We start from the raw sequence: 43,420 nt of genomic DNA on the forward strand, positions 1-43,420 counted from the left end.
GATGGTAGTTGGGACTTTGTCCCTGTGAGAGTAGGACGTTGCCAGGCAAAACGAAGCACAACCTGATAAGGGTTGTGTTTTTTTGTGTTATCCGAAAGGACAACAGGTTGAAAATAAAAAATGGATTGAGAATCGTGCCCGTGTGGTGGTACTTTTAGAGAAAACGGTAACGAATAGGAGTTAATCGTGCCCTTGAAGCGTTTTTTTAGAGAAAGCGGTAACGAATAGCATCTATTCATGCCCGTTCAATGCCATTATCAGTGATAACGGTAACGAATAGCGATTAAACGGAATCAAACGCTATTTTTTTACTGATAATACAAAAAACGCATTAATTAAAGCGTTAAGAAGGATAAAAAAAATAGAATAGAGAAATCTGTTGGTAAGGAAGCTCAAATCAAGGAGGATAAATATTCAATGAAACTAGTAACGATTAAAAAAGAAGGCAAGTATGTGTTAGGAGTTAAAACTGAGAAAGGTCTAATTGACCTTGAAGAGGCGTTAAAAAAAAATCCTACTAATCAAGTACATACAAATATCATGGAGGTAATCGCGGGCGGAAAAGAAGCTCTTACTGCAATCAAGGACTATATTGCAAATCTGCCAATTGATAGCAAACCAAAGTATATAAAAGACGAAAAAGAAGTGGAGTGGGGACCTTGTGTCACGCAACCGAATAAAATTATTTGTATTGGATTAAATTATCGGAAACATGCTGACGAAACAAAGTCTCCCTATCCGGAAGTACCTATATTATTTAGCAAATTTAATAATGCATTAACAGGACATGAATGTGAGATAGCTGTACCAAAAGTGACCCAAAGGCTGGATTACGAAGTAGAATTAGGGGTAGTAATTGGGGAGGAAGCGAAGTATGTAAGTAAGGAAAATGCATTAGATTATGTATTTGGTTATTGTACCGCTAATGATTTATCAGCGCGTGACCTTCAAAAAAAGACACATCAATGGTTACTTGGAAAAACATGTGATGATTTCAGCCCTATAGGTCCATATCTTGTTACAGCAGATGAAATAACTGATCCTAACAATTTACAATTAAAAACATATGTGAACGGGGAAAAACGTCAAGATTCCAATACCTCGGATATGATTTTTTATGTAGATGAAATTGTCAGCTATATTTCTCAGCACATGACTCTCACACCGGGAGATGTCATTCTTACTGGAACTCCAGAGGGGGTTATCATAGGTTATCCACGGGAAAAGCGAGTTTACTTGAAGCCAGGTGATGTCGTAACGGTTGAAGTTGAAAAATTAGGAACACTAACCAATAAGTTGATTGAAGAATAACATTGAGGAAAGAGCCAGGCACTAAAACCTGCCTGGCCCTCCAATCAATTAGCGGCCCGTATATAAACTAAATACCTCATCCCAGCTCCATTTTTCATAATAGGAGCTCCCCAAACTAATATCTTTAAGCCAAATTGTTTTTCTCATTTTATAGGTTGGAGAAACCATCACATTTGCATTTTTTCTATCAGTTCTAATCCAAAATAGGTTATTCCTGACGATTTCTGGTCTGAAATCGCCATCCTTTTCTGAAGGAACAGTGAGTGGAGTTTGAGTGTTATCTGAAAGGTTTATCCTATATAAGCTTGGCAAGGCTCTTTGCTCCAAGTCCGCTGATCCATTTTCCATTGAACGCGAGACAACTATGGTTCGATTATTTTGCCAGGTAAAGTCACGATCTACATAGCCCCTTGGTGTATACAAGACCGTTTTCATAGATGGGAGTTTGATAACCTGCATTCTTTTATTGATGGTTGCTTCTCGGCCAACACCACTTACATATCCTAACAGCCCATTAAAGGGAGCCCATTGGAACCAAGCAGGTTCATTTAACATTTCATCTGCCATTTGAAATATTTTTCCGTTAGAGGAGAGGATACATAAAGTATTCCCGTCAGCCGATAGGGATGCGGTAGGAATTAACAGAAAGCTAATCCACTTCTTATCATTTGACCATTTAAATTCACTTGTAGAGGCAAAGATTTCATTTTCATCAATCTTAATGGTATAAAAATGGTTAATAATAGGCTTTTCTTTTTTTCTCAAGATAACTTTTGATAAAATAATATCTGAATCAAGTTTTGGACTTTTCTTTGTTGACACAAGCAAACCACTGCCAGTGGGCTGCCAAGAGAAATTTTCAATGTTTTTGGCTATAGGGATGAACAAGCCTAATTGGCTGGAATCTAAAATAAATAAATTCTTTACAACTTGGAAACCAATTTTATTTTCGTTCGGTGACCATTGGAAGTTATCATCAACATTTTCTTTAACCTTAAAATGTCGATTGCTCTTACTGTTGTAGAGCCAAAGGTCCATAACATCCCCTTCCTTGGCTCCCTTCAAATAGGCAACCCAGCTGCCATCGAATGACCATTTTGGATATCGTATATAGCCAGCATCAGAAATTCTCATTTCCTTATCCCTTATTTTTAGCCATAAATGATCTTTTCTTACAAAAGCTGCTTTCAGATTTTCCTTTGGTTCTGCTGATGCGGAAACTGGAAGGAAGATAAATATCGTAAAAATCAAGAAGAGAATCTTTTTCATTCGTACACCCGCCTAAAATATCTTTAAATCTAATATTTCCTAAAATAAGGAGAAAAATATGTTCAAAATTTTTATTGTTGAGGATGATAAACAACTTGTAACGCTGCTTGATGAACATTTACATAAGTTTGGCTTTGATACCCAGCCAGTGAATCAGTTTGATACGGTTTTAGAGCAATTTGAAAGGTATTCCCCTCACCTTGTCTTACTTGATGTTAATTTACCTAAATACGATGGCTATTATTGGTGCCGGCAAATTCGCAAAATATCCACCTGTCCGATAATCTTTATTTCTGCCCGAGAAGGTAAGATGGATCAGGTGATGGCGCTTGAGAATGGTGCTGATGATTATATTACAAAGCCATTTGATTACGATATAGCGGTAGCCAAAATCAATAGCCAGCTTCGTCGTGCATACGGGGAGTTCGCTAGTTCTCAAGGTGATCGATTCATCGATGTAGAGGGATTAAGACTAGATATAGAAAGACTAACTTTGAGTTATCAAAATCAAAAGATAGAAATCAGTCATACAGAGGGCAAGATTTTAGAAGAATTAATGAGGAGGTCTGAGAGAGTCGTAAGTCGTGACCGTTTGCTTGAAAAAATATGGGATGATCAAGTTTTTGTTGATGACAATACGCTAAATGTATACATTACACGCGTACGAAAAAAGTTGATAGAATTGAATATTGTGGATGCTTTGCAAACGATTCGTGGACAAGGATATCGTCTTTCACCTAATTGGGGGACACACTTTTGAAACTTTTCTTAAAGGAACAAATTCCCCTTATTATTATCTATATCACTCAATTAGTTCTTATCTTATTTGTTTTTTGGCTGGATGGGTACCGAAATTTTTCGATTAGCTTGTATGCAGGAATCCTCAGCGGCTGTTTGTTTATCGGGTATCTGATTTACAGGTATCTAACCCATCGAAACTTTTACAAGCGTTTAGAAGAACCACACACCCCTTTGGATGAAATTCCCGAGGCTGGTTCTAGGGCTCCATTAGCAGCAAGTCTACAACTGTTATTGAAAAGCCAATACCGTCAGTATCAAAATGGTTTACATCATCATCAGCATAAATTAAAGAATCATATTCAGTTTATTAATCAATGGGTGCATCAAATGAAAACCCCCTTGTCTGTTATTCATTTGATGATACAGGATGAAGATGAACCACGCTTCACGGCAATCGGTGATGAACTGGACCGTTTGAAAAAAGGGCTGGATATGGTGTTATATACAGCCCGCCTAGATGAATTTGAACATGATTTTTATGTAGAAATGCTCCCTTTAGAAAAGGTTGTACGCTCGGTTACCTCCAATCAAAAACGATTATTTATCCGAAATCGTGTTTTTCCTTCTGTAGAGGTGGATAAGAGTTTGATGATTGCCTCCGATGAAAAGTGGCTGAGCTTTGCCATCACTCAGATTGTTACGAATGCAGTGCGTTATACATCTGGAGATAATCGAAAAATTCACCTTAAAGGCTACAAACGGAGTACGAACGTTGTGTTAGAAATCGAGGATGAAGGAGTCGGAATTCCTAAGAGTGACCTACCAAGAGTCTTTGATCCCTATTTTACAGGTGAAAATGGCCGGAACTTTCAAGAGTCAACCGGAATGGGGCTCTTTCTAGTTAAGCAGATATGCGATAACCTCGGACATCAAGTGGAGATAGAGTCCACGGTAAATAAGGGAACAACTATCCGGATTATTTTTTAACAATCTACCTTACAATCTTGTAAGCTAACTGTAAGTTTAGGAAATGGTTAGGACCGCCTTTACAAGCTAGAATAAAGACAGGAAATAAAGAGCAGGGAGTGAAGGTCGTGTCTATCTTAACTGTAAAACAATTAGCAAAGATATATGAGGGAAAAGTGGCGCATAAAGCTTTAGAAAATATTAATTTTTCAATCGAAAAAGGTGAATTTGTCGGGATTATGGGGCCGTCAGGGAGCGGAAAAACGACACTGTTAAATCTAATCTCAACCATCGATCAGCCCAGTTCTGGTGAGGTATTAATCACCGGTAAAAATCCACATCAATTAAATCGAAAGGAAACAGCTCTTTTTCGCAGACATGAACTTGGGTTTGTCTTCCAACATTTTAATTTACTAGATACGTTAACCGTAGAGGAAAATATTGTCCTTCCACTAACGCTAGATGGAGTGAAGGTCAGTGAGATGGATAAAAAGCTTAATTATGTTGCGCAAAAGCTCGGGATTGATTCAATCTTAAAGAAACGCATATACGAGGTTTCTGGAGGGCAGATGCAAAGAACGGCAATCGCTCGGGCGATTATTCACCAGCCTTCGCTTATCTTAGCGGATGAACCAACTGGTAACTTAGATTCAAAATCTGCTAAGGATGTCATGGAAACCATTTCGACGATTAATAAAGAAGATAAGGCGACGGCCTTAATGGTAACCCATGATGCCGTTGCAGCGAGCTATTGTCACCGTGTTATTTTCATAAAAGATGGACAGCTATATAATGAGATTTACCGGGGAGACAATCGCCAGGCATTTTTCCAAAAAATCATCGATATGCTGGCACTGTTAGGGGGGAACAGACATGACCTTTCAACAGTTCGCCTTTAGAAACGTTATCCGCAATAAACGGACCTATGCCGCCTATTTTTTAAGCAGTGCATTTTCTGTGATGATTTTCTTTGTTTATGCTCTGTTTATCTTTAATCCGGATATTAATAAGGGTGTAACAGCTGCTGCAGCGATTGAATTAATGACAGCAGCTGAAGTGATTATGTATATTTTCTCCTTCTTATTTGTCCTGTATTCTGTCAGCACCTTTTTGAAATCTAGAAAGCGCGAATTTGGGATATTGATGATGCACGGCATGACGAGAAGCCAGTTGAACACTATGGTTTTTTTAGAAAATATGCTGATTGGCGTTGCCGCCATTATTACGGGGATTGGTACAGGAATCATCACAGGTAAATTGTTTTTGATGATCGGCTCGAGAATGATTGGGATTGAGTTACTGCCATTCTATTTATCAGGTAAAGCACTAGGATGGACAATCGGAGCCTTTTTAGTATTATTCCTATGTATTTCTATTTTTACCACTGCCTTGGTTAGGGTTAATAAGTTAATTGATTTATTTCAGGCAGGAGAAAGGCCTAAAAAAGAGCCAAAGGTTTCTAAGGTGCTTTCCATTTTGTCTGCAATATTATTAATCACCGGTTATTATTTAGCAGCAACAACCACGCTTCAAACGATGTTTATGCGAATACTTCCTGTTATTACAATGACCATTATCGGAACCTACTTCTTTTATACCCAGCTGTCGGTGTTTCTTACAAAATTGCTCCAGAAGAACCGATCATTATTTTGGAGAAAGACAAATATTATTACCTATTCAAGTCTTGCATACCGATTAAAAGATAATGCCCGGATGTTTTTCATGGTCACGATTGTTTCCACAGTCGCTTTTTGTGCGGTGGGAACACTTGCATCCATGAATGTGATGACTAAGGAATTTCGCGAGAATTATCCCGCAGCAATAAGTTATATTGCGAAGGGTGAACATCCTATCCACCAGCAAAACCTAGAACAAATCGAACAGGAGTTAAAAGAGAAGAAAGTAGATTATTCTACACTAAAAATTCCTATTAAATTTGTTGAAATAACTGATTCATCTGACGAATATGCACGCGAGTGGGTACCTGTAGTAGCTTTTTCTGACTATAAAAAGTCTTCAGAAATGGCTGGTTATACTTTTACGGAACAGGAGTTAACAGGGACTGAAGGCTTAGCCTTGCTAACATCGTCACTAGAGACCTTTGATCCGCAGACCTATACGTTAAAACAGGAGAAGATTAAGCTTCTTCAAAATAAAGAAACAGAACATGTTGTTTTTCCTTATCAAATTTTATTTAGTGAAGGTCTTGTGATTAGTGATGAATTGTTTCAAAAACTTTCAGCGGTAAGCACGGATACATTTACCGGCTTTTATACAGATGAGTTTGAAAAAACAGAGGGGATCGCCAATCATCTTGTAGAAGATGGAGCTGCTTATGCTCCTAGAGATGATGAGGCTATTGATTCAAAAGAATTCGCCTTAACCGTTAGCGGCACCTTATATAATCTTAAAATGAGCATGTATCGGATGAGTTTGTTTGTGGCCTTGCTTATCGGTGCAGTCTTCTTTATTGCAGCCGGAAGCTTCCTCTATTTCCGTCTGTATGCAGACCTAGAATATGATCGCCGCTTATATTTAACGATTAAGAAGGTGGGATTGACAGACGGGGAGCTTAACAAGATCGTAACGCAGCAGCTTGTCCTTCTTTTCTTTGTTCCCATCATCGTAGCAATGATTCACAGTGTTTTTGCATACATGGCATTGCAAAGCCTTTTCACGATGTCGATTGCAACGGAGATGATCATAGTCCTTGCATGCTTTTTTATTGCGCAAGTCATTTATTTCTTTTTCATTCGCCACAATTATTTAAGAAACCTGAAAAAAACGTTAATTTAGAAGGAAGAAGTGGGGGACCTGTCAAATTGGCAGGTCTTTTTTTAAATTAATGAAAAAGTTAATAAAAAGGGTTAAACTAACAAAAACGATATTAAATATGTGGAAGAGGAGGGTATTTGTGTTAGAGAATAGCTTTATGATGGTTGCGATTATCTTGGTTATCAATATTGTATATGTATCTTTTTTTACAATAAGAATGATTCTAACGTTAAAAGGTCAGCGGTATTTGGCGGCTTTTCTTAGTATGATTGAGGTCGTTATTTATGTGTTAGGCCTCGGTCTTGTTTTAAATAATCTTGATGAAATCCAAAATCTGATTGCTTATGCGATAGGTTATGGAATTGGGGTTATAGTCGGTATGAAGATAGAAGAAAAGTTGGCATTAGGCTATATTACGGTAAATGTGATTACAAAAGAATATGATAAAGAATTGCCTAAAGTGTTAAGAGAAAAAGGTTATGGTGTAACAAACTGGGAGGCGAATGGTCTAGAGGGGAATCGGATGGCCTTACAAATCTTAACACCTAGAAAATTTGAACTGAAATTATATGACTTGATTAAGTCGCTGGATCCAAAAGCCTTCATTATTGTCTATGAACCTAAGTCAATCCATGGGGGATTCTGGGTGAAATCTGTGAAAAGAGGGAAATTATTTTCATGAGTAAAAAGAAAATGCAATTCGAAGTACAGGAAAATGAAAGTATCGAAGCTTGTTTGGAGAGGATGAAAAAACAGGGGTATGTTCCGGTGCGCCGTACGGAAAAACCTATCTTTCAGGAGGTAGTTAATGGAAAAGAAACTTCCTACGAACCGGTTGGAAGGCAGATTGTATTTGAGGCTGTTAGTCCGGAGTAAAAACGAACGTTATTTTTAAAAGAAATAAAATCGTTCGTTTTTATTGACCATTTGCGCCTAAAATTGTAATATAAAGGTGTCAAAAAAATATATAACGTAACACCCTCGTATAATAATGGGAATATGGCCCATAAGTATCTACCCAATTACCGTAAATGATTGGACTATGAGGGGAAGTGGAAATGCCGGAAACGTTCACTCGTTTCATGGTCATTTACTGTGCCGATTTCAGCCCGGACAGACTACTTTCTCTCATTTCATGAAATTGGGGAAGTATCTGTTTTGGGCTTTTTATATTGGTAAAGTAAGAAAAGCGTACACGCTAAACAAAGGGGAGAGAACATGAATCCGATTGTGGCGGTAATTATGGGAAGTAAATCAGATTGGGAAACGATGAAGCATACCTGTGAAATCCTTGACAAGTTAGAAGTTCCTTATGAAAAAAAGGTGGTTTCAGCCCACCGTACACCTGATTTGATGTTTGAATTTGCTGAGAATGCTAGAGCAAGAGGCATCCAGGTAATCATTGCAGGTGCAGGCGGTGCCGCTCATTTGCCAGGTATGGTTGCAGCCAAAACCACATTGCCAGTGATCGGGGTTCCTGTTCAATCGAAGGCATTGAATGGAATGGATTCATTATTGTCCATCGTACAGATGCCAGCAGGCGTACCGGTGGCGACGGTGGCCATTGGAAAAGCTGGTGCAACAAATGCAGGGTTATTAGCAGCCCAGATTGTATCGATTAATGATTCGAAACTAGAAGAAAGACTAGAACAAGTTCGCTTGGAGTCTAAAAAGACGGTAATAGAAAGTAGTGATCAGCTTGTCTAATAAAACTATTTTACCGGGTCAGACAATAGGAATAATCGGCGGCGGCCAGCTGGGAAGGATGATGGCCCTTTCCGCTCGTGCAATGGGTTATCGAATCGCAGTCCTTGATCCAGTAGAGGATTCACCATGCGGGCAGGTAGCAGACTATAAGGTAGTTGGCGACTATGATGACTTAGATGCGATTAGGAACTTAGCCGCAGTAAGTGATGTCATTACCTACGAATTTGAAAATATTGATGCTGAAGCACTTGAATGGCTATGTAATCAAGCCTATGTGCCACAGGGTAAGAGTTTACTTGAAGTTACTCAGGACCGAGTGAAAGAAAAAGCTGCAATTGAAAACGCAGGTGTTCAAGTGGCACCCTATGCCGTGATCAACTCGCTTAATGATCTTAATGAAAATTGTGAACGTCTTGGCTATCCCGTTGTATTGAAAACAGCGCGAGGCGGCTATGACGGTAAAGGGCAATTTGTTCTTAAAGGACCTGAGGATATTGAAGAGGCTCAAGCGCTTTTAGTTAATGGCCAATGTATCTTGGAAAAATGGATTACTTTTACAAAAGAAATTTCGGTTATTATCGTTAGAAATTCAAATGGTGAAACAGCCGTATTTCCGGTAGGAGAAAATATTCATCGTGATAATATTCTCCACCAAACCATTGCGCCGGCACGTATTAGTAAACAAGCAGAGAACAAGGCAATTCAATCAGCAATACAGCTTGCGAATGCATTTGAGTTAGTTGGGACACTGGCGGTTGAAATGTTTTTAACAGCGGGGGACATCATTTACATAAATGAGCTCGCTCCTAGACCGCATAATTCAGGGCATTATACAATTGAAGCTTGTGAAACGTCACAATTTGAACAGCACATTAGGGCTGTGTGTAACCTGCCCCTTGGTAAGACAGAGCTATTAAAACCTGCGGTTATGGTCAATATATTAGGAGAGCATGTTCAAAACGTGTTAGAAAATATAACAAACGTAACAGATTGGAAAGTTCATTTGTACGGAAAAAAAGACCCAAAGGTAAAAAGAAAGATGGGGCATGTTACGATACTATGCGATTCTCTTGAGAGTGTAATCGAAGAAGTTGAAAAAACCTTAATTTGGGAAGAAAAAAGTTTGGAGGCCAAAAGATGATTGATCGTTATACAAGACCTGAAATGGGTGCGATTTGGACGGAGGAAAACCGCTTTAAAGCTTGGCTTGAGGTTGAAATCCTTGCCTGTGAGGCATGGGCAGAATTAGGTGAAATTCCGAAAGAGGACGTAAAGAAGCTTCGTGAAAATGCATCCTTTGATATTGAACGGATTAAAGAAATCGAAGAAGAAACAAGACATGATGTGGTTGCCTTTACTCGCGCAGTTTCCGAGACGTTAGGGGAAGAGCGGAAGTGGGTGCATTACGGTTTAACTTCAACGGATGTAGTTGATACCGCACTTTCTTACTTATTAAAGCAAGCCAATGCGATTATCCGTAAGGACCTTGAAAACTTTATTGAAATCCTAAAGAACAAAGCAATACAACATAAATTTACCGTCATGATGGGTCGTACACACGGCGTACATGCGGAACCGACCACCTTTGGATTAAAGCTCGCTCTTTGGTATGAAGAAATGAAACGAAACCTGGAGCGCTTTAATCAGGCAGCTGCTGGTGTTGAGTTTGGGAAGATTTCCGGAGCTGTAGGAACCTACGCTAATATCAACCCATTTGTTGAGCAATATGTGTGTGAAAAGCTGGGTACCCAGCCTGCACCAATCTCAACCCAAACCTTGCAGCGCGACCGCCATGCACACTATATGTCAACAATCGCTTTAATTGCAACTTCAGTTGAAAAGTTTGCCGTTGAAGTCCGCGGTTTACAAAAAAGTGAAACGCGTGAAGTGGAAGAGTTTTTTGCAAAAGGACAAAAAGGATCCTCTGCGATGCCGCATAAACGCAACCCAATTGGATCCGAAAATATGACAGGTTTAGCGCGTGTGATTCGCGGCTATATGATGACAGCCTATGAAAATGTTCCACTATGGCATGAGCGCGATATTTCACATTCTTCTGCAGAACGGATCATTTTACCGGATGCAACAATTGCCTTGAACTACATGTTAAATCGTTTTGGCAACATTATTAAAAACCTAACTGTCTATCCAGAAAATATGCTTCGTAACATGGACCGGACGTTAGGATTGATTTACTCCCAGCGTGTCCTCTTAGCGTTGATTGATAAGGGATTATCACGTGAAGAGGCTTATGATACGGTTCAGCCAAAAACAGCGGAATCATGGGATAATCAAGTACCATTCCGCGGTTTGATTGAAGAAGAGCCGAAAATTACAAGCCTGCTTTCAGCGGAAGAAATTGCAGACTGCTTTGATTACAACTACCACCTGCAGCATGTCGATACCATCTTTGGCCGATTAGGGTTAACCGATTAAAAAATGAATAGGGGGTGCATTAGCACCCTTTACTTATCTTGAAGATTCCCAATATTGCAATTTTAGGAGGCATTCTTTATGAGAGAACTTCTTTATGAAGGAAAAGCGAAACGAATTTTTAGTACCGATGATGAACAGACTGTTTTAATTGAATATAAGGATTCGGCCACAGCTTTCAACGGGCAAAAGAAGGCAGATATCACGGGTAAAGGCCGTTTAAACAACGAAATTACAAGTTTGCTATTTTTAAAGCTTAAAGACCAGGGAATTGAGTCGCATTTCATTAAAAGAATTTCTGAAACGGAGCAGCTGGTTAAAAGAGTAAGGATTATTCCGCTTGAGGTTGTCGTTCGTAATGTCGCAGCTGGAAGTCTTTCAAAGCGATTAGGAATCGAAGAAGGTAAAGAACTAACAAAGCCGCTCGTCGAATTTTATTTAAAAAATGATGATCTTGGCGACCCATTACTAACCACTGACCATATCTACGAATTGAACATAGCAACAAAAGAGGAACTAACCATCCTAAAAGAAAAAGCACTAAAAATTAATACAGTTTTATTAAGCTTTTTTACAGAGCTAGGCATTAATCTCATCGATTTCAAGCTAGAGTTTGGTAAGGACAATGAAGGCAAGATCCTATTAGCAGATGAGATTTCACCAGACACCTGCAGATTGTGGGACAAAAAGACAAATGAAAAGCTCGATAAGGATGTATTCCGTCGTGACCTTGGTAGTTTAACAGAAGCCTATGAAACCATTTTAGCCAGATTAGGGGGAAAACAGCATGTTTAAGGTAAAGGTATATGTCACGTTAAGAGAAAGTGTATTAGATCCACAGGGTAAGGCAGTAACTCATTCACTCCACTCATTAAATTATCCGGAAGTATCCGATGTTCGAATCGGTAAATATATGGAACTAACCCTTGAAAAATCAGAGCGTGACCTTGATGTAGTGATCAATGAAATTTGCAGCAAGCTATTAGCAAATACAGTCATTGAAGACTACCGTTATGAAGTAGAGGAGTGTGTTCCTCAGTGAAGTTTGCAGTCATCGTTTTTCCGGGGTCTAACTGTGATATCGATATGTACCATGCGATTAAGGATGAACTTGGTGAACAGGTTGAATATGTATGGCATGACACTGAGAGCTTAGATGAGTTTGATGGAATCTTACTTCCTGGCGGCTTTTCATACGGCGATTATTTACGTACAGGCGCCATTGCCCGTTTTAGTAAGGTAATGCCAGCAGTCGTAAAAGCAGCGGAAGCAGGGAAACCGATTCTAGGTGTCTGCAACGGATTTCAAATTTTATTGGAAGCAGGATTACTGCCTGGGGCCATGAGACGAAATGAAAGTCTATCATTTATCTGTAAACCGGTTGAATTAAAGGTAGTGAACAATCAGACGATGTTTTCAGCCGCCTACCGTGAAGGGGAAACCATTTCAATCCCTGTCGCTCATGGTGAAGGAAATTACTATTGTGATGAAGAAACGCTCGTTAAGCTCAAAGAAAATAATCAAATCGTTTTTACTTATCAAGATAACCCGAACGGAAGTTTAGAAGATATCGCAGGAATTATTAATGAAAAAGGAAATGTCCTCGGGATGATGCCGCACCCGGAAAGAGCCGTTGATGAGTTATTAGGCGGGGCAGATGGATTAAAATTATTTCAATCGATTGTAAGAAGCTGGAGGGAAGCAAATGTTGTTAAAGCATGAACCAAGACCAGATCAAGTAAAGACAGAAAAACTTTATCAGCAAATGGGCTTATCCGATGAAGAATTTACCCAGATTGAAAACATTCTTGGCCGGACACCGAATTACACCGAAACAGGCCTTTTCTCCGTAATGTGGTCTGAGCATTGCAGTTATAAAAATTCTAAACCAGTCCTAAGAAAATTCCCAACAACAGGTGAGCGTGTTCTTCAGGGCCCTGGGGAAGGGGCAGGAATTGTCGATATCGGCGATAACCAAGCGGTTGTGTTCAAAATCGAAAGCCATAACCACCCATCAGCCATCGAGCCATATCAAGGGGCGGCTACAGGTGTTGGCGGCATTATTCGAGATATCTTCTCAATGGGTGCTCGTCCAATCGCATTGTTAAACTCACTTCGATTCGGTGAACTTGATGAATCTGCACGAGTGCGCTACTTATTCAAAGAAGTTGTCGCTGGAATCGCTGGCTACGGTAACTGCATCGGAATCCCGACAGTTGGCGGCGAGATTCAATTTGAACCATGTTATGATGGCAATCCATTAGTAAACGCCATGTGTGTCGGTTTAATTGATCATAAAGATATTAAAAAAGGTCTTGCACAAGGTGTTGGCAATACAGTGATGTATGTTGGGGCGAAAACAGGCCGTGATGGAATTCATGGAGCTACCTTTGCTTCTGAAGAACTAACAGAACAATCCGATGAAAACCGCCCGGCGGTTCAAGTGGGCGACCCGTTCATGGAAAAACTTTTACTAGAAGCCTGCCTTGAGTTGATCCAGTCAGATGCGCTTGTAGGAATTCAAGATATGGGTGCAGCTGGTTTAACAAGTTCTTCAGCAGAAATGGCAAGTAAAGCTGGAATGGGTATTGAAATGAATTTAGACCTGGTTCCACAGCGTGAAACTGGTATGACTGCATATGAGATGATGCTTTCGGAATCACAAGAGCGAATGCTGATTGTTGTTAAAAAGGGAAGAGAGCAGGAAATCAAAGATCTATTCACAAAATACGACCTTGAAGCAGTAGCAATCGGTACAGTAACAGATGATAAAAAACTTCGTTTGCTGCAGCATGGCGAAATCGTCGCAGATGTCCCGGCAGATGCCTTAGCTGAGGACGCACCTGTTTATCATAAGCCATCAAGAGAACCCATTTATTATCAGGAATTCCAAGCATTAGAAGTAGAAGTCCCACAGGTTGCAGATTTGAATGAAACATTGAAACAAATTCTCAGCCAGCCAACAGTGGCAAGCAAGGAATGGGTATATAATCAATACGATTATATGGTGCGTACGAATACAGTCGTTTCACCTGGATCGGATGCTTCTGTTGTCAGAATCCGCGGAACTCGTAAAGCATTGGCGATGACGACTGATTGTAACTCACGCTATGTATTTTTAGACCCTGAAGTAGGCGGGAAAATTGCGGTAGCAGAAGCAGCACGTAATATCGTTTGCTCAGGTGCAGAGCCATTAGCCATTACGGATAACTTGAATTTTGGAAATCCAGAAAAGCCAGAAGTGTTCTGGCAGATAGAAAAAGCAGCAGATGGAATCAGCGAGGCTTGCCGTGTGCTGGAAACTCCAGTTATTGGCGGTAACGTCTCTTTATATAACGAAACAAGCGGAACAGCGATTTACCCAACACCGGTAATTGGAATGGTGGGCTTAGTAACAGATCTTGATCATATTACCACACAGAACTTTAAAACAAGTGGTGACCTTATTTACTTAGTTGGAGAAACTAAAGACGAGTTTGGAGGCAGTGAGTTACAAAAACTGCAAAACGGACGGATTTTTGGTAAAGCTCCTGAACTAAATATTCAACTAGAAAAAGAAAGACAGAATCAAGTGTTGGCAGCTATTCGTGCAGGAGTTGTTCAATCGGCACATGACCTTTCTGAAGGTGGTCTAGGTGTTGCGGTTGCTGAAAGTCTTTTTGGTGATGCTCAGCTTGGGGCGACTATCACGATTGAAGGTAACCCAGTAACTGCATTATTTAGCGAAACACAATCACGTTTCCTAATGACTGTGAAAAAAGAACATCAATCAGAGTTTGAAGGTATAGTAACTGCCAAATTGATTGGTGAAGTCAATGATACGGCCACATTAAAGGTAAATGCAGAGAATAACACGATTTTAGAAGCTTCAGTTAATGAATTAAAGGATGCCTGGAAAGGAGCTATCCCATGCTTGCTGAAATCAAGGGATTAAACGAAGAGTGCGGAGTCTTTGGTGTCTTTGGACATCCAGATTCTGCACAGCTTACCTATTACGGGCTTCATAGCCTGCAGCACCGTGGCCAAGAGGGTACAGGTATTGTTGTTTCTGACGGAGATAAGCTTAGAGTTGTGAAGGGTGAAGGGCTAGTTTCAGAGATCTTCACAGCGGACATGATGGAAAAATTAAAGGGTACTTCTGCGATTGGGCATGTTCGTTATGCGACAGCAGGGGGCGGCGGTTATGAGAACGTCCAGCCCTTGCTGTTCCATTCCCAAACTGGAAGTCTTGCTCTTGCTCATAATGGTAATTTAGTAAATGCCAATTTCTTAAAACATCAGCTTGAAGCACAAGGAAGTATTTTTCAAACAAGCTCTGACACAGAAGTATTAGCTCATTTAATTAGGAGAAGTGGTTATCCTCATTTGAAGGATCAGGTAAAAAATGCGCTTTCGATGTTAAAAGGAGCCTATGCCTATTTAATTTTAACAGAGAAGGAATTAATGGTTGCTCTCGATCCTCATGGATTAAGGCCACTTTCACTAGGCTGTCTCGGTGATGCCTATGTGGTTGCTTCTGAGACCTGTGCCTTTGATGTTGTGGGAGCAGAATACATCCGCGATATCAGACCTGGTGAATTATTGATCATCAATGAAGAGGGAATCACCTCAGAACAATTTGCGTTCAATTCAACTAAGTCGATTTGTACAATGGAGTATGTTTATTTTTCAAGGCCTGATAGTAATATCCAAGGAATCAATGTTCATACAGCCCGTAAAAACATGGGGAAAAGATTAGCGGTAGAAGCACCGATTGAAGCAGATGTAGTAACGGGAGTTCCAGATTCCAGTATTTCTGCAGCAATTGGATATGCGGAAGCTGCGGGTATTCCGTATGAGATGGGATTAATAAAAAACAAGTATGTAGGCAGAACCTTTATTCAGCCAACCCAAACGTTACGGGAGCAGGGAGTAAAGATGAAATTATCTGCTGTTCGTGGGGTTGTTGAAGGAAAACGTGTCGTAATGGTTGATGACTCAATCGTTCGAGGAACGACGAGCAGACGAATTGTTAACCTGCTAAAAGAGGCAGGAGCGAAAGAGGTACACGTTGTTATCAGTTCTCCGCCGATTAAAAATCCATGTTTTTATGGGATTGATACATCATCGAAGGAAGAATTAATAGCCTCAGATAAATCAGTGGAAGAAATTAGAGAGCTGATTGGAGCAGATTCCTTAACATTCCTAAGTAAAGAGGGGATGGTAGGAGCGATTGTCAAAACGGAAGGAACAGAAGGTTTTTGCCTCGGCTGCTTTACAGGTAACTATCCAACAGAAATTTATCCAGATACACTCCAATATTATTATCAAAAATAGGAGGGACCATCATGGCGAACGCTTATAGAGAAGCAGGGGTAAACATCGAAGCAGGTTACGAGGCTGTTGAGAGAATGAAAAAGCATGTACAAAAAACAGCCAGATCTGGTTTGTTAGGCGGGTTAGGTGGATTCGGCGGAATGTTTGACCTATCAGCGCTTAACCTAAAAGAGCCTGTTCTTGTCTCAGGAACAGACGGTGTAGGTACTAAGCTTATGATCGCTTTTTGGATGGATAAGCATGATAGTATTGGTATTGATGCTGTTGCGATGTGTGTCAATGATATCGTCGTCCAAGGGGCAGAGCCTTTGTTCTTTTTAGATTACATTGCTTGCGGGAAGGCTGAACCTGAAAAAATCGAGGCAATTGTAAAAGGAATTGCAGACGGTTGTGAGCAGGCAGGCTGCGCACTCATTGGCGGAGAAACAGCTGAAATGCCTGGATTATATAGTGAAAGTGAATATGACCTAGCTGGATTTACGGTTGGTGCTTGTGAGAAATCCCAATTGATTACGGGGGAAAATATCAAGCCAGGCGATGTGCTGATTGGCTTAGCTTCGAGTGGAATTCACAGCAATGGTTATTCACTCGTGAGAAAGGTATTTAATAACTGGGCGTTAACAGAATACGTTGACGAGCTTGGCTGCAGTTTGGGCGAAGAATTATTAAAACCTACAAAGATTTATGTGAAACCGGTTCTGTCCGCTTTAAAAAAGTTTGAAGTTAAAGGAATGGCACATATTACCGGTGGTGGTTTTATTGAGAATATCCCTCGGATGCTTCCGAAGGGTCTTGGAGCAGCGATCTATGAAAAAAGCTGGGAGATTCCACCGATTTTTAATCTAATCACTACGGTTGGACAAATTGAACCGCAGGAGATGTATAACATCTTTAACATGGGTATCGGCATGGTGATGGCCGTTGATAAGAATATCGCCGCAGATTTAATGGATCATTTAAACCAATCAGGGGAAACTGCTTATGAAATTGGAGTGGTGACAGAGCAAGAAGGAATTGACCTAGGTGGCCGCAAATGAAAAAAATAGCTGTTTTTGCCTCGGGAAGTGGAAGCAATTTTCAAGCAATGATTGATGTTGTGAAAACTGGAGAACTAGAAGCGGACATAGCTCTGCTCATAAGTGACAAACCTGGAGCCTTTGCGATCAAGCGTGCAAATGCTGCGCATATTCCTGCTTTTACTTTTTATCCAAAAGAATATAGCTCAAAAGAAGCCTATGAAGAGGTTATTTTGGAGAAATTAACAAGCTTTGGTGTAGAATTTATTGTACTTGCAGGCTATATGAGGCTAATAGGTCCAACATTATTAAGGAAATTTTCTGGAAGAATTGTTAATATCCATCCTTCGCTTCTTCCTGCCTTTCCTGGTAAAGACGCGATTGGTCAGGCGCTGGAGGCAAAAGCGAAATGGAGTGGAGTTACCATTCATTTTGTTGATGAAGGAATGGATACTGGACCCGTTATTGTCCAAGAACGAGTCCAGCTCAGTGAAAAGGAAACAAGAGAAAGCCTGCAGCAGAAAATACAAAATATCGAGCATAAGCTTTATCCATCTATCTTGCAAATGCTGTTAACGAGAGGGGAAGTTAAAAGTGACGAAAAAGCGCGCACTTATTAGTGTTTCTGATAAAAATGGTATTTCTGAGTTTGCTAAAGAATTAGTCAGCTTAGGGTTTGAAATTATTTCAACGGGCGGAACGAAGAAAGCACTTCAAGAACAAGGTATTCCTGTCCTTGGTGTTAGTGATGTAACCGGCTTTCCAGAAATATTAGAAGGACGTGTAAAAACGTTAAATCCGTTCATTCATGGCGGCTTACTTGCAAAGCACGATGATGAACAGCACCAAAAACAGCTTGAAGAGCACAGCATTGATCCCATTCAAATTGTTTGTGTGAATCTTTATCCTTTTCAACAAACGATTGCAAAGCCGGATGTAACAACTGAGGATGCAATTGAAAATATTGATATCGGCGGTCCAACGATGTTACGTGCTTCAGCAAAAAATCATCAATATGTAACCGTGGTCGTTGATCCAGCTGACTATAACCAGGTAATTGCGGAATTAAAAGCAGAGGGTAGTACAACGCTTGAAACACGCAGAAAGCTTGCGGCAAAGGTTTTCCGTCATACAGCAGCATATGATGCCCTAATTGCTGAATATATGACAGAGCTTGCACAGGAAGAAACACCTGAAAAATTAACCGTTACATATGAGCTGAAGCAGTCGCTCCGTTACGGGGAAAATCCACATCAAAAAGCTGCTTTTTATAAAAAACCACTTGGTTCAACGTTCTCCATTGCGAATGCAAAGCAGCTTCACGGAAAAGAGCTTTCTTATAATAATATTAATGATGCAGACGCAGCTTTGCAGATTGTAAAGGAATTTACCGAGCCTGCAGCTGTTGCAGTAAAACATATGAATCCTTGTGGCATCGGTACTGGAACCAATAGTTTTACTGCCTTTGAAAAAGCATTTGCTGCAGATCCAGTTTCTATTTTTGGTGGAATAATTGCCTTTAACAGCGAAGTGGATGCAGAAACTGCTGTCAAACTCTATGGGATTTTCTTAGAAATCATTATTGCTCCTTCCTTCACAGAGGAAGCATTATCCATCCTAAAGGCGAAAAAGAATCTGCGTTTATTAACAATTCCATTTTCTGGAGCAAAGAAACCAGAGATGAAGCTGACTACAATTGAAGGCGGACTGCTTGCACAAGAGCAGGACACATTTACGTTAGATAATGCGGAGATTAAAGTAGCTACGAAAAGACAGCCGACTGAGCAGGAATGGGAAGCATTAAAGCTGGGCTGGAAAGTAGTCAAGCATGTGAAATCGAATGCTATTGTCGTAACGAAAGAAGACATGACAATTGGAATCGGTGCAGGACAAATGAACAGGGTTGGCGCTGCAGAAATTGCTTTAAAACAAGCAGGTGAAAAAGCAGCAGGAGCGGCACTCGCCTCTGACGCCTTCTTCCCAATGGATGATACGGTAGAAGCCGCAGCGAAAGCAGGAATTACCGCGATCATTCAACCAGGCGGTTCCATTCGCGATGAGGATTCCATCAAAAAAGCGGATGAATATGGAATTACGATGGTATTTACCGGAGTCAGACATTTTAAACACTAAAATGATGAGGTGAGATGTGTGAAGGTTCTAATCATTGGTCGAGGCGGAAGAGAACATGCTCTGTGCCGGAAGGTAAGTGAAAGCACGCTGGTTGAAAAAGTATTTGCAGCTCCTGGTAATCACGGAATGGAAGATGTTGCAGAACGTGTTTTGATTGACGAAAGTAATCATGAACAACTTATCCAATTCGCAAAGGAACAGGAAGTTGGTCTTACCATCATCGGACCAGAAGTTCCCTTGCTAGAAGGATTAGCCGATAAATTTGAAGCTGAAGGTCTAGCTGTATTCGGACCGCGAAAATTGGCAGCTGAAATCGAAGGAAGCAAATCGTTTGCAAAGGAAATCATGAGAAAGTATGAGATTCCTACTGCTGATTATGCTGTATTCACTAATTATCAAGAAGCAAAGCAATATATTGAAGAAAAAGGTGCTCCTATCGTTATAAAGGCAGATGGATTAGCGGCTGGAAAAGGCGTTACGGTTGCCTTAACTTTAGAAGAAGCCTTACAAAGTACCGAAGAAATGCTGGTTGGTCAAAAATTTGGTGAAGCTTCAGCACGCGTGGTAATTGAAGAGTTTTTGGACGGTGAGGAATTTTCCCTTATGGCGTTTGTGAATGGGGAAGTGGTGATACCGCTGGAAATCGCTCAAGACCATAAACGTGCCTTTGATGGTGATAACGGTCCAAATACAGGTGGAATGGGTGCTTATTCTCCAGTTCCTCATATTCCGAATGAGACAGTTGAGACCGCAATTGAAACCATCCTTAAGCCTGCTGCGAGGGCTATGGTTCAAGAGGGAAGAAGCTTTTGTGGAATCTTATATGCAGGTTTAATTGCTTCAGATAAAGGTCCAAAGGTCATTGAGTTTAATGCCCGCTTTGGAGACCCGGAAACACAAGTGATTTTACCAAGATTAAAATCCGATTTGGTTCAGACCATTTTAGAGGTTTTAGACGGCGGTACACCTGAGCTCGTTTGGGATGAACAAGCAATGGTTGGCGTTGTAGTGGCAGCCAAAGGATATCCAGAGCAATATGAAAAAGGTGCTGTTCTAAAAGGATTAGCGGACTTTTCAAATGAAGTATATACCTTTCATGCAGGAACCAATAAAAACGAGTTAGGTGAATTTGTTACTGATGGAGGCAGGGTTCTCTTGGTAGGTGCAAAATCTGAAAGTTTGAAGGATGCGCAGGATACTGTCTACAGGGAGCTCGAGAAATTATCATGTGACGGTGTTTTCTATCGTAAGGATATCGGCTCGAAGGCTATCGGGCGCGTCTCTTATTAGAGCGTCGGATAAATACAAATAGAAGTGCAACAATACCGCCGATAAAGCTGATTAGACATACCTGGTAAATATTACCAATATATGTAGCGTTACCTTCCTTTTAAGGGCTGACCAACTAAGGTCAGCCCGCTTTTTTTATGCTAATCGTTACCGTTGCTCCCGAAAAATTGAGGAAAGGGGCACGAATAGCGACTATTCTTTACCGGAAACCTCAAAAAGTCGAGGAGAGGGGCACGAATAGTGATTATTCGTTACCAGAAACCTCAAAAATACGAGTAGAAGGGTACGAATAGCATTCAAGCTAATCTTTATTGCGAAATTAAGATGGATTGTATGGCAAAACCTCATCACCATCAATATTGCTTGAGCCGTCGCCAAGGGCAAGCGGTGTTTGCTGTTCCATTTCTTGATATCTTTCAAATAAAGCGGTAACCGGGCAGAAACGAACAATTCCCTCAGCAACCTTCATCGCACCACAAATGGCTATGAACAAATAAGAGTCTCTCCATGGAAACTTCACCATTTTGGCCGTACTCCAAGAAAGCACTGTAAGACCAATCGTAATCCTGATTAATGCGTTCAAAATTCCAATATTCTTCGTTATATTCATTTTGTTCACTCCTTCACAAAAATTTTACAGTCATTATCCAATTCTTTAATGCTTTAAACAGTAATATATGATAGTATAAAGTTAAATTCATTTTTGTAAGGGCTTTCTTTACTTTTAAATCAACATTCTTAATAGATAGATAGCTTCTAAGAAAGGGAGGGGTATCGTATGCTGGAACAACGTTATCGATGGAAAAATAAACATTTACGCATGCATGTATCCGTTTTAGATGGGAAAACTTCACCAACCATTTTGTTAAAAAATGCCTTATATTTAAATCAAATATTTCGCCAGTGGATGCGCGCAAATATTTGGATATATGAAGACCGGATTGTATATGTTGGCGAGAATTTGCCGCCGAAATTGGATAACTGTGAAATCATTGACTGTACAAATGAAATTCTGGTTCCAGGTTATATCGAGCCGCATGCCCATCCTTTTCAATTATATAATCCCCATACTCTGGCGGCCTATGCATCCCAGTTCGGAACAACAACCATCATTAATGACAACATGTCGTTGGTTATGAATTTGAAGAAAAGGGAAGCGTTTTCTTTATTAAAGGACTTACGTTCCATCCCAACAACTATGTTCTGGTGGTGCCGGTTTGATCCGCAAACTGAAATTTTAAATGAAGAGGATGTTTTTTCACATAGCAATATTAAGTCTTGGTTAGAGCATGACGCAGTTCTACAAGGCGGCGAGCTGACTGGCTGGCCTAAATTGTTAGACGGCGATGATATGATGCTGCACTGGATTCAAGAGACAAAAAGGCTGAATAAAAAGATTGAAGGGCATTTTCCAGGGGCATCGGAGAAAACATTAGCTAAATTGATGTTGTTAGGAGCAGATAGTGACCATGAGGCAATGACAGGTGAAGAAGTATATAACCGCTTAATGCAGGGATATATGGTTTCATTGAGATATTCCTCCATTCGTCCAGACCTGCCGGATTTACTTGATGATATGAAACGATTAGGAATACAAGCCTATGATCGGTTAATGTTTAACACAGACGGTTCAACATCTACTTTTTATGAGCAAGGAATCAATGATCAGATGATTCGGATTGCCATTGAAAAAGGTGTACCGGTAATTGATGCCTATAATATGGCCACAGTTAATATCGCCCGTTACTACAACATTGACCATCATCATGGGAATATTGCAACTGGCCGTGTAGCGAATATCAACTTCTTATCAAGTATTGAAAATCCAACACCTCATTCTGTACTAGCAAAAGGGAAATGGGTAAAACGGGACGGACAAATGGTGGACGCTTACCACTCCGTTAATTGGAATGATTATGGACTTAAGCCTATGGAACTGGACTGGAACTTAAGCGTTGACGATTTACAATTTTCCATGCCATTTGGGATAAAAATGGAGAATTCAGTTATTACCAAACCATATTCCATTGCGATTGATGCTTCAGGCGAAGATTTGTCAACCGCCCACGATGAATGCTTCTTCACGCTGCTAGATCGGAATGGCAAGTGGAGGATTAATACATTGTTAAAGGGATTTGCAACCAATCTTTCTGCACTCGCAAGTTCATTTTCCAATACAGGTGACATTATCTTAATTGGAAAAAATAAACGTGATATGATTGCTGCCTTTGATAGAATGAAGGAATTGGGCGGTGGTATTGTCATGGTTGAGGAAGAGCAGGTTGTATGTGAGGTACCGCTCCGGCTTAATGGAATTATGTCAAACCTCCCGATTAAGGATTTAATAGAGGAAGAAAAGAAATTGCTTGTGGAATTAAGAGAGCGTGGATATTCCTTCTCAGATCCGGTTTACAGTTTGTTATTTTTTTCGGCTACTCATTTGCCCTATATTCGAATTACCCAACAGGGAATGTATGATGTAATGAACAAAACTGTACTCTTTCCGTCGATAATGCGTTAAAATGTAAAAGTAAAAAAGAAAAGCGAATGCGCCTTGCCCCGAGCCTCTAGGCGCTGCAGCTAGACAGATATATATAAGATAAACTCGATTTCTTAGAGAATAGAGATAGGAGTGTACGCGAAGATGAAGAAATGGGCTGTTGCAGCAACAGCAGTTCTTTTACTGCTCTCTGGGTGCAGCGATAAAGAAAAGGCGAATGGACCAAAAGAGCCTGTAAAAGAAGTGGTACAGGAAGAAGTAGAGAATGAAATACCCTACCATTACCCATTAACTGGAGTGGGTTCAGACACGGAGACAGATGGCAGGGCAGTGGCGGTTATGGTAAATAATCATCCAAAAGCAAGACCGCAATCTGGCTTACACAAAGCCGATATTGTTTATGAAATTCTAGCCGAAGGTGATGTTACCCGGTTCCTTGCTGTTTTCCAAAGCGAAAAACCCGAAAATATTGGACCTGTTCGAAGTGCAAGAGACTATTACATTGATCTTGCAAAAGGTCTGAATGCTCTTTTTATAGCGCATGGCTCCAGTGAAGAGGCACAAAAAATGCTCGAACGTGACTATGTTGATAATTTAAATGGAATGGTCTATGACGGTACACTTTTTAAAAGAGCAAGCTTCCGGAAAGCACCCCATAATTCCTATATTACGTATAAAAATGTTTTAAAAGGTGCAAAGGAAAAGAAGTACTCGATGGATCAGACTCCACCTGAATTTACATTTTTAACAGAGGATGAAAGTAAATCGTTAACGGGGGATGAAGCGAAATCGGTCAGTATTTCATATTCCGCCAGTGGTGTTTTCAATTCGATTTACGAGTATGATGCTTCAATTGGAAAATACAAACGCTATTCTGATGGGGAGCAAACCATTGATTATGAGACGAAAGAGCCCATTTTGTTAGATAATCTGTTCATTATTGAGACTACTCATCAAGTCATAGATGAAGTTGCTCATAAAGAAATTGATTTAGAATCAGGTGGATCAGGTTATTTACTGCAAAAGGGTAAAGTAATGGAAGTAGAATGGAAAAATGATAACGGAGTAATCGTTCCAGTAAGAAATGGCGAAGTTGTACCGTTTGTTCAAGGAAAGACTTGGGTCAATGTGGTTCCAACGAATCCTGGTCTTCAATCAAGTGTTTCATTTAATGTAGACTAATACTTAACAATTAAAGGGGTAAAACATATGCAAATTAATAAATTACGCGGGAAAGAGCTTGATCAGTTATTCCAAGCCGTTCTTTCCTTGAAGGATCTTGAAGAGTGCTATGCCTTTTTTGATGACTTATGCACCATTAATGAAATTCAATCATTAGCACAACGTTTAGATGTTGCGAGAATGCTTCGCGAGGGAAACACCTATCATAAAATTGAGACAGAAACTGGTGCAAGCACGGCAACAATCTCACGAGTAAAACGCTGCTTGAATTTTGGAAATGATACCTATGAAATGGTATTAGAGCGAATTAAAACAGAACAAACAACTGAAGAAAAATAAAAAAAGCCGAAGACATAGCTCTTCGGTTTTTCCTTTTTGGGTAACATTTCAATTAGTGTTTTCTTTTTTTATCGAATGTGCTAATGCTATAATAGTTTAATGTAGGATGAATGGGAGGATCTTGGATGTATGATTTTCGCGAGTGGCGCCATGTGTTTAAACTCGATCCAAATAAAGAGATAGCGGATGATAAGTTAGAAAAAATATGCGAATCCGGAACAGATGGTGTTATGGTTGGAGGAACAGATGGGGTAACCCTGGAAAAGGTTCTTGACCTTATGGCTCGAATTCGCCGCTATACTGTTCCTTGTGTCCTCGAAGTTTCAAGTATTGATATCGTTACCCCTGGCTTTGACCTTTATTTTATTCCGACAATTTTAAATAGCAATGATCCAAAGTGGATAACCGGACTTCACCATCGGGCAGTAAAAGAATTTGGTGAAATTATGGATTGGGAAGAGATTGTCATGGAAGGCTACTGCATATTGAATGAAGAATGCAAGGCAGCTAAACTGACATCTGCACTTGCAGATGCTACAGCCGAAGAAGTAAAGGCGTACGCGATAATGGCTGAGAAGATGTTCCATTTACCAATCTTTTATCTTGAATATAGTGGTAAATATGGAGACCCTCAATTAGTTTCAGAAGTGAAAAAGGTACTTGAGAAAACAGTTCTGTTCTATGGCGGGGGAATTTCATCAGTTGAACAAGCAGTTGAAATGGCCGAGCATGCAGATGTCATTGTGGTTGGAAATGCCATTTATGATCATTTTGAACAAGCGTTAGCAACAGTAAAAAGTGTACGATGAAAATTTGCTTAATTGGAGATAAAGAGTTAAAATAAGAACAAACGTTTGGTTTGGTGGTGAAGGAATGCAATATTTAACAGACAAGCTTTTAAATGGGTTAAACCCAGAGCAGCAAAGTGCAGTAAAAGCAACGGACGGTCCGCTTTTACTAATGGCAGGTGCAGGTAGTGGAAAAACGAGAGTACTAACACATCGTATAGCCTATTTAATTGTTGAGAAACGTGTAAATCCTTATAACATTTTAGCGATTACCTTTACAAATAAGGCAGCTCGCGAAATGAGAGAGCGTATCAGGAATATGATGGGCGGTACAGCCGAAGATATTTGGATTTCTACTTTCCACTCGATGTGTGTAAGAATACTGCGCAGGGACATTGACAGAATGGGCTTTAGCCGGAACTTTACGATTTTAGACACTGGTGATCAGCAATCAGTGGTTAAAGGAATTCTTAAGGATAAAAACCTTGATCCGAAAAAAAATGACCCGCGGGCAATTCTGGGGGCTATCAGTTCAGCGAAAAATGAATTGATTGGTCCTGAGGAGTATGAAAAAACAGCTGGTGGTTATTTTGAACAAACGGTCAGTGATGTTTACAAAGAATATCAGAAACGGTTACGGAAAAATCAGGCTCTCGATTTTGATGACTTGATTATGATGACGATTCAGCTGTTTCAGCGTGTACCTGAAGTACTTGAATATTATCAACGGAAATTTCAGTATATTCATGTGGACGAGTACCAGGATACAAACCGAGCACAGTATATGCTGGTTAAATTTCTCGCCAATCGTTTTAAGAATCTATGCGTTGTCGGGGATTCTGATCAGTCGATTTATCGCTGGCGGGGTGCAGACATTGCCAATATCCTCTCATTTGAGAAGGATTATCCGAATGCTGCGGTCATTCTCTTAGAGCAAAACTATCGTTCTACAAAGAGAATTCTACTAGCTGCAAATAAAGTGATCGAAAATAATGCAACTCGTAAAGCAAAGAACCTTTGGACAGAAAACCCAGAGGGAAACAAACTGGTTTACTATCGTGCAGATAGTGAGCAAGGTGAAGCACAGTTTGTTGTGGGTAAAATTAAAGAATTAACAAAGGGCGGCAAGTACAAGAATTCTGACGTTGCCATCCTTTACCGGACGAACGCTCAATCCCGTGTAATGGAGGAAGTGCTGTTAAAGTCCAATATTGAATATAGCATTGTCGGCGGAACGAAGTTCTATGACAGAAAAGAAATCAAGGACATGCTTGCCTATTTGAGACTTATTTCTAATCCTGATGATGACATCAGCTTACAGCGTATTATTAACGTGCCAAAACGCGGTATTGGGTCTAGCTCAGTAGATAAAATGGCTGATTTTGCTGCCATGCATGATATTTCTATTTTTCAGGCACTCGACTCCGTTGAGTTACTAGGATTAAGTCCCAAGATTACGAAGGGTGCTAGAGAATTTAGAGATTTAATTAAAAACTATACTCAAATGCAAGAGTTTCTATCTGTAACAGAACTGGTAGAGGATATTTTAGATAAGTCAGGTTACCGTGAAATGCTGAAGGCAGAGAAATCAATCGAAGCCCAAAGCAGACTTGAGAACTTAGATGAATTATTATCTGTTACGAAGAACTTTGAAGATGCGAGTGAAGATAAGAGTTTAGTTGCCTTCTTAACGGATTTAGCATTAGTTGCCGATATTGATTCGTTAGATGATGACGGTGAAAAAACAGATTCCATTACTCTTATGACCTTGCACTCTGCAAAAGGGCTGGAATTTCCAGTCGTCTTTTTAATTGGATTGGAAGAAGGAGTTTTCCCTCATAGTCGATCATTAATGGAAGAAGCAGAAATGGAAGAAGAGCGGCGCTTGGCATACGTAGGTATTACTCGGGCAGAGCAATCTCTTTTCATCACCAATGCTCAGATGAGAACGTTGTATGGGCGTACAAGCATGAATCCTGCATCCCGGTTTATCAGTGAAATACCAGAAGACCTTTTAGAGGGTGTGGAAAAAGAAGAACGGATGAATACTCCTTTCGGCTCTAGAGGCACTTCTTTTGGAAGAAGCACTTCTGGATCGCCAGGGACTTCTTTTGGAAGCCGTACTTCTGGAACAACAGGAACCTCCTTTGGAACACCGGTACCTAGAAAACCAGTCATGAGACCTTTAGCTGCTTCAACTAGCGGGGATACTGTCGGCTGGAGGGTCGGCGATAAAGCTGAACATGGTAAATGGGGAATTGGAACAGTGGTAAGCGTTAAAGGAGAAGGCGAAGGAACAGAGCTGGATATTGCTTTCCCTAGCCCTACCGGCATCAAGCGCCTGCTAGCAAAGTTCGCTCCCATTACAAAAAAGATATAAATAAGTTTTAAAAAAAGAATTGCCCCTGTTATGGGGCTATTCTCGTATTATTTTACAATGAAAGGGCTGGATATATGGACCTTCAAACAGCGGAATTGAAAGTCAATGAACTAAAAAGCCTGTTAAATCAATATGGCTATGAATACTATGTTCTGGATAAACCTACAGTGCCCGATGCAGAGTACGATCGATTATTACAGGAGCTGCTAGAGATTGAGGCAAACTTTCCGGAATTAAAAACACCAGACTCACCATCTGTTCGTGTTGGGGGTAAGGTACTAGACTTATTTGAAAAAGTAGAGCACCGCACACCTATGCTAAGCTTAGGTAATGCTTTTAATGAACAGGATTTAAAGGACTTTGACCGCCGTATTCGCCAGGCGGTGGGAGATGATTTCACTTATGTTTGTGAATTAAAGATTGATGGTCTTGCTGTTTCCTTACGTTATGAAAATGGTTTGTTTACCCAAGGAGCAACTAGAGGGGACGGCACTATTGGCGAGGATATTACGGCAAACTTAAAGACAATCAAATCGATTCCCCTCCGTTTGCGGGAAAGTGCAACATTAGAGGTTCGAGGCGAGGCTTACATGCCGAAGAGCTCTTTTGAAGCATTAAATAAAGCAAAGGCTGAACGCGGGGAAGAATTAGCAGCAAACCCACGTAATGCGGCAGCGGGGTCGCTAAGGCAGCTTGATCCAAAAATTGCGGCTTCACGGAACCTTGATGTGTTTTTATATGGAATAGGCGGAGGCAATGAGGTAGACGCTGCTTCACATAGTGAAGGACTCGATTATTTAGATCACCTTGGCTTTAAGACAAATAAAGAGCGACGAAAGTGTCCATCAATTAACGAGGTCATTGAATATGTAAATAGCTGGGTTGATAAACGCCCAAATTTACCCTATGAAATAGATGGAATTGTTATTAAGGTAGATTCCTATGAACATCAAAGCAAGCTTGGAACTACGGCGAAAAGCCCACGCTGGGCAATTGCCTATAAATTCCCTGCCGAAGAAGTCGTTACAACTCTTTTGGATATTGAATTAAGTGTTGGGAGGACAGGTGTTGTCACGCCAACTGCCATTTTAAAGCCGGTTAAGGTAGCTGGCACTACGGTTCAGCGTGCATCCTTGCATAATGAGGACTTAATTCGAGAAAAAGATATAAAGATTGGCGATCAGGTGGTTGTAAAGAAAGCTGGAGATATTATTCCTGAAGTCGTTAATGTCCTTCTCGATCAACGAACTGGGGATGAACGTGATTTCCAAATGCCAACGCATTGTCCAGAATGCGAAAGCGAGCTTGTCCGTTTTGAAGGTGAGGTTGCATTACGCTGTATTAATCCGAAGTGTCCGGCGCAAATTCGTGAAGGACTTATTCATTTTGTATCACGGGATGCAATGAACATTGATGGCCTTGGTGAAAAAGTTATCAGTCAGCTTTTTTCAGAAAAATTAATCTCGGATGTTGCCGATATTTATAAACTAACCTATGATCAGCTGATAGCCTTAGAAAGAATGGGCGAAAAGTCAGTTACGAATCTGTTAAAAGCGATTGAAGCATCGAAGGCTAATTCATTAGAAAAGCTTTTATTTGGCCTGGGTATTCGCCATGTTGGTGCGAAAGCAGCTAAAACACTTGCACAAAGCTTTGATACTATGGACAAACTAGCATCTGCAACAAAAGAAGACTTGATTGGAATCAATGAAATCGGCGATAAAATGGCAGATTCGATTGTTGCCTTTTTTGAACAAGCAGAAGCGGAAGCTCTGCTAAAGGAATTAACAGAGGCCGGAGTAAACATGCTATACAAAGGAGCAAAACCAGTTTCAGTTGAAGAATCAGATAGTATTTTTGCTGGAAAAACGGTCGTTCTGACAGGTAAATTGGAACAGCTCTCTAGGAATGAAGCGAAAGAGAAGATTGAGGCTCTTGGAGGAAATGTTTCAGGAAGTGTCAGCAAGAAAACACACCTTGTTATCGCAGGTGAGGATGCGGGTTCAAAGCTTACGAAGGCCGAGGAGCTGGGAATTGAAGTTTGGGACGAGGAGAAGCTTTTGGTAGAATTAAATAAATAAGAGGTGTATCGATGTGAGAAAACTCTCATTGCTCGCTCTTTCTTTTGTCATTCTGCTCAGTGGATGTGCACCAAACTTTCAAAAACAGGAGAATGTTGTGCAAACAAAAGAAGAGGCGGAAGAGAAAGCAATTATTCCGAAATATAATATTTCCGATAATTATTATCGGACGATTTTACCGTTCGAGCCTGGGGAAGCACGCGGATTAATCGTTGGGAATATTAATACTAGATATGACATTAATGAATTTGAAACAGGTTTGATGAGGATTGCGCAGCATCAATTTGACCCTAAAACCTATTTATTCCGTGAAGGACAGGAGTTAAAGCGTAATACCGTAAGACTATGGTTAAATCGTAAATTTACAGAAGCGCAATTGAAGGAAGAGGGTTTAAAAGCAGATGAAAATATCGGCTTAAACCCGCTTATGGAAGACAGCGCAGATTTTCAGGAAGGAAATAGTAATAGTCCTATCTACTTAGCCCACATCTTAGAGCATGATTACCTAATCAAAGGAGAAAATGAAACAGTCAAATTGGGTGGTGTCGTTATTGGACTGGCACTAAATTCCGTCCATTATTATCGTACTGCAGTAGGTGAACCTTACTTTGAGAGGGAAATTGAATTTGCCGAAATGGAACGGGAAGGGAAAAAGATTGCGGAAGAAGTCCTTAAACGTCTCCGGGCAACGAAAAATCTAAAGGATGTTCCGATTACCATTGCTCTATTTGAACAGCAAAGCCGATCATCTGTAGTCCCTGGCACCTTTTTCACCTATGCCAATGTTGATAAGGGAAGCTCAACGATAAATGCTTGGGAGCCTGTTTCTGAAAAGTATTTCCTATTTCCATCAACCGAAGCTCAAGAGGCACACCGCGATGATGTAACAGCCTTTTTAAACTTTAAGCAGGATGTTGAGGAATATTTTCCAAACTTTAACGGGGTCATTGGCCGGGCCTTTTATATTGGAGATCAATTTACTGATTTAGATATTACGATTCCGATTCAGTTCTACGGGAAATCCGAGGCCATTGGGTTTACTCAATATGTAACCGGTCTTGTCCTCGAGCATTTTCCAGATTATATATCCGTTTCGGTAAGTGTTACTTCGGTTGACGGACCAGAAGCATTAATTGTCCGCAAGGCAAACGAAGCTGAACCATTTGTGCATATTTACTAGCCTGACTTCTTGGTCAGGTCTTTTTTTACCAAAATTTGCCCTCTAAGGCTACCCATTGATAGCTACAAAAGAAACATGTTAGAATGTACAAGGATGTAATGTTTTTACTACATAGGAGGTTTTAGACATGGTACAACCTTATAAGCATGAACCATTCACAGATTTTACAAATGAAGAAAACCGACAAAACTATTTAAACGGCTTAAAGACAGTTGAAAGTTACTTAGGCAAAGATTACCCACTTGTAATTGGCGGGGAAAGAATAACAACTGAAGATAAAATCGTTTCTTATAATCCATCTAATCACAAAGAAGTAATTGGCAGTGTATCCAAAGCCAGCAGGGATCTTGCGGAACAAGCTATGCAGGCAGCGGTTGAAGCATTCAAAACATGGAAAAAAGTGAAAGCTGAAGTACGTGCGGATGTATTATTCAAAGCTGCGACTATCATTCGCCGCCGTAAGCATGAGTTCTCAGCCCTTTTAACAAAAGAAGCAGGTAAACCATGGAGAGAAGCGGATGCAGATACAGCGGAAGCGATTGACTTCCTTGAATATTATGGCCGCCAAATGCTGGCACTTAAAGATGGCGTTCCAGTAAATAGCCGTCCAAACGAATTTAACCGTTATAACTACATTCCACTAGGCGTTGGTATTATCATTTCACCTTGGAATTTCCCATTAGCGATTATGGCTGGTACAACAGTCGCAGCGATCGTTGCTGGTAACACGGTTCTTTTGAAACCGGCTTCTACGACTCCTGTTGTTGCAGCAAAATTCGTTGAAGTAATGGAAGAAGCAGGTCTTCCTAAAGGCGTATTAAACTTTGTACCAGGAAGCGGTGCAGAAGTTGGGGACTACTTAGTAGACCATAAAGATACTCGTTTCATCAGCTTCACCGGTTCACGTGATGTTGGACTTCGTATTTTCGAACGTTCTTCTAAAGTAAACCCAGGTCAAGTTTGGATGAAGCGTTTGATCGCTGAAATGGGCGGTAAAGATACGATTGTAGTTGACTCAGAGGCAGACCTTGAGCTTGCTGCACAATCAATCGTTGCAGGAGCATTTGGTTTCTCAGGCCAAAAATGTTCAGCATGCTCTCGTGCGGTTATCGTTGAGGATGTTTATGATACCGTATTGAATCGTGTGGTTGAATTAACGAAAGAATTAACAGTAGGTGACCCAACTGAGCAAGGAACATTCATGGGTCCTGTTAACGACAATAACGCGTTTAAGAAAATCATGGAATATGTAGAAATCGGCAAGCAAGAAGGTAAGGTATTGACTGGCGGCGAAGGAGACAATTCAAAAGGCTACTTCATTCAACCAACAGTGGTTGCAGACCTAGCTCCAGATGCACGAATCATGCAGGAAGAAATCTTTGGCCCAGTGGTTGGTTTCACAAAAGCGAAGGATTTCACGGAAGCAATTGAAATTGCGAACAACACAGAGTATGGCTTAACGGGTGCTGTTATTACAACTAACCGTGAACACCTTGAGCAGGCTCGTGAAGACTTCCATGTTGGTAACCTATACTTCAACCGTTCATGTACAGGCGCGATTGTTGGTTATCAGCCATTCGGCGGCTTCAACATGTCTGGAACGGACTCCAAAGCAGGCGGACCTGACTACTTGTTGCTTCATATGCAAGCTAAAACAACATCTGAGATGTATTAATACCCAATTTTTTAAGCCCAACTCATATGAGTTGGGCTTTTTAATTCATTGATTTATGGTAAATAATGTCTAATAGTCCATAACCCCTTGAAAATAGTCCAAAACTATTAAATAAAAGTCCAAAACTCCATCAAAATAGTCCAAACCTTCCTTCCGCCCCTACAATTCCGTACTGATATTTGACAATAATGTGAAATGATTCACAAACTAACGGTGAATTGTGAAGTACGTCACAATCAATCAGCCCCCTCAACATTTACAATGTTTTTATAGAGAAAAACATCATTAACGTAAATTCATAGATAAACCACTATAAAGGAGCGAATCCAATATGAAAAAACTAGTGATGATCGGAAACGGGATGGCGGGAGTTAGAACAATAGAGGAAATTCTTAAACTTTCACCAGAGCAATTTGAAATTACTATATTTGGACAAGAGCCACACCCAAACTATAATCGCATAAAATTATCAAATATTCTTCAAGGAGATACGAGCTTTGAAGATATCATAATAAATTCATTAGACTGGTATAAAGAAAATAATATTCAGTTATTTACTGGTGAAACTGCAACCAAGATTGATACACAAAAAAAGCTTGTACTATCCGACCAAGGCCGTGAAGTAGTGTACGATGAACTCATTTTTGCCACAGGTTCCAATTCTTTTATCCTGCCAATTCCGGGTGCGGACAAATTAGGCGTTACCGGGTTTCGTGATATAAAAGATTGTGAAATGATGATCAAGTCAGCTAAAAACTATAAAAAAGCAGTGGTAATCGGCGGCGGACTACTTGGTCTTGAAGCAGCAAGAGGATTACTGAACCTTGGAATGAAGGTCGATGTTGTACACCTTATGCCAAGTTTAATGGAGCGTCAATTGGATCCAATTGCTTCCTCGTTACTAAAAGCTGAGCTTGAATCACAGGGTATGAAATTCTTAATGGAAAAGGAAACCGTTGAAATTATCGGCGATGAGCGCGTTGCTGGTCTGCGTTTTAGAGATGGTTCCCTCGTTCCAGCGGACCTTGTTGTGATGGCAATCGGAATAAAGCCGAATACCAGTGTTGCGAAAGACAGCGGAATTTATGTAAATCGTGGAATTGTTGTTAATGACTTTATGGAAACAAGTGCACCGAATGTCTATGCTGTGGGCGAATGTGCCGAGCATAGGGAAATTGTCTACGGTTTGGTTGCGCCATTATACGAGCAAGGTAAAATTCTGGCGGAAAGAATCTGTGGGAAAGAAGCAGCGCCATATGAAGGCTCAGTAACAGGAACTCAACTAAAAGTGGCTGGGGTGGACCTTTACTCAGCAGGTGAAATTTTTGAAGATGGTACCACTAAATCGATTATGGTCTACAACGAATACGAAGGAATCTATAAAAGGGTATTAGTCCGCAATAATAGAATTGTTGGGATTGTACTATATGGTGATACAAAAGATAGTACAAGATTGTTCCGAATGCTGACCAAAAAAGAGGATATCACTGGGGTGTCCATTTTTGAATCACAATGTTCAGCCGAAGTCGGAAGCGGCGACATTGCTTCGATGCCAAATGATGAATTGGTATGCGGATGTAACGGTGTTACGAAAGGTGCAATCGTTGAGGCAATCAAAACACAAGGTCTTACCACTCTCGATCAAGTAAGTCATTGTACAAATGCCGGACGTTCTTGCGGTCGCTGTAAGCCGATGGTGAATGACATTTTAGCCTATACACTTGGTGACCAATTCGATGCAGCTGCGGCGCAAAAAACAAGCATTTGTGGTTGTACAACCATCAGCCGTGAAGAATTGATTGCTGAAATTAAAGAAAAAGGCTTAACAAGCGTTAAAGAAGTCATGAACGTTCTAGAATGGAATAACGAAGAAGGATGTACGAAATGTCGTCCGGCTATCAACTACTACCTAGGAATGATTCATATGGACGAATACAAGGATGACCGTGACTCACGCCTTGTAAACGAGAAAATGCATGCGAATATTCAGAAGGACGGAACATACTCAGTCGTACCAAGAATGTATGGTGGTGTGACAAGTGCGGCTGATTTGAAAAAAATTGCCGAAGTTGCTGAAAAGTATGAGGTACCATTAGTAAAATTAACCGGAGGGCAGCGGATTGGCTTGTTCGGAGTGAAAAAAGAAGACCTGCCAAGCATGTGGGAAGAGCTTGATATGCCATCAGGTTATGCATATGGGAAAACACTGCGTACGGTTAAAACATGCGTAGGAGCTCAATTCTGCCGCTATGGCACACAGGATTCAATGACACTTGGGATTGAGCTCGAGAAGAAATTTGAACGTCTTGATACCCCGCATAAAGTAAAAATGGGTGTGTCTGCATGTCCAAGAAACTGCTCAGAGGCTGGAATTAAAGACATTGGCTTTGTTGGAATTGATGGAGGCTGGGAAATTTATGTGGCTGGTAACGGCGGTGTCGATCTTCGTGCGGGTGACCTATTAGCTACGGTAAAAACAGAAGCGGAGGTCATGGAAATGACCGGTGCCTACCTTCAATATTACCGAGAAAAAGCGAATTACTTGGAGCGTACTTCAAAGTGGGTAGAACGTATTGGCCTAGAGCATGTCAAAGAGGTCCTTGCTAACGAAGAAACGAGAAAAGCATTAAATGAGCGTATGGATCAAACATTGAAAAAGTACATTGAACCTTGGAATGAAGCAATCGAAAGTGAAAATATTAAAGATAAATATTATGCCGTACACACTGTCAAGGCAGGGGAGTGATTATAAATGATTTTAACAAAAACTCGGACTCTAGTTGCTAGTTATTCTGACCTCCCAGTAAGGGCAGGATATTCTGTGAAAATACATGATAATGATGTGGCGTTATTTAAGGTTACAAACGGTAAGGTATTTGCGATTGAAAACCGAAGTCCGCATCCAAAAGGCGGTGTTTTAATCGAAGGTTTAGTGAGCGGTGAGTTTGTTTTCTGCCCAGTTTATGATTGGAAAATCTCATTAGCGGACGGAAAAGTTCAAGCCCCAGATGAAGGCCAGGTAAAGACCTATCAGGTGGAAGTAGAAGGAGATAACGTTTATATTATAATATAAGAGCTTTTTATAAAGCGTTTGGAAGGATGGCTGCAGGATGAAAACAGGAAGAGTATTTCTAGTAGGAGCAGGGCCGGGGGATGTTCGCTTAATCACGGTAAAGGGAATGGAGGCAATCCAGCAGGCTGAAGTTATTTTATATGACCGGCTTGCCAATCCAAAGTTATTGGAGTTTGCTCCTGATGATTGCGAGTTGATTTATTGCGGCAAATTACCTGACCGCCATATTTTACGCCAAGAGAATATCAACGACCTTTTAGTTGAAAAGGCACTGGAAGGTAAAGTGGTCGTCCGATTAAAGGGCGGAGATCCTGGGGTATTTGGACGAGTTGGCGAAGAAGCCGCAGCCCTTGCCCGCTATCAAATTCCATTTGAAATTGTTCCTGGCATTTCATCGGGGATTGCAGCCCCCCTTTATGCAGGAATTCCTGTTACCCATCGTGAGTATGCAGAATCGTTTGCAGTCGTAACGGCGCATGATAAATCAGTCGATGGCAAGCCGATGCTTGATTGGGAAGGCCTTGTCCGCGGCGTTGACACAATTGCTTTTTACATGGGTGTTGGAAATCTGCCTTATATCTGTGAAAATCTTATCGCGCATGGCAAACCAGCTGCCACGCCAGTCATTTTAATTCAGTGGGGAACATTCGGGCGCCAGAAGACCCTACAAGGCACTCTAACAGATATTGCAGCAAAGGTACTACAGGCTAAGTTTAGCAACCCGTCCATTATTCTTGTTGGAGATGTCATTTTCCTCCGTGAAAAAATCAGCTGGTTTGAAAAAATGCCCTTGTACGGCCGTCAAATAGTACTTGCCCGTACAGGAGGAAGTGTTAGTGGCATTGCGAAGGAATTGATGGAAAAGGGCGCAGATGTTATCGAGTTCCCAAGATGGAAAAAGACTATATTGCCTGTTGAATTAGGGAATATTACGGACTACGATAAAGTTTTGTTCTCATCTCCTGAAAGCGTCGGTGAATTTTTTAATGCAGTTATCGAAAAAGGGATAGATATTCGGAGAATACCTGCTGATTTCTATGGATGCTCCAGCAAATCTATTAACGCATTAAGAGAGCGTGGTTTTCTTGGTAGACTCATCGAAGACATGCCAAAGGAAGGAAGCTTGCTGGTTGTCGGAGAGAATAATAAATATGATTTTGAAAATGCCGACTTCATAGTTACGAGTAAAAAATCGTTAGACCGGCAGTTTCTGCCTATTTTTCAACGAATGCTAGAGGAAGCTGATATAAATACGATGGTATTTCCAAGCGCGGCATCTGTTGAGGTATTTATTGAAGGCCTGATGGAATGCGGTATAGACGTGTTTGACCTTTTAAAAAGTGTACAAGTGGTATGTTTGGGACAGCAGACAAAAGAAGCGGTTGAACGTGCGGGCTTAGTGTTAGATGGAATGCCTGATTCCCCAACAAGAAAAGCTTTGGTGGAATACTTAATCAGCCTGGAAATGCCTGAGGAAAGGTAGGGTGTTTACTTGAATTCGAACTATCCGATTATGTTAAAGCTCGAGGGGAAAAAAGTAGTGGTTATAGGCGGCGGCAGGGTTGCAGAGCGGAAAGTAACCGGACTGCTTGGTACGGGCCCGCGTATCACCGTGATTAGTCCTCAAGCTACAGATAAACTAAAAGGCCTTGCTAGTGGTGGATTGATAGAGTGGCTCGAAAAGCCCTTTTCAAAAGAAGACATTGAAGGTGCGTTTTTAACTTTTGCTGCTACGAATGACAATGAGTTAAATCAGTCTATTAAAATGGCAGCGGGCAACCAACAGCTGGTGACCATTGCCGATGACCCAGATGGATCCGATTTTCATGTTCCCTCACAGATTCAACGAGGACGATTGAGCATTGCTGTATCAACAGGCGGTGCTAGTCCAACACTGGCAAGGAAAATTAGGGAACAGCTAGAACACCAATTTGATGAACAGTATGAAGAGTATCTAGAATTCCTATTTACTGCCAGGCAGCGAATATTAAAAGAAGTGAAAGACCCCTCTAGAAAAGGAAAAATATTAACAGCAATCGTAAATGAGGAGTTCTTGAAAAGTCCAAATCGCGAAGCTGATTTTGCAAGGCTTTTGCAAAACATAGAAAATGACGTGTGAATTCGCACGTCATTTCTTTTTATAAATTAATAGGGTTGTTATCGTACTCCTCTAATTGTTCCTGTAAATTCATAATGTAATTCATCATCGCAACTCTCACTATCGAAGGGTAATATCGACTATTAAGCTCTTGTTCACATTCCTCTAAGTCCATCCTTTTAACAGCAATAATTTTATTTAATTCATCCACGCTCATTGCTATTTCCCCCTACTATCAAAACCTTCATGTTTCTCCACTCTCCTAATCTATTTTTATAGTAGTAAGCATAGACAACTTTTTCATAGTTTATACACGTTTTTTTTTGTATAAAAAGGCTGCAAACGGGTTAAAAAGAATGGTAAAAAGTAAACGGGGTTGAAATGATGAATGAGAAAATATTTCATAGCTATCAAATTTTAGATCAATTACGTTTGCCGCATGGATTGTATTTGGCCTCTTCGTCAAAGGACTATCATTATGTTTGGTTACGAGATTCTTTCTATATGTCCTTACCTTATTTAGAAAAAAACAATCAAATTTATGAAATGACCTACCACCGGATATTGGACTTATTTAGAGAATACGAATGGAAATTGGATATTCATACCGTTCAAAGGCCAAGAGAGCAATGGGAGTACATTCACGCTCGATACTCTGCTTCTGAAGTAAGGGAAATAGATACACCTTGGGGACATGCTCAGCATGACGCTATAGGAGCCATCCTTTGGGGGATTGGGATGGGCCAAAAGAAAGGTAAAAACATCCTAAGAGATGAAAAGGATCACGAGATTGTACAAAAGCTGGTTGGTTATTTAGGCTGTGTACAGTACTGGGAAGACGCAGATAATGGTATGTGGGAAGAATGGAGGGAAATCCATTCAAGTTCTGTTGGGGCGTGTGTAGCAGGCTTACAGGCTGTAAAAGATTTAGTATTTGTGCCAGGAGAATGGATTACGAAGGGCAGGCAGACCCTGGCTAATCTTTATCCACATGAAAGCAGTGACCGTCCATTTGATTTAGCACAATTGAGTTTAATCTTCCCATATGGGGTTTTAATGGGGGAGGAAGCGAGCGTGGTAGTTGACCAAATTGAATCAAACTTATTGCGTGAACGCGGGGTTATCCGCTACAAGGGTGATTCCTATTATTCCACAGTTGAACATGAAGGAAGGCATCACGATTTTCCGTTTTATTATGGTACGGAGGCAGAATGGACATTTGGGCTGCCGTGGCTGGCGCTTTGCCATTTAGAGTTAGGCAATGTTGAAAAAGCAAATCATTATATAAAACGAACAGAAAAGGTAATGCTCAGTGACGGGAGCTTGCCAGAACTGTATTTTGCAAGAACAGATAGCTATAATTCCAATACACCGCTAGGATGGGGAAGTGCCATGTATATCCTAGCAAAAGAGCGTTATGAACATATTTTATAAGTGGAGGGCTGCCCGAGAATGTCGGCAGCCCTTTTGGGTTAGTTCAGCATTTATTCCAAAGGAGAGGTTTTTGCTGAATTTTGTGCTTGAGTAACAGCCGATAATGCGGAAGATATTTCGTTGGAAGCCTGTTTCATTGCTTCCTGTGCTAGGGTTGGATCAGAATTTGCTTTTTCAATTGCTTGACTCAGCAGGGTTTGTGTCAGTGTAACATTAGCTTTCGCTTGATTTAATTGATTGACATCGATTTGTGGCATAACTTCTATTCCCCCTTAAAATTTAATTTTGAATCACCTCTATATAATGACCTTCCATCTGCTAAATATTATTGGAAAAATTCACCTTTCAACTGAACGAATCAGATTGAAAATAATACTTAAGGAAACTTCAACAGGGAATTTATACCTATTTTTGAAAATTTTCTGAAAAAATAGTTCCATTTTGAAAATCATTGTTATATAATACAACACATGGATATACACTGTATTATAACAAAGAGGTGAATACGTTCATGTCGACGCAAACAACAGGAATTGAAGTAGTTGGTGCTAAGAAAGCGCGATACGATGAGGTTTTAACACCAGAAGCGCTGAAATTTATTGAGGAACTCGAGCAAAGCTTTGGGGCAAGGCGAACTGAACTGTTGCAGTACAGGCAAAAACGCCAAGAGGAATTGAATCACGGAAATCTTCCGGATTTCCTTCCTGAAACAAAGCAAATTCGTAATGGGGACTGGACAATTGCTCCATTGCCAAAAGACCTCCTGGATCGCCGGGTAGAGATTACTGGGCCGGCGAATAGAAAAATGGTCATCAACGCACTAAATTCGGGTGCAAAGGTTTTTATGGCAGACTGTGAAGATGCTACTTCACCAACCTGGGAAAATATCGTCGAGGGACAAATCAACCTAAGAGACGCAGTAAATCGGACGATTTCTTATGAAAATCAAAATGGAAAAAGATATGTGCTGAATGAGGAAACAGCGGTTTTATTTGTAAGACCACGTGGACTTCATTTTGAAGAGAAACATGTGCTGCTTAATGGCAAGCCTATTTCTGGAAGCTTTTTCGATTTTGGAATGTACTTTTTCCATAATGTAAAAAACTTGCTGGCCGGGCGAACAGGTCCTTATTTTTACCTGCCGAAGCTAGAAAGCCATTTAGAAGCGCGGCTTTGGAATGATGTCTTTATTTTTGCGCAGAAAAAACTTGGGATACCACAAGGAACGATTAAAGCAACAGTCTTAATTGAGACCATTATGGCAGCATTTGAAATGAATGAAATTCTATTTGAATTAAAGGAACACTCAGCAGGCTTAAACTGCGGCAGATGGGATTATATTTTTAGCTATTTGAAGAAACTGCGTAACCATGAAAATATCATTCTGCCGGATCGATCCCAGGTAACGATGACGGTACCATTTATGCGTTCCTATTCATTGCTTACCATTCAAACTTGTCACCGACGGAAAGCACCTGCAATTGGCGGGATGGCGGCACAAATACCGATTCGCGACAATCAGCAGGCTAACGACGAAGCATTCGCAAAGGTCCGTGCTGATAAGGAACGGGAAGCATACGATGGTCATGATGGTACATGGGTCGCACACCCGGGTCTGGTACCGGTAGCTCTAGAAGTATTCAATCGAGAAATGCCGCTGGCTAACCAGATTCATACAAATAAACAACAAAAAATTACGATAACAGCCAGTGATTTACTCGAGACACCAAACGGTAAAATTACCGAAGAAGGTGTGCGCGTAAATATCAATGTAGGAATTCAATATATTGCTTCATGGTTATCTGGAAGAGGAGCAGCACCCATTCATAACTTAATGGAGGATGCGGCAACTGCAGAAATCTCTCGGGCTCAAGTTTGGCAGTGGATCCGCCACCCAAAAGGTGTACTCACGGATGGGAGAAAAATAACTGCCGATCTGTATGAGCAATTTAAATCTGAGGAATTAGAGAAAATACAGGCTGAAATTGGATGCCGTGCATATGAGAATGGCCGATTCACTGAAGCGGTTGAGCTATTTGACAGCTTGATCCTAAATGATGAGTTTGTAGAGTTTTTAACATTACCTGGGTATAAGCTTTTATAAAAAAATAATAGATTAATAGGAGGAATTTAAAATGACAAATTCAAGAGCGAAGGAATTACAAGAAAGCTGGGAGTTAGATAAACGTTGGAATGGAATTACTAGACCGTATACAGCTGAGGATGTTATTAAGCTTCGTGGTTCTATTGATATCGAGCATACATTGGCTAGACGTGGTGCAGAAAAGCTTTGGCAGCAAATGAATGAAGAAAGTTACGTTAATGCACTAGGGGCGTTAACTGGGAATCAAGCGGTACAGCAGGTAAAAGCAGGGTTGAAGGCAATTTACCTAAGTGGCTGGCAGGTTGCAGCGGATGCCAACCTTTCTGGAAATATGTATCCGGACCAAAGCTTGTATCCAGCAAACAGCGTACCGAATGTGGTAAAGCGAATTAACCAAGCACTTCAGCGTGCCGATCAAATTACCCATTCAGAAGGCGATGATTCTATCGATTGGTTTGTTCCAATTGTTGCTGACGCAGAAGCGGGCTTCGGCGGACAGTTAAACTGCTTTGAATTGATGAAGGGAATGATTGAAGCAGGAGCTGCAGGCGTTCACTTTGAAGATCAGCTTTCCTCTGAGAAAAAATGCGGTCACTTAGGGGGTAAAGTCTTACTTCCAACTCAAACAGCGGTTCGGAATTTAATCGCAGCTCGTTTGGCGGCAGATGTTATGGGTGTTCCAACTGTTTTGGTTGCCCGCACGGATGCAAATGCTGCTGATTTAATTACGAGTGATATTGATATGAACGACGCACCGTTTATTACTGGCGAGCGGACGGCAGAAGGCTTTTTCCGTACAAACGCAGGACTTGATCAGGCGATTGCCCGCGGCTTAGCCTATGCACCATATGCTGATTTAATTTGGTGTGAAACAGCTGAGCCAAACATTGAGGAAGCGAGACGTTTTGCAGAAGCGATTCATGAAAAGTTCCCTGGTAAAATGCTTGCCTACAACTGCTCACCATCCTTTAACTGGAAGAAGAAACTCGATCAAGAAACGATTGCAAAATTCCAGCAAGAGCTTGGAAAAATGGGCTACAAGTTCCAATTTGTAACTCTTGCAGGCTTCCATGCCTTGAACCACAGCATGTTTGAATTAGCTCGAGGCTACAAAGAGCGCGGAATGGCTGCATACTCCGAATTGCAGCAGGCTGAGTTCGACAGCGAGCAATACGGTTACACAGCAACAAGACACCAGCGTGAAGTAGGAACAGGCTACTTTGACCAAGTTTCCATGGTCATCACGGGTGGAACATCCTCTACGACCGCGTTAAAAGGGTCAACTGAGGAAGAGCAATTTACAAAATAATCTTACGGCAAATCCCCCTTCTCCGTAATGGAGAGGGGGATTTTTGGCTTGGCAGGAGGAAATACTTGCGGATGGCGAGAAACACTGGCGGATGGCAAGAAATACTGGCGGATAGCGAGAAATACTGGCGGATGGCAAGAAATACTGGCGGATGGCGAGAAACACTGGCGGATGGCGAGAAACACTGGCGGATGGCAAGAAACACTGGCGGATAGCCAGGAACACTGGCGGATAGCCAGAAACACTGGCGGATAGCCAGAAACACTGGCGGATAGCCAGAAACACTGGCGGATAGCCAGAAACACTGGCGGATAGCCAGA

Annotated in this window: 39 protein-coding genes and 1 riboswitch; of the genes, 35 read left to right on the plus strand and 4 right to left on the minus strand. The window is 40.9% G+C overall.

The window, feature by feature from the left end; translation table 11 throughout:
• The first annotated feature begins 417 nt into the window (after positions 1 to 417).
• Entirely contained in the window at positions 418 to 1,311 is an 894-nt protein-coding gene (locus tag MLOOGBEN_RS16150) for a fumarylacetoacetate hydrolase family protein (protein WP_179159300.1), read from the plus strand.
• 48 nt (positions 1,312 to 1,359) lie between these two features.
• On the opposite strand, the gene MLOOGBEN_RS16155 is transcribed toward MLOOGBEN_RS16150, so the two are convergent.
• The gene (locus MLOOGBEN_RS16155; RefSeq protein WP_179159301.1) at positions 1,360 to 2,580 is read right to left on the minus strand and encodes a hypothetical protein; all 1,221 of its coding nucleotides are present in this window, start codon (positions 2,578 to 2,580) and stop codon (positions 1,360 to 1,362) included.
• 58 nt (positions 2,581 to 2,638) lie between these two features.
• Here MLOOGBEN_RS16155 and MLOOGBEN_RS16160 point away from each other — a divergent pair, with 58 nt between their 5' ends.
• The 18 genes from MLOOGBEN_RS16160 (at position 2,639) to purD (ending at position 20,957) form a co-directional block, all read left to right on the plus strand.
• On the plus strand, positions 2,639 to 3,340 hold the full coding sequence (locus MLOOGBEN_RS16160; RefSeq protein ID WP_179159302.1) for a response regulator transcription factor: 702 nt from the start codon (positions 2,639 to 2,641) through the stop codon (positions 3,338 to 3,340).
• Positions 3,337 to 4,308, plus strand: a complete 972-nt coding sequence (locus MLOOGBEN_RS16165; RefSeq protein WP_179159303.1) for a HAMP domain-containing histidine kinase — start codon at positions 3,337 to 3,339, stop codon at positions 4,306 to 4,308. Before MLOOGBEN_RS16160 ends, MLOOGBEN_RS16165 begins: the two co-directional genes overlap by 4 nt.
• Positions 4,309 to 4,415: 107 nt before the next feature.
• Entirely contained in the window at positions 4,416 to 5,186 is a 771-nt protein-coding gene (locus tag MLOOGBEN_RS16170; RefSeq protein WP_179159304.1) for an ABC transporter ATP-binding protein, read from the plus strand.
• Positions 5,161 to 7,083, plus strand: a complete 1,923-nt coding sequence (locus tag MLOOGBEN_RS16175; RefSeq protein ID WP_179159305.1) for an ABC transporter permease — start codon at positions 5,161 to 5,163, stop codon at positions 7,081 to 7,083. Before MLOOGBEN_RS16170 ends, MLOOGBEN_RS16175 begins: the two co-directional genes overlap by 26 nt.
• A gap of 97 nt (positions 7,084 to 7,180) precedes the next feature.
• Complete coding sequence (locus tag MLOOGBEN_RS16180) at positions 7,181 to 7,744, plus strand: DUF2179 domain-containing protein (protein WP_464871283.1); 564 nt, start codon at positions 7,181 to 7,183, stop codon at positions 7,742 to 7,744.
• Entirely contained in the window at positions 7,741 to 7,938 is a 198-nt protein-coding gene (locus tag MLOOGBEN_RS16185; protein ID WP_179159306.1) for an NETI motif-containing protein, read from the plus strand. The genes MLOOGBEN_RS16180 and MLOOGBEN_RS16185 overlap by 4 nt, the downstream gene beginning before the upstream one ends.
• An 85-nt stretch (positions 7,939 to 8,023) precedes the next feature.
• Positions 8,024 to 8,125, plus strand: a riboswitch (purine riboswitch).
• 155 nt (positions 8,126 to 8,280) lie between these two features.
• Positions 8,281 to 8,769, plus strand: coding sequence for a 5-(carboxyamino)imidazole ribonucleotide mutase (gene purE, locus MLOOGBEN_RS16190; RefSeq protein ID WP_179159307.1), 489 nt, complete (start codon positions 8,281 to 8,283; stop codon positions 8,767 to 8,769).
• Positions 8,762 to 9,910: a 5-(carboxyamino)imidazole ribonucleotide synthase gene (gene purK, locus MLOOGBEN_RS16195; protein ID WP_179159308.1), complete on the plus strand. Its 1,149-nt coding sequence runs from the start codon at positions 8,762 to 8,764 to the stop codon at positions 9,908 to 9,910. The genes purE and purK overlap by 8 nt, the downstream gene beginning before the upstream one ends.
• Positions 9,907 to 11,205 (plus strand): adenylosuccinate lyase, encoded by a 1,299-nt coding sequence (gene purB / locus MLOOGBEN_RS16200; RefSeq protein ID WP_179159309.1) that lies wholly within the window; start codon positions 9,907 to 9,909, stop codon positions 11,203 to 11,205. The genes purK and purB overlap by 4 nt, the downstream gene beginning before the upstream one ends.
• A 78-nt stretch (positions 11,206 to 11,283) precedes the next feature.
• A complete protein-coding gene (purC, locus tag MLOOGBEN_RS16205; protein ID WP_179159310.1) occupies positions 11,284 to 11,997 on the plus strand; it encodes a phosphoribosylaminoimidazolesuccinocarboxamide synthase in 714 nt (237 codons plus the stop codon).
• On the plus strand, positions 11,990 to 12,244 hold the full coding sequence (gene purS / locus MLOOGBEN_RS16210) for a phosphoribosylformylglycinamidine synthase subunit PurS (RefSeq protein ID WP_179159311.1): 255 nt from the start codon (positions 11,990 to 11,992) through the stop codon (positions 12,242 to 12,244). The genes purC and purS overlap by 8 nt, the downstream gene beginning before the upstream one ends.
• Positions 12,241 to 12,924 carry a phosphoribosylformylglycinamidine synthase subunit PurQ gene (purQ, locus tag MLOOGBEN_RS16215; protein WP_179159312.1) on the plus strand — a complete coding sequence of 228 codons (684 nt, stop codon included), beginning with the start codon at positions 12,241 to 12,243 and terminating at the stop codon, positions 12,922 to 12,924. The genes purS and purQ overlap by 4 nt, the downstream gene beginning before the upstream one ends.
• Positions 12,908 to 15,136, plus strand: a complete 2,229-nt coding sequence (gene purL / locus MLOOGBEN_RS16220; protein WP_179159313.1) for a phosphoribosylformylglycinamidine synthase subunit PurL — start codon at positions 12,908 to 12,910, stop codon at positions 15,134 to 15,136. Before purQ ends, purL begins: the two co-directional genes overlap by 17 nt.
• Positions 15,112 to 16,518, plus strand: a complete 1,407-nt coding sequence (purF, locus tag MLOOGBEN_RS16225) for an amidophosphoribosyltransferase (RefSeq protein WP_179159314.1) — start codon at positions 15,112 to 15,114, stop codon at positions 16,516 to 16,518. Before purL ends, purF begins: the two co-directional genes overlap by 25 nt.
• Positions 16,519 to 16,529: 11 nt before the next feature.
• Positions 16,530 to 17,555, plus strand: a complete 1,026-nt coding sequence (purM, locus tag MLOOGBEN_RS16230; protein WP_179159315.1) for a phosphoribosylformylglycinamidine cyclo-ligase — start codon at positions 16,530 to 16,532, stop codon at positions 17,553 to 17,555.
• Positions 17,552 to 18,154 carry a phosphoribosylglycinamide formyltransferase gene (gene purN / locus MLOOGBEN_RS16235; protein WP_179159316.1) on the plus strand — a complete coding sequence of 201 codons (603 nt, stop codon included), beginning with the start codon at positions 17,552 to 17,554 and terminating at the stop codon, positions 18,152 to 18,154. The genes purM and purN overlap by 4 nt, the downstream gene beginning before the upstream one ends.
• On the plus strand, positions 18,129 to 19,667 hold the full coding sequence (gene purH / locus MLOOGBEN_RS16240; protein ID WP_179159317.1) for a bifunctional phosphoribosylaminoimidazolecarboxamide formyltransferase/IMP cyclohydrolase: 1,539 nt from the start codon (positions 18,129 to 18,131) through the stop codon (positions 19,665 to 19,667). The genes purN and purH overlap by 26 nt, the downstream gene beginning before the upstream one ends.
• A gap of 18 nt (positions 19,668 to 19,685) precedes the next feature.
• Positions 19,686 to 20,957 (plus strand): phosphoribosylamine--glycine ligase, encoded by a 1,272-nt coding sequence (gene purD, locus MLOOGBEN_RS16245; protein WP_179159318.1) that lies wholly within the window; start codon positions 19,686 to 19,688, stop codon positions 20,955 to 20,957.
• A gap of 319 nt (positions 20,958 to 21,276) precedes the next feature.
• Here the strand turns inward: purD and MLOOGBEN_RS16250 are convergent, their stop codons facing one another.
• Positions 21,277 to 21,567, minus strand: coding sequence for a YgaP family membrane protein (locus MLOOGBEN_RS16250; protein WP_179159319.1), 291 nt, complete (start codon positions 21,565 to 21,567; stop codon positions 21,277 to 21,279).
• A gap of 168 nt (positions 21,568 to 21,735) precedes the next feature.
• Between MLOOGBEN_RS16250 and MLOOGBEN_RS16255 the strand changes: the two genes are divergently transcribed.
• From MLOOGBEN_RS16255 to MLOOGBEN_RS16310, 12 genes are all read left to right on the plus strand, one after another.
• A complete protein-coding gene (locus tag MLOOGBEN_RS16255) occupies positions 21,736 to 23,478 on the plus strand; it encodes an adenine deaminase C-terminal domain-containing protein (RefSeq protein WP_179159320.1) in 1,743 nt (580 codons plus the stop codon).
• A 123-nt stretch (positions 23,479 to 23,601) separates the two neighbouring features.
• A complete protein-coding gene (locus MLOOGBEN_RS16260) occupies positions 23,602 to 24,639 on the plus strand; it encodes a DUF3048 domain-containing protein (protein ID WP_179159321.1) in 1,038 nt (345 codons plus the stop codon).
• Between the two features lie 27 nt (positions 24,640 to 24,666).
• Entirely contained in the window at positions 24,667 to 24,978 is a 312-nt protein-coding gene (locus tag MLOOGBEN_RS16265) for a YerC/YecD family TrpR-related protein (protein WP_179159322.1), read from the plus strand.
• Positions 24,979 to 25,103: 125 nt separating this feature from the next.
• Positions 25,104 to 25,787 carry a heptaprenylglyceryl phosphate synthase gene (gene pcrB / locus MLOOGBEN_RS16270; RefSeq protein WP_179159323.1) on the plus strand — a complete coding sequence of 228 codons (684 nt, stop codon included), beginning with the start codon at positions 25,104 to 25,106 and terminating at the stop codon, positions 25,785 to 25,787.
• 64 nt (positions 25,788 to 25,851) lie between these two features.
• On the plus strand, positions 25,852 to 28,146 hold the full coding sequence (gene pcrA, locus MLOOGBEN_RS16275) for a DNA helicase PcrA (RefSeq protein ID WP_179159324.1): 2,295 nt from the start codon (positions 25,852 to 25,854) through the stop codon (positions 28,144 to 28,146).
• Between the two features lie 74 nt (positions 28,147 to 28,220).
• Entirely contained in the window at positions 28,221 to 30,227 is a 2,007-nt protein-coding gene (gene ligA, locus MLOOGBEN_RS16280) for an NAD-dependent DNA ligase LigA (protein WP_179159325.1), read from the plus strand.
• Between the two features lie 13 nt (positions 30,228 to 30,240).
• Positions 30,241 to 31,407 carry a CamS family sex pheromone protein gene (locus MLOOGBEN_RS16285; protein ID WP_179159326.1) on the plus strand — a complete coding sequence of 389 codons (1,167 nt, stop codon included), beginning with the start codon at positions 30,241 to 30,243 and terminating at the stop codon, positions 31,405 to 31,407.
• A gap of 127 nt (positions 31,408 to 31,534) precedes the next feature.
• Entirely contained in the window at positions 31,535 to 33,082 is a 1,548-nt protein-coding gene (gene pruA, locus MLOOGBEN_RS16290; protein WP_179159327.1) for an L-glutamate gamma-semialdehyde dehydrogenase, read from the plus strand.
• Positions 33,083 to 33,413: 331 nt separating this feature from the next.
• Positions 33,414 to 35,828, plus strand: a complete 2,415-nt coding sequence (gene nirB / locus MLOOGBEN_RS16295; RefSeq protein ID WP_179159328.1) for a nitrite reductase large subunit NirB — start codon at positions 33,414 to 33,416, stop codon at positions 35,826 to 35,828.
• A 6-nt stretch (positions 35,829 to 35,834) separates the two neighbouring features.
• Positions 35,835 to 36,155 carry a nitrite reductase small subunit NirD gene (nirD, locus tag MLOOGBEN_RS16300; protein WP_179159329.1) on the plus strand — a complete coding sequence of 107 codons (321 nt, stop codon included), beginning with the start codon at positions 35,835 to 35,837 and terminating at the stop codon, positions 36,153 to 36,155.
• Between the two features lie 37 nt (positions 36,156 to 36,192).
• The gene (gene cobA / locus MLOOGBEN_RS16305; RefSeq protein ID WP_179159330.1) at positions 36,193 to 37,638 is read left to right on the plus strand and encodes a uroporphyrinogen-III C-methyltransferase; all 1,446 of its coding nucleotides are present in this window, start codon (positions 36,193 to 36,195) and stop codon (positions 37,636 to 37,638) included.
• Between the two features lie 9 nt (positions 37,639 to 37,647).
• Positions 37,648 to 38,274, plus strand: a complete 627-nt coding sequence (locus tag MLOOGBEN_RS16310; protein ID WP_179159331.1) for an NAD(P)-binding protein — start codon at positions 37,648 to 37,650, stop codon at positions 38,272 to 38,274.
• A 19-nt stretch (positions 38,275 to 38,293) separates the two neighbouring features.
• Here the strand turns inward: MLOOGBEN_RS16310 and MLOOGBEN_RS16315 are convergent, their stop codons facing one another.
• Positions 38,294 to 38,470, minus strand: a complete 177-nt coding sequence (locus tag MLOOGBEN_RS16315) for a hypothetical protein (RefSeq protein WP_179159332.1) — start codon at positions 38,468 to 38,470, stop codon at positions 38,294 to 38,296.
• Between the two features lie 167 nt (positions 38,471 to 38,637).
• Between MLOOGBEN_RS16315 and MLOOGBEN_RS16320 the strand changes: the two genes are divergently transcribed.
• Positions 38,638 to 39,687, plus strand: coding sequence for a glycoside hydrolase family 15 protein (locus MLOOGBEN_RS16320; protein ID WP_179159333.1), 1,050 nt, complete (start codon positions 38,638 to 38,640; stop codon positions 39,685 to 39,687).
• Positions 39,688 to 39,737: 50 nt separating this feature from the next.
• Here the strand turns inward: MLOOGBEN_RS16320 and MLOOGBEN_RS16325 are convergent, their stop codons facing one another.
• Positions 39,738 to 39,944, minus strand: a complete 207-nt coding sequence (locus tag MLOOGBEN_RS16325) for a hypothetical protein (RefSeq protein ID WP_179159334.1) — start codon at positions 39,942 to 39,944, stop codon at positions 39,738 to 39,740.
• A 254-nt stretch (positions 39,945 to 40,198) separates the two neighbouring features.
• Between MLOOGBEN_RS16325 and aceB the strand changes: the two genes are divergently transcribed.
• The 3 genes from aceB (at position 40,199) to MLOOGBEN_RS16340 (ending at position 43,315) form a co-directional block, all read left to right on the plus strand.
• The gene (gene aceB / locus MLOOGBEN_RS16330; RefSeq protein ID WP_179159335.1) at positions 40,199 to 41,791 is read left to right on the plus strand and encodes a malate synthase A; all 1,593 of its coding nucleotides are present in this window, start codon (positions 40,199 to 40,201) and stop codon (positions 41,789 to 41,791) included.
• 31 nt (positions 41,792 to 41,822) lie between these two features.
• Complete coding sequence (aceA, locus tag MLOOGBEN_RS16335) at positions 41,823 to 43,100, plus strand: isocitrate lyase (protein ID WP_179159336.1); 1,278 nt, start codon at positions 41,823 to 41,825, stop codon at positions 43,098 to 43,100.
• Between the two features lie 71 nt (positions 43,101 to 43,171).
• Positions 43,172 to 43,315, plus strand: coding sequence for a hypothetical protein (locus MLOOGBEN_RS16340; RefSeq protein WP_179159337.1), 144 nt, complete (start codon positions 43,172 to 43,174; stop codon positions 43,313 to 43,315).
• The last annotated feature ends 105 nt before the right edge of the window (positions 43,316 to 43,420 follow it).

Source organism: Bacillus sp. EB106-08-02-XG196 (genome assembly GCF_013396335.1).
In the GTDB taxonomy this organism is placed as follows: domain Bacteria; phylum Bacillota; class Bacilli; order Bacillales; family Cytobacillaceae; genus Neobacillus.

Bases quoted from the DNA above. Each gene is read 5' to 3' on its own strand.
- MLOOGBEN_RS16150 (WP_179159300.1), top strand. From the start codon at position 418: ATGAAACTAGTAACGATTAAAAAAGAAGGCAAGTATGTGTTAGGAGTT.
- MLOOGBEN_RS16155 (WP_179159301.1), bottom strand. From the start codon at position 2,580: ATGAAAAAGATTCTCTTCTTGATTTTTACGATATTTATCTTCCTTCCA.
- MLOOGBEN_RS16160 (WP_179159302.1), top strand. From the start codon at position 2,639: ATGTTCAAAATTTTTATTGTTGAGGATGATAAACAACTTGTAACGCTG.
- MLOOGBEN_RS16175 (WP_179159305.1), top strand. From the start codon at position 5,161: ATGACCTTTCAACAGTTCGCCTTTAGAAACGTTATCCGCAATAAACGG.
- MLOOGBEN_RS16180 (WP_464871283.1), top strand. From the start codon at position 7,181: ATGTGGAAGAGGAGGGTATTTGTGTTAGAGAATAGCTTTATGATGGTT.
- MLOOGBEN_RS16185 (WP_179159306.1), top strand. From the start codon at position 7,741: ATGAGTAAAAAGAAAATGCAATTCGAAGTACAGGAAAATGAAAGTATC.
- purE (WP_179159307.1), top strand. From the start codon at position 8,281: ATGAATCCGATTGTGGCGGTAATTATGGGAAGTAAATCAGATTGGGAA.
- purB (WP_179159309.1), top strand. From the start codon at position 9,907: ATGATTGATCGTTATACAAGACCTGAAATGGGTGCGATTTGGACGGAG.
- purC (WP_179159310.1), top strand. From the start codon at position 11,284: ATGAGAGAACTTCTTTATGAAGGAAAAGCGAAACGAATTTTTAGTACC.
- purS (WP_179159311.1), top strand. From the start codon at position 11,990: ATGTTTAAGGTAAAGGTATATGTCACGTTAAGAGAAAGTGTATTAGAT.
- purL (WP_179159313.1), top strand. From the start codon at position 12,908: ATGTTGTTAAAGCATGAACCAAGACCAGATCAAGTAAAGACAGAAAAA.
- purF (WP_179159314.1), top strand. From the start codon at position 15,112: ATGCTTGCTGAAATCAAGGGATTAAACGAAGAGTGCGGAGTCTTTGGT.
- purM (WP_179159315.1), top strand. From the start codon at position 16,530: ATGGCGAACGCTTATAGAGAAGCAGGGGTAAACATCGAAGCAGGTTAC.
- purN (WP_179159316.1), top strand. From the start codon at position 17,552: ATGAAAAAAATAGCTGTTTTTGCCTCGGGAAGTGGAAGCAATTTTCAA.
- MLOOGBEN_RS16250 (WP_179159319.1), bottom strand. From the start codon at position 21,567: ATGAATATAACGAAGAATATTGGAATTTTGAACGCATTAATCAGGATT.
- MLOOGBEN_RS16255 (WP_179159320.1), top strand. From the start codon at position 21,736: ATGCTGGAACAACGTTATCGATGGAAAAATAAACATTTACGCATGCAT.
- MLOOGBEN_RS16260 (WP_179159321.1), top strand. From the start codon at position 23,602: ATGAAGAAATGGGCTGTTGCAGCAACAGCAGTTCTTTTACTGCTCTCT.
- MLOOGBEN_RS16265 (WP_179159322.1), top strand. From the start codon at position 24,667: ATGCAAATTAATAAATTACGCGGGAAAGAGCTTGATCAGTTATTCCAA.
- pcrB (WP_179159323.1), top strand. From the start codon at position 25,104: ATGTATGATTTTCGCGAGTGGCGCCATGTGTTTAAACTCGATCCAAAT.
- pcrA (WP_179159324.1), top strand. From the start codon at position 25,852: ATGCAATATTTAACAGACAAGCTTTTAAATGGGTTAAACCCAGAGCAG.
- ligA (WP_179159325.1), top strand. From the start codon at position 28,221: ATGGACCTTCAAACAGCGGAATTGAAAGTCAATGAACTAAAAAGCCTG.
- pruA (WP_179159327.1), top strand. From the start codon at position 31,535: ATGGTACAACCTTATAAGCATGAACCATTCACAGATTTTACAAATGAA.
- nirB (WP_179159328.1), top strand. From the start codon at position 33,414: ATGAAAAAACTAGTGATGATCGGAAACGGGATGGCGGGAGTTAGAACA.
- nirD (WP_179159329.1), top strand. From the start codon at position 35,835: ATGATTTTAACAAAAACTCGGACTCTAGTTGCTAGTTATTCTGACCTC.
- cobA (WP_179159330.1), top strand. From the start codon at position 36,193: ATGAAAACAGGAAGAGTATTTCTAGTAGGAGCAGGGCCGGGGGATGTT.
- MLOOGBEN_RS16315 (WP_179159332.1), bottom strand. From the start codon at position 38,470: ATGAGCGTGGATGAATTAAATAAAATTATTGCTGTTAAAAGGATGGAC.
- MLOOGBEN_RS16320 (WP_179159333.1), top strand. From the start codon at position 38,638: ATGAATGAGAAAATATTTCATAGCTATCAAATTTTAGATCAATTACGT.
- MLOOGBEN_RS16325 (WP_179159334.1), bottom strand. From the start codon at position 39,944: ATGCCACAAATCGATGTCAATCAATTAAATCAAGCGAAAGCTAATGTT.
- aceB (WP_179159335.1), top strand. From the start codon at position 40,199: ATGTCGACGCAAACAACAGGAATTGAAGTAGTTGGTGCTAAGAAAGCG.
- aceA (WP_179159336.1), top strand. From the start codon at position 41,823: ATGACAAATTCAAGAGCGAAGGAATTACAAGAAAGCTGGGAGTTAGAT.
- MLOOGBEN_RS16340 (WP_179159337.1), top strand. From the start codon at position 43,172: ATGGCGAGAAACACTGGCGGATGGCAAGAAATACTGGCGGATAGCGAG.